We start from the raw sequence: 56,818 nt of genomic DNA, 5'->3' as shown, positions 1-56,818 counted from the left end.
TTTGCGCTGGCGCTGCTTGTGTTCGTCTTCCCTTTTGCAGCCCACGCGACGGACGCCGGCTGGGCGCTGCTGCGTGACGGCGGCCATGTCGTGTTGCTGCGCCATGCCATGGTCACCGGCACCACCGATCCGGCCAATTTCGACATCGACAGCTGTGCCACCCAGATCAACCTGTCGGCGCGCGGCAAGCAGCAGGCGAGCAAGATCGGCGCCTTGTTCGCCGCCCGCGCCGCGCCCATCGATCGCGTGCTGTCCAGCCGCTATTGCCGCTGCCTCGACACTGCCCGCATCGCCTTCGAGGCCGAACCGAAGCCCTTCGCGCCGCTCGATCTCCTGAAAACCGACGAGAAGGAGAAAGCCGCCCAGATCGCCGCCATCATGACCGAGATCCGCGGTTATTCCGGCTCCGACAACCTGGTCATGGTCACTCATCTCGAAAATATTGTCGCGCTGACCGGCGTCGCGCCGCGCGAGGGCGAAGCGGTGGTCGTCGAGCCACAAGGCGACGGCCTGCGCGTGCTCGGCCGCGTGACGTTCTGAAGGCCCGGCATCGCCAGCAGTGTTGCCGAAATGCCACAGCCGAAAGAAGCCGCAAATTCGCCGCGACAATGCCGCTTGCGACAACCCGTCGCAGGCTCTATAGCCGCGCTCCCGGTCACGAGAACCGAAGTGAGCACAACGGTTGGAGCTTTCGTCTCCGCCCGTGCAGGCGGCTTTGCCGCCCTGTATACGGCGCCGCTTTGGGGATTGGGATCGCGGATGTAGCTCAGGGGTAGAGCGCCGGATTTGGGTCCGGAGGTCGCAGGTTCGATTCCTGCTGTCTGCACCACGGATAGCTCAGTTTGGTAGAGCATCAGATTTAGGTTCTGATTGTCGAAGGTTCGAATCCTTCTCCATTGGCCTGATAAGCCAGCACCCTGCCACGGTGTTATCTGAAAAACGGTCCGGGGACTGGAATGCGGAAGACCGGACGGAACGACCGAAGCCTTCGGGCCAAGGCCGTATCGAAAGGTCTGACGCCATCGGCTCGCGGCCCGGCCCGCGGTGACGGTCAAGGCGCAGCGTCGCCGGCAAGGGAGGCCAAGACCTCCGGCGCCCGCTTCGCTGCCCCGCGACCCGCTCCCGAAGGCCCGCCACGGATTGATGCCACCAGTCCCCGGATCATTCGTGTCCGGACCATGACGACGTGAAACGAGAAACGAAGGGAAGATCGACGCATGACGTGACGCCTCGCATGGGGCCATGCCCGACAGGAGTAAGACAATGACTGTTCTCGAGAAGGTTCTTGGACGCGAGCGCGTCCTCGTAAGGGAAAACGAACGTGCCCTCACCCTCTACAAGGGTGAGATCAAGGCTGTCCTGACGCCGGGCGAGCACTGGCTCGCCAACCGGCGCGGGAGCCTTGAAGTGTCGCGGCACGATCTGAAGAACCCGGAATTCGTTTCGGCATACGAGAAGGCGTTGTTCGACAAGCTCCCGGATGTGGCCGCGCGTCATTTCACCGTCGTTCGCACCGGACGCACGGACGTCGCCGTCATCGAGCGTGACGGCAACCTCCATGCCGTGCTGGCGCCCGACCGCAAGCTCGTGCTGTGGACGGATGCCGGCCCGTGGAAGGTAACGGTGATCGACACGTCGGCCGATCTCGCTATCGATCCGGCGGTCATGCGCCGGCTCGGCCAGGCCCGGAAGGCGGAATTGATGTCCGTCCATCCGGTCGTCGACGGTCAGGCCGGGCTGTTGTTCGTCGACGGTGTCCTGGTGCGGACGCTCGCCGCGGGCGTGCATGGCTTCTGGAACGTCGGACGCATGGTGCAGGTCAAGGTCGTCGACCTCAAGCGCCAGTCGCTCGATGTCGCCGGGCAGGAAGTGCTGACCAAGGATCGCGTCACGATCCGCGTCAACATCGCCGCCGAATACCGGGTCGTCGACCCGGTCAAGGCGGTGAGCGCCGTGAAGGACTTCTCCGAAGCCCTCTACCGCGCCCTGCAGTACGCCTTCCGCAAGACGCTGGGCGCGCTGACGCTCGACCAGATCCTTGAAAAGAAGGTGACGGTCGACGAGGAGGCGGCGGCCAAGGTCCGTGCCGACATGGCCGAGATCGGGGTCGAAGTCAGCGATATCGCGCTCAAGGATGTCATCCTGCCGGGCGAGATGCGCGAGATCCTCAACCAGGTGGTGTCGGCCGAAAAGCAGGCCGAGGCCAACATCATCCGCCGCCGCGAGGAGACGAACGCCACGCGTTCGCTGCTCAACACGGCCAGGGTGATGGCGGAGAACCCGGTGATGCTGCGCCTGAAGGAGCTCGAGGCTCTGGAGACCATCGCCGGCAAGGTCGAGCGGCTGACCGTCCACAACGGAACGGGCGGACTGCTGAACGACCTCGTCAAGCTCCGCGACAACTGATGCATGTCGCCCAAAAGTGGTTCCGGTTTTGGGAAAACGACAGGCATCGAAACAGAGACTAACGTGACGTAATGGGAAGGGCCGCCGGCTTGACCGGCGGCCCTTCTTGCGTTTCTTGGGCAGCCTACCCATCTGTGCCCGGCTTATCAGGCCTTTTCCTGCCGGGAAAAACCGATTAGACAGCGCCCAAACACATGCGGACAGATTCCGCCCGCAACCAAAGGAAAAGCCGTTGTCCACCACGTTCGACAAAGTCGCCAAGATCATTGCCGATACCAGCGAGATCGATATCGACACCATAACCCCCGAGAGCCACACGATCGACGATCTCGGCATCGACAGCCTCGATTTCCTCGACATCGTCTTCGCGATCGACAAGGAATTCGGCATCAAGGTGCCGCTGGAAAAGTGGACCCAGGAGGTCAATGACGGCAAGGCTTCGACAGACGACTACTTCGTCATGAAGAACCTGTGCGCCAAGATCGACGCGCTGGTCGCCGCCAAGAACGTCTGACGTCAGTCGAGCGCGATCTTGACGCGCTCCACCGCCTGACCCACAAAGCCGCCCATGAGCAGCCCCCGCGACGTCGTCATCACTGGTATCGGCCTTGTTTCCTCGCTGGGAGAAGGTCCTGACGCCCACTGGCAAAAGCTCGTGCAGCCGGGCCTGCAGCCGGTGCTCGAAGCCGCGCGGTTCGCGCCCTACACCGTCCATCCGCTGCCGGAGATCGACTGGAACCTGCAGATCGCCAAGCGCGGCGACCAGCGGCAGATGGAAACCTGGCAGCGGCTCGGCACCTATGCCGCCGGCCTTGCGCTGGACGACGCCGGCATAAAAGGCAATGACGAGCTCTGCACGACCATGGACATGGTGGTGGCCGCCGGTGGCGGCGAGCGTGACGAGGCGGTCGATGCCGCCATTCTCGCAGCCTCGGAAAGCCGCAACGACCGCGACGTGCTGCTCAACGAGAAACTGACCACCGAACTGCGGCCGACGCTTTTCCTGGCCCAGCTCTCCAACCTGCTCGCCGGCAACATCTCCATCGTCCACAAGGTGACGGGGTCGTCGCGGACCTTCATGGGCGAGGAAGGTGCAGGTGTCGCCGCCGTCGAGACGGCCGCTGCGCGCATCCGCTCCGGCCAGTCGACGCACATCCTGGTCGGCGGCGCCTTCCAGACCGAACATTCCGACATGCTGCTCGGCTACGAACTTGCCGGCTACCTGCATCGTGGCCCGTGGAAGCCGGTCTGGCAAAGACAGGACTCCCAAGGTGGCGGCGTGGTGTCAGGCTCCGGCGCCGCCTTCCTGGTGCTCGAACAGCGCGAACACGCGACAAGCCGGGGGCGCAAGATCTATGCCGAACTCGGGCCGGTCGTCTCCGGCCGCGCCAGGCGGCGGCAGGGAGAACTCGACGCCGAGATCGCCACGTTGCTCAAGCAGGTGGCATTGCCGAACGGCAAACTGCTTGCCGTCTCAGGCGCGTCGGGCGCTCATGTGGCAACCACCGCGGAGAAAGCAGCGCTCGATGCCAATCCGGCGATCGCCACGCGCGGCTTCTCGACGCTGACCGGACACATGAAGGAAGCGCAGTTTCCCTTCGCCGTGGCGCTGGCTGCACTGGCTGTCGACCGCAAGGCCGCTTACCCTGTTTTTGATGCCGCTGCCGAGAAGCCGTTCGAAGGCGTTCCCGCAACCGTACTTGCAACGGCGATCGGCTATCACCAATTCGAGGGCATGGCGCTGGTCAACGCCGCCTGAGGCGGCGCTTCACGCTCCATCCTGCAACGATAACGCTCGAGGGCTACCGGATGGCCAATCTGAACGATCACATGGGCAGGCCGATCGTCGCCGTCACCGGCATCGGCGTGGTGACCTCCCTTGGTGTCGGCAAAACCGACAATTGGGCGGCGCTGACTTCGGGCAAGTCGGGAATTCACCCGATCACCCGCTTCCCGGTCGATCATCTCAACACCCGTATCTCCGGCATGGTCGACTTCCTGGCGTCGAGTTCGAAAGGTGCCAGCCCACTTACCTACGAGTTGGCCGAGCTTGCGGGCCTCGAAGCGGTGGCCGAAGCCGGTCTTGATTCCAGCGATTTCGGCGGACCGCTCTTCCTCGCATCGCCGCCGGTCGAACTCGACTGGGCCGAGCGCTTCTCGCTCTACAATTCCGACAAGGACAAGGATCACACCGCCGCCGAAAGGCTGCTGCGGGTGGCGCGCAGCTTGAAAGAGCTGGATATTTTCGAGACCACCCAGTTCGGTTCGATCGCCGACCGGCTTGCCGACCGCCTTGGCACACGCGGTCTGCCGATCACGCTGTCGACGGCTTGCGCTTCGGGTGCCACCGCGATCCAGCTCGGTGTCGAGGCGATCCGACGCGGCGAATGCGACCGTGCGCTGTCGATCGGCGCCGACGGTTCTGCGACCGCCGAGGCATTGATCCGTTTCTCATTGCTTTCGGCGCTCTCCACGCACAACGAAATCCCCGAAAAGGCATCGAAGCCTTTCTCCAGGGATCGCGACGGCTTCGTGTTGGCCGAGGGATCCGGGGCGCTGGTGTTGGAATCGCTTGAAGCGGCATTGGCTCGCGGAGCGACTGTCCTCGGCATCCTGGGCGGTTGCGGCGAGAAGGCCGACGACTTCCACCGCACTCGCTCGAAGCCGGACGCTTCGCCGGCCATCGCCGCGGTTCGCGCCGCGCTTGCCGATGCCGGCCTGGGTGAAGACAAGATCGACTATGTCAATGCCCACGGCACGTCGACGCCGGAGAACGACAAGATGGAACATCTGGCGCTATCGACCGTGTTCGGCGAACGCATAAGCTCCATGCCGGTTTCGTCGAACAAGTCGATGATCGGCCACACGCTGTCGGCGGCCGGAGCTGTCGAGGCCGCGTTCTCGCTGATGACCATGCGCGAAAGCGTCATTCCGCCGACCATCAACTACGACAATCCTGACCCGGCGATCGTGCTCGACGTTGTGCCGAACAAGAAGCGCAACGCCGAGGTTCGCACTGTCCTGTCGAACTCCTTCGGCTTTGGTGGCCAGAACACTTGCCTTGTCATGGCGCGGGAACCGGTCTAAGCGAGCGCTTTCCGCTCAACAGAACCGACGGGCTCCATGCGCGCACTGCAACTCATCGAGGACCGCCGCCTTGAAACGGTGGACCTGCCGCCCCCGCCGCCGCCCGCACTCGGCGAAGTCACGCTGCGCATCAAGGCGGTGGCGCTGAACCACATCGACGTCTGGGGCTGGCGCGGCATGGCCTTCGCCAAGCGCAAGCTGCCGCTGGTCGTCGGCGCCGAGGCCTCCGGTGAGGTCGAGGCGGTCGGTTCCGGCGTTTCCGGCCTCCTGCCCGGACAATTGGTTTCGATCTATGGCGCCCGCACCTGCGGCCTTTGCCGGGCCTGTCGCGAAGGCCGCGACAATCTTTGCGAACATGTTTCGGGCGTTCACGGCTTCCATCTCGACGGCTTCGCGCAGGAAAAGATCAACCTGCCGGCGCGCCTGCTCGTCCCCGCGCCGCCCGGCGTGACCGATATCGGCGCCGCGGTGGCGCCCGTCACCTTCGGCACGGTCGAGCACATGCTGTTCGACAATGCCAGGCTTCAGCCCGGCGAGACGATCCTTGTCCATGCCGGCGGATCCGGCATCGGCTCGGCGGCCATCCAGCTGGCGAAGCGGATGGGCTGCACGATCATCACCACTGTCGGCTCGAACGACAAGATCGACAAGGCCAAGGCGCTCGGCGCCGACCATGTGATCAACTATCGGGAAGACCGTTTCGAAGGTGTCGTGCGCAAGCTGACGAAGAAGAAGGGCGTCGACGTCGTGTTCGAACATGTCGGCGCCGACACCTTTGCCGGCTCGATGCTGTGCCTGAAGCGCGGCGGCCGGCTGGTGACCTGCGGTTCGACCTCGGGCGTATCGACGCAGATCAACCTGATGCAGTTGTTCCAGCAGCAGTTGAAACTGCTCGGTTCCTTCGGCTGCCGCATGGAGAACATGGCCAACGCCATGCAGAAGATGGCGGCGGGACAGGTTGCACCGGTCATCGACACCGAAGTCGGCTTCAACGACATCGATGCCGCGCTGAAGCGCATGGAAGGCCGGGACGTGTTCGGCAAGATCATCCTGCGCGTCGGCTAAAGCCTTGACCTCTGTGTTCAAGAAGCTTCGCCGGGACTTGAGGTATCGCTACGGCAGGCAATTGCGCCAGTTGAACTATTGGCTGGTTGCGCGCGCGGCGATGATGATCATCTCGATGCTGCGACTGCTGCCGGTCGATAGCGCACTGAATTTCGCCGACCGGGTCGCCCGCCGTGTCGGCCCCATGGTGGGGCGCCATCAGGTCGCCGTCGACAATCTGCGCAAAGCCTATCCGGAAAAGAGCGAGGATGAGGTGCAGGCCATCGCCTCAGACATGTGGGGCAACATGGCCCGGCTCGCCGCCGAATACATCTTCCTCGATGCCCTTTTCGACTATGACCCCGCCGCCATCAAGCCCGGCCGCGTCGAGGTCAAGGGAGTAGAGCACTTCACCGAGATCGCGGCCGAAAAGCAGCCGCATATCGTCTTCACCGGCCATCTTGGCAATTTCGAGCTGCTGCCGGTGGCGGCGGCGACCTTCGGCATGAACATCACGGCGCTGTTTCGGCCGCCCAACAACCCCTACCTTGCCGACTATATCCTGTCGACGCGCCGCTCGACCATGGGAGCGCTGCTGCCATCGATGGCCGGCGCTTCGTTTGCGTTGGCGGGGGTGCTGGAAAACGGCGGCAACATCGGCGTCCTTGTCGACCAGAAATTCTCCAATGGCCTGGACACGACATTCTTCGGCCGTCCCTGCCAGAGCAACCGGGTGCTGGGCACCCTTGCCCGTCACTACGACTGCGACGTCTATCCGGCACGCTGCGTCAGGCTGCCGGGCAACCGCTTCCGGCTCGAGATCGAGGACAAATTGACATTGCCGCGCATCGCCGACGGCAGCGTCGACGTCCACGCTACCACCCAGCTTCTCAACGACGTGGTCGAACGCTGGGTGCGCGAAGACCCTGGTCAGTGGATGTGGTTCCACAAGAGGTGGGAGATCAGCGGCGGGCGCCGAAAGCGTTCCCCGCAGGCAAAGGCGCCGGTCGCGGATGCCTGAGATCGATCATCAGGGTGTGCCAACCCATGCACCGCCCCGCGATCCATGAACCCGATGATCCGGTACTGACATTCGTAGCTTCACTGGTCAGGGAATCTTAAAGGACCACGGTGCAAGTATCCCGAACGATGTTCATCGGCTGGGATGGAGCCCGTTGCATGGCAAATCTCGAGACGCGTCGCCTGGATCGGGATGGCCTCGAAGACCGCTCGTATGGCCGTTTTGGCAGGGCATGGTCCCATATCCGTCAGCGGGGTCTGCTGGAGCCGATCAGGCTCGTCCGCCGGCATGGGCTCGGCGCAAGCGTTGGCTTTGTCCTGCGAAATCTCCGTTATATCCTCGCCGACCTTCTCGCGCGAAAATGGGATCGCCAGCACGGCGTCGACACCGCCGGCTCGATCCAGCTCGGCGCGCTGGATGTCGTCGGGCCGCATCGCGGCAAGGGCAACGAAGCCGTCTGCACGTCGCCCAGAACCTTTGATTTCATCATGCGGTCGCTGCCCCGCGATCTCCAGGACCACACGTTCATCGACATCGGCTCTGGAAAGTCGCGAACACTGCTGCTGGCGTCGCGATATCCATTCGCGAGCATCATCGGCGTCGAGTTCGCGCGCGAGCTGGTGGAAATCGCCAGAAACAACATCGAGCGCTTCAGGGATCCGTCGCAGAAATGCAGGGCGCTTGGTGTCGTCGAGGCGGATGCGGCAGCTTACGAATTTCCCGAAGCGCCTCTGGTGGTCTATTTCTACAATCCCTTTTCAAAGGATGTTTTCGACATCGTGCTGAAAAATCTCGTGTCGTCGCTCGAACGGCAGCCGCGGGACTGTTTCATCGTCTACGGAAGCTCAAGCCACCGCGCCATCGATTGGGCGAGGCCCGCGATCCGCGAGGCCGGCATTTTCACGGAACTTCCCGTGCCGCCGATGCCTCACTTCCTCGATGCGATCCGAACCGTCGACTATGCGGTCTTTCAATTCCGGCCCGCGGCATAGTTCCTGCCTCCGGCCTTCCGGACGAAACGCGTGACGGTTCGGGCCGCGTATGGCGTGCCGGCGGTGAAACGCATCAGCGGGCCGAAACTGCCGACCGCGCTCGCGCCGACGAAATGCAGGCCTGGAATGCTCGCCTCGAACCCCCCCGAGAGCACGGGAGCCCCTTCCCGGCGCGCAATCGCGGCAAGCATATCGGGCGCGAACAATCCGAGCCTGGCAATATCGATCTGGTAGCCGGTGCCGAGCAGCACGTGATCGAAGGTGGCGGCATCCTTCTCGAACCGCAGTTCAATGGCGTGCCCCTTGGCGGCGGCGCCAACAATCCTGCTACCGGCATTGACCTTTATTCCGTCGAAGTCCGGCTTCAGCCAGCCTGACGCGCCGGCCCCAAGACTGCGCTTGTTGAGCCCGGCCCGGGCCGCCTCCGGAAAACGGTGCACGAAGCCCGGAACTTCGACCAGCCAGGACAGTGGGAACGGGCCGACCCTGGAGGGAGACGCAAGACGCTCCGAAGCGAAGTCGCGTAAACTCCAGCCTTGCTTTCCCGACAGCGCTCGATAGCCCAGCCAATGGATGTCGCCATGGCAGACGAGTTCGACATCCGCCCCGCTTCGCTTGAGCAACACAGCGGATTCGCAGGCACTCTGCCCGCGCCCGACGACAGCGACGCGCTTGCCGCGAAACGCCTCGTAGCCGGCATGCTCGCTGGCATGGCTGACCAGTTCGCCGGGCAATCCGTTGAAGACGGCGGGTATCATCTGCTGGTTCATCAGGCCGGTGGCGATGACGACGCGACGCGCATGAACGGCATCTCCATCGGCCAGGGCGAGACGAAATCCTCCGTTCGCCGCCTCGACGCGACTTACCATCCGCGTATCCAGATCCGGAACCGTCTGTGCCTGGATCCACAGTCCATAGTCGACGAAGTTCTCGAGCAACAGCGGTTCGCGCGGCGATATCCCGAGGATTCCTGCATAGGAATCGAGCGAGAGCGGACCGTTCGTGTGGCCGATATAGGTCGCGTGCCAGGGTGAGCGCAGCCTCATGCCCCTTGGCATATGATCGCGCCAGAAGGACATTGCGCCGCCAAGAGCAAGCGTTTCGACGCGCGCTGCCTTGAGGGCGGCTGCAACGGCCAGCCCAAAGGGTCCAGCGCCGATCACGGCCACCTCGCAATCAGTCCTGGGCATGGAAGCGGTCATGTCAGTTGGTCTCGCGGATCTGGTTTCTGGCGGCCTGATCTCGACCGGGAGTTCACTCAGGCACGTCACCGTCCTAAACAATCCCAGGTTAAGAATGCGGAAATAGAACGGGTCCTGCTGCAGGGCCGGCAGATTAACTGGCACTATCAGTTAATTGTTTTCACAGGTTACGAAGTATCCGCCTCGTCAGCACTCTCCAGACAGTCAATGGTATGTCGATAAGGCCCGGCATGGGATCGCTTGCCGCGAATGTCGCCCATGCTCGCACCGAGGCGAACGAGCGCAAATAAGCTCTCTTTGTCAGCCGGCCGCGTGAGATCAACTTGCCGGCCGCCACCATATCCCGAACCAGATACATCCAGGACGTATTGGGCCGCGCCGAGGCTGTCTCTACCGTGTGGCCGGACTTGATTGCCCAAAGCATGGCGCCGAGATCGACGCCCGCGGCGGCGGCGAGCCCGAACCATGTCCAGGGCCGCGGATTGACGTCGAGTACCTTCATCGAACCATCGCGGGGATCGCGTTTGAATTCGACCTCCACCAATCCGTGATGTGCGATCGATCCAAGCAGCCGGCGTGCGGCATCGATCAGTTGCGGTTCGTCGACAACCTCCACGAACGTGCTGGTATAGCCGAAGTCGACCGGATATTGCCGTGTCCGGCGGGCGGTAAATTCCGCCACCGGTGCTCCCCGGTTCCAGAGCGCCGCATAGGAAAACTGGCTTTCTCCTCCCCCCGGTATCATTTCCTGAACGACGACATTCTCCATGCCGATCTCTTCGGCAGCCCATCCGAAGGCTGTCAAAAACGACGCCTGGTCGTTGGCCAGAATGGCTTTCGCGCGAGCAAAACGGCTGCTCCCGCCCATGTTCGGCTTCAGGACGACAGGAAAGCGAAGCTCGGCGGCCGTTGCCTGCTGAAGCGAAGCGAACTCGTGCGTCAACGGAATGGCGACCGCCAGTTCCCGGGCCCGGCGATACAGAAGCGGTTTTTCGCAAACCCATTTCAGCTGCTCCCATGGTGGCAGCATCACGTCGAAGACACCAGACAATTGGTCGATGGATTGCGACACCAGCCGAACTTCAGGATCACCGCCAGGGATCAGAAGAAAGCCGTCCAGTCCCTGGGTGGCGGCCAGATCGAGCAGGAAGGCAACCGCGCCACGATCATCGGGGCCGGGCCACGTCATCTGTCGATGAGCATAACGCGAAAAACGCGGCAAAGGGGTATCGGCGCTCACCAGCCAGACAGGCACTTTCTGGGCACCAAGGCTCCTGGCCAGCGCCAGCGTCCCATGCGCCCCACCGAGAATGACCACTCCGGCGGGTCGACTTGAAACACGATCGTCGATTTCAGGCTTGGAAAGCATCTGTCAATTCCGGCAAACGGCAAGTTTCCCGGCGCACCGATTGACTGGCCTGAAAATGCAAGCGCACAAAAAACCGACAGCCAAAGCGGTTCAGCGCGCCCTATCGACACTGAACCGATCGAGCACAAGTCACGACCGAGCCGCGGCCTGGACGATGCGCGACAGACCTAGTTCGTCACCACAATCCGCGTGTTGCCGAAACCCACTTCCCGCACCATCGAATAGAAGGTCGCGGCGTTGGCGGTGTGCAGCCGCACGCAGCCATGCGACGCCGGCCGGCCGAGCTGCCTGACGGCGCCTGTCCCATGGATGGCATAGCCGCCATGGAAGAAAACCGAATAAGGCATTGGCGACATGTGATATTTGCGCGAATACCACATCCGGGCCGTGCGCTGCGGCCGATAGGTGCCGCGCGGCGTGAAATAGCCTGGACGCGCGGTGGACACGCTCCACCGGTAAACCGACAGGCCATATGTTACCGTCATCGTCTGCGACGACACGTCTATGTTTGCAACGAGACTGGCTGCCCAGCCCTGCCCCGAAGCACCGAACAGCATCGCGACAAATACTGCTGCCATGAGAACTGTCTTTTTCATGCGATCAAACCCCTTTGATTGCCCCTTGCCTGCCATCACGTTGTTTTTCATCTTTTTAATGGCAGGTGAATGAGATACCACACAGTCCTTGACCAATTCGCCAATCCAATGCAGCGAATTTGAACGATTTCCCGCGATAGTTGCCGCAACGACACGTCGCACCATGATGTGGATTGATGTTGCCGGCCGCTGAAGCTGTCAGGACGGCAGCGGCTCCAGGCCCGCCACGCTGGCGGTCGCGCCAACAGACTTGCAATGCCAGGCCGTTCGCTGCTCAACTCTCCCGATGAACGAACGACTCCTCCAGGCAATCGACGACCGGCGCGACGATGTTGTCGCGCTGACCGCCGACCTGATCCGTTTTCCGACCATCAACCCGCCCGGCGAGGCCTACCGGCCCTGTGCCGAGTACATCGGCACGCGGCTGAGGAAACGCGGCTTCGAAACCGAATTCATCCGCGCCGAGGGCACCCCCGGTGACACCGATCGCTACCCACGCGTCAACGTCGTCGCCCGTTTCGACGGAAGGTCGCCCGGCGCCTGCGTCCACTTCAACTCGCATATCGACGTTGTCGAAGCTGGCGACGGCTGGACCGTCGATCCGTTCGCTGGTGTCGTCAGGGACGGCAAGGTCTACGGCCGCGGCGCCTGCGACATGAAGGGCGGCCTGGCCGCTTCGATCATCGCCGCCGAAGCCTTCATGCAAGTGTTTCCCGACTTCCCCGGCGCCATCGAGATATCTGGCACCGTCGACGAGGAGTCCGGCGGCTTCGGCGGCGTCGCCCACCTGGCCAGGCTCGGCTATTTCTCGAAACCCCGGGTCGACCACGTCATCATCCCCGAGCCCTTGAACAAGGACCGTATCTGCCTTGGCCATCGCGGCGTCTGGTGGGCGGAGATCGAGACCAAGGGCGAGATCGCGCACGGCTCGATGCCGTTTCTCGGCGACAATGCTGTACGCCACATGGGCGCCGTGCTGCAGGCTTTCGAGGACGAACTGTTTCCGGCCCTCGATCGCAAGATGACGCGCATGCCGGTGGTGCCCGAAGGCGCCAGGCGCTCGACCATGAACATCAACTCCATCCATGGCGGCCAGACCGAGGATTTCCGACCCGGCCTGCCCTCGCCCAACGTGCCCGATTCCTGCCGGCTGACCATCGATCGCCGCTTCCTGCTCGAGGAGGATCTCGACACGGTCAAAGGCGAAGTCACCGGCATTCTCGACCGGCTCAAGCGCGAGCGCAAAAAGTTCGACTATGAGATCCGTGACCTGATGGAAGTGCTGCCGCTGATGACCGAACGCGACGCGCCGGTGGTCAAGGCGGTGGCGCAAGGCATCATGGCGATCTTCGACCGCGAACCCGACTATGTCATTTCGCCAGGCACCTACGACCAGAAGCACATAGCCCGCATCGGTCACATCTATGATTGCATCGCCTATGGTCCGGGCATTCTCGACCTCGCCCACCGACCGGACGAATGGGTCGGGATATCGGACATGGTGGAATCGGCCAAGGTGATGGCGATCGGCCTCAACGTGCTGCTGCGGGGCACGGTCGCGGGATAATCCCTGCATGGCGAAAGACTTCGACCTGGCAATCGGGCTGTCAGGACAAAAACATTTCCAGCCACGTCGCCGGGCAGTACGAAACGCAATTTACTCCACCGCAAAATCACGCTTCTATCGCCCGGGTTTGAGCACGTGTTTAAACACATGGGGAGTTGCACGATGAGATTGTGGAAAACCATTCTGGCCGCGACCGTCCTGGCACTGGCCACAGGCACCTCGGCATTTGCCGCGCGAACCGACCTGGTCATCGGCATTCCGCTTGAACCGCCGCACCTCGATCCGACCGCCGGCGCCGCCGCGGCGATCGATGAGGTGCTCTACGCAAATGTGTTCGAGGGCCTGACCCGCATCGGGCCGAAGGGCGAGGTGCTGCCGGATCTGGCCGAAAGCTGGACCATTTCAGACGACGGCAAGACCTATACGTTCAAGCTGCGCACCGGGGTGAAATTCCACGACGGCACCGAGTTCGACGCCAACGACGTGAAATTCTCGCTCGACCGGGCCCGCGCCGACAATTCGGTCAATGCGCAAAAGGGCCTGTTCGCCGCCATCGACAAAGTCGATGTGATCGATCCGGCGACGGTCAAGGTGACGCTGAAGAACCCGCAAGGGTCCTTCCTCTACAATATGGGCTGGGGCGACGCGGTGATCGTGGCGCCGGAGACAGCCGACACCAACAAGGAGAAACCGATCGGCACCGGTCCGTTCAAATTCCAGAACTGGGCCAAGGGGTCGTCGATCACGCTGGTGAAGTCCGACAATTACTGGGGCTCGCCGGCGTCCCTCGACAAGGCCGAGTTCCGCATCGTGCCGGATGCCGCCGCCTACGTGCCGGCGCTGCTCTCCGGCGACATCCAGGCTTTTCCGTTCTTCGATGCCGACAGCGTCGCACAGGTCAAGGACGACCCGCGTTTCAAGGTGGTGATCGGTTCGACCGAGGGTGAAACCATCCTGTCGATCAACAACAAGAAGCCGCCCTTCGACAAACTGCAGGTCAGGCAAGCGATCTCCTACGCACTCGACCGCAAGGCGATCATCGACGGGGCCTCGGCGGGCCTCGGACAGCCGATCGGCTCGCACATGTCGCCGGCCAACAAGGACTATGTCGACCTCACCGGCCGTTACCCGCATGACGTCGCCAAGGCCAAGGAACTGTTGAAGGAAGCAGGGCTGGAAAATGGCTTCAAGGCAACGTTGAAACTGCCGCCCCCCGCCTATGCGCGGCTTGGCGGCGAGATCATCGCCTCGGAACTTCGCGACGTGGGCATCGACCTCGAAATCATTCCGGTCGAATGGGCGCAGTGGCTGGACCAGGTGTTCACCAAGAAAGACTACGACCTGACCATCGTCTCGCACACAGAGCCCAACGACATCGATATCTATTCGCGCAAGGACTACTATTTCAACTATGACAATCCGGCCTTCGACAAGGTCATCGCCGACCTGAACCTCACCTCCGACGAAGCCAAGCGCAAGGAATTGCTGGGACAGGCGCAAAAGATCCTGGCCGACGATGCCGTGGTCGGTTTCCTCTTCGAACTGCCCAAGGTCGGTGTCTGGGACGCCAAGCTGCAAGGCCTGTGGGAAAACGCGCCGATCCAGGCCAATGACCTGACCAAGGTGAAATGGTCGGATTGATTTTGCCATTCCGAAAAATGCGCGGCTCCGGGAGTGAAACAACTTCCGGGGCCTGTCTTTTTCCGGCACGTTGGAACGGATGACCGCCTATCTTCTCAAGCGCCTGGCCATCGCCATCGCCACGCTGGTGCTGGCTTCCATGGTGGTGTTCGCCGTGCTGGAGGTTCTCCCCGGCGATCCGGCGCGGCTGATGCTGGGCTTGAATGCCAGCGCCGACCAGGTTGAGCTCTTGCGCAACCAGATGGGTCTCAACGCGCCGCTTGGCCTGCGCTACTTGCGCTGGGCCGGCGGCCTGCTCAGCCTCGATTTCGGCCGCTCCTACACCTACTCGGTGCCGGTCATCGATCTCGTGCGCGAACGGCTTGCCGTCTCGCTGCCGCTGGCGCTGATCGCGCTCGCGCTCTCCACCATCATCGCGATTCCCGTCGGCCTGTTTTCCGCCAGCCGGCGCGGCCGGGCCGGTGACACCGTGGCGATGGGCGCCGCGCAGCTTGGCGTCGCCGTGCCCAATTTCTGGTTCGCGCTGATGCTGATCTATGTCTTCGCCGTCTGGCTGCGGCTGGTTCCCGCCGGCGGCTTTCCCGGCTGGGGCGCCGGCGTCTGGCCGGCGCTGAAATCGCTGCTGCTGCCGGCCGTGGCGCTTGCCTTGCCGCAGGCGGCGATCCTGGCGCGCGTCACCCGCTCGGCGTTGATCGAGGTGCTGAACGAGGACTATATCCGCACCGCCCGCGCCAAGGGTCTGCCCTATCGCGCCGTCTTGTGGCGGCACGCGCTGCGCAACGCCATGATCCCGGTGCTGACGATCCTTGGCCTGCAGTTCGCCTTCCTGCTTGCCGGCACCATCATCATCGAGAATGTCTTTTACCTGCCCGGCCTTGGCCGGCTGGTGTTCCAGGCGATCACCCAGCGCGACCTGATCGTCGTCGAGAGCGTCGTCATGCTTTTGGTCGCCGCCGTCATTGCCGTCAACCTCGTCGTCGACCTCTCCTACGCGGTTGTCGATCCGCGCCTGAGAAGCCGCCAATGACGCTGCATATCGACATCCCCGAGGAGACGTTCAGCGGCATCCTGGCCAAGGCGTTCAGGAACAGCGCCTTCGTTGCCGGTTTCGTCGTCACCTTGCTGATCCTGGCGATGGCTATCGCCTCCTACGCCTGGACGCCTTACGACGTCACCAGGCTGGTCATATCGGACAAGACGCAGGCACCCTCGCTGGCGCATTGGTTCGGCACCGACCATTTCGGCCGCGACATCCTGTCGATGGTCATGGTCGGCGCCCGCAACTCGATTGCCGTGGCGCTTGTCGCGGTCGGCATCGGCATGGGTGTCGGCGTGCCGCTCGGCGCCTTTGCCGCGGCGCGTGGTGGGCTGGTCGACGAGGCGCTGATGCGCCTCAACGATCTCGTCTTCGCCTTCCCTGCGCTGCTGTCGGCGATCATGATCACCGCCATCTTCGGGCCGGGCGCCGTCAACGCCATCATCGCCATCGGCATCTTCAACATTCCGGTGTTCGCGCGGGTCGCCCGCGCAGGCGCGCTGGCGATCTGGCCGCGCGAGTTCATTCTTGCCGCGCGTGCCGCCGGCAAGAGCAGCACGCAGATCACCGTCGAACATGTGTTGCCCAACATTGCCACGCTGCTTTTGGTGCAAGGCACCATCCAGTTCGCGCTGGGCATCCTGGCCGAAGCCGGGCTTTCCTATCTGGGCCTGGGTGCTCAACCGCCAATGCCGAGCTGGGGCCGCATGCTGTTCGACGCGCAGACCCGCATGGTGGTGGCGCCGTGGATGGCGATCTTTCCCGGCATGGCCATCGTCGTCACCGTGCTCGGGCTGAACCTCCTGGGCGATGGCATCGCCGACATCCTCGACCCGAAATCGCGGCGGCAGCGATGAGCCTGCTGGAAATCGACAACCTGTCGCTGACCATCGGCGACACGCCGATCCTCAAAGACATGGAGCTTTCCGTCGCGCCCGGCGAGGTCATGGGGCTGGTCGGCGAATCAGGCTCAGGCAAATCGATGACCGCGCTGACGGTGATGCGGCTTCTGCCGCATGCCGCGCGCGCCACCGGGCGCGTCTCGTTCGACGGCATCGACGTCCTCGCGGCAAGCGAGGACCAGATGTGCGCGCTGCGCGGCGACGACATCGGCATGGTGTTCCAGGAGCCGATGACGGCGCTCAATCCGGTCAAGACCATCGGCGAACAGGTGGCCGAAGGCATACGTTGGCACACCAGGGCAAGCCGCGCCGACGCCGAGGAGCGGGCGCGAAAAATGCTCGACCGCGTCGGTCTGCCCTCGGCAAAATTCCCGCTGTCGCGCTATCCGCATGAGCTCTCCGGCGGCCAGCGCCAACGCGTCGTCATCGCCATCGCCTGCGCATTGAAACCAAAACTGCTGATCGCCGATGAGCCGACGACGGCGCTCGACGTCGTGCTGCAAGCACAGATCCTCGATCTCTTGCGCGATCTCGTCGCGGAGAGCCGCATGGGACTGCTCTTGATCTCGCACGACCTCGCCGTGGTGACCGAGATCGCGGACCGCATCACCATCCTGCGCCGCGGCGAGGTGATGGAGGCCGGCGATACGGCGCGCACACTGTCCGAACAGTCCCACCCTTACACGCGTCAATTGGCACAGGCCTCGATGCATGTTCCGGCGCGCGCCAGGCCGCACGGTGCCGCGTCGGGCCAAGCCTTGCTTCAGGTCGAGAGCGTGACCCGCGATTATCCCGGCCGGCGCACATCGCTGTTGCGGCGCGCACCTGTTATCCGCGCCGTCGACGATGTCTCCCTCTCGATGACGCCGGGCCAGTCGATAGCGCTGGTCGGCCGCTCCGGCTGCGGCAAGTCAACGCTCGCCCGCATGATCCTGGCGCTGGACCGGCCGAGCTCGGGCACAATCCGGTTTCGCGGCGAGACCATCACCGGCAAGCGCGAAGCCGAACTGAAGCCGGCCAGGCGCGACATGCAGGTTGTCTTTCAAGACCCTTACGGCTCCTTCGATCCGCGCCAGAAGGTCGAAAAACTGGTCGCCGAGCCCCTGCATGTGCTGGAGAAGAAACCGACGCGCGCCGAGCGTCGCGAGATGGTGGCGCACGCGCTGCACGAGGTCGGCCTCGACCAGCGCGACATGGAAAAATACCCGCACGAATTCTCGGGCGGCCAGCGCCAGCGGCTGTCGATCGCGCGCGCCATCATCACCCGCCCCAAGCTGGTCGTCGCCGACGAGCCGGTCTCGGCGCTCGACGTCTCGATCCGTGCGCAGATTCTCGACCTGTTCGCTGAGCTCAACCAGAAGCTCGGCATCGCCTATCTCTTCATCACCCATGACCTGACCGTCGCCCGCGCCATCACGGACGATGTGTTGGTCATGCATGATGGCAAGATCGTCGAGCGCGGCAAGACGAATGAGGTGTTCGATCATCCCCGGTCCGAGGCGGCGCAGGCCCTGGTTACTGCTGCCCCGGACCTGCACCGGGCAATTGCACGCCGGATGCAGGAACAGGGGTGAGCGGCCGCGCTGCCGTCGAACTCCAGATGGAGTCTATTCTTCCGGCTTCACCACATCGACCGGGCTGATGTCGAGCAGGTCGAGCGTGCGGCGCAACAGGCGCACTTCGGTCTCGGCCAGTTGCGAATCCGCCTTGGCGATCTCGGCCATATGGCGAGCCAGCTGCTTGCGCCGCTCGAGATCGAGATCGCGAAACAGCGCAACAGCCTGCGAGCCGTTGGTCTCGTAGCCGAACTCGTTGAGATACTCGATGACGCTGTCGATGCTGGATTCCGGAATGCCAAAGGCTTCCTTGCAGATACGCCGGAAGGCAACCATCTCGCTCTCGCTGACCGATCCGTCGGCCAGGATCATGCGGAACAGCATCAGAAGCTCCGCCGACAGGACAGGATCGTCCGCCACCTTGCGCACGCCCGGGTCGCCGTCGAAGATCGAGCGTATCTGGTCCAGCAATGCGAACGCCATCATGGTCCCTTTCCGATTCGTCTGGTGCATGTAGCCCAAAAATGCGCAGCGGTTTTGGGATAACGACATGCAAAACACAAAAACCAAGCGCGTCGTAGGATTCCGCCCAAGCGCGACGCGCCTGGATAGAGGTAGCGCGAAATCGGCCTTGCGCAAACAGGTCGGCCGTGGTCGAACGCCCACTATCCTACCCGGCCGGATTTCTCCACGCATTCGATGATCGACCTCAGCATCCAGACAGTCACCATGCTGGCATTCGCCGGCTTTGCCGCGGGCTTTGTCGACTCCATCGCCGGCGGCGGCGGGCTGATCACGATTCCGGCGCTGCTGCTTGCCGGTTTCTCGCCGGTCGAGGCGCTTGGAACCAACAAGCTGCAGGGCATGTTCGGCTCCGGGTCGGCGACCATTCACTATGCCTCGAAGGGTCATGTCGACCTGCGCCGGCAATTGCCCTCGGCGCTGCTGGCGCTTGCCGGAAGTGCTGTCGGCGCGCTGCTGGCCACGATCGTGCCCGGCGATCTCTTGCGCGCCCTCCTGCCCCTGGTTTTGATCGCCATCGCCCTCTACTTCGCGCTCAAGCCCAACATGAACGACGTCGACCGGGTCGAACGCCTGTCACCGTTCCTGTTCGGTCTGACCCTGGTGCCGGCAATCGGCTTCTACGACGGCCTGTTCGGGCCGGGCGCCGGTTCCTTCTATATGCTGGCCTTCGTGGCACTTGCCGGCTACGGCGTGCTCAAGGCGACGGCGCATACCAAGCTGCTCAACTTCGCTTCCAATATCGGCGGCTTCATCGTCTTTGCCGCTGTCGGTGTCATCTACTGGAAGATCGGAATGATGATGGGCGTTGCCCAGTTCCTCGGCGCCCGTATCGGCGCCAGCCTGGCCATGCGCATCGGCGCCAGACTGATCAAGCCGCTGCTGGTGATCGTCTGCCTGGCACTGGCGGTGAAGCTGCTGGCCGACCCGGCGAACCCCTTGCGTGTCATGATTGGTGTGTGATCACACGTCCTGATAGAATGCCACTGTTCGAATCATGTTGGAGGAGCCACACATGAATCTCAGCGCACCTACCCAGATCGTTTTTATCATATCCCTTGTTATCGCCATCATCGGCATTCTTGCCGCGCTTGGCGTTCTTGCGTTCATTCCGCTCGCATCGGTGTGGATTGTTCTTATCGCCTACATCGTGCTTGCCGCCGGTTGTTTGATGCGCGGCGCCTGATACGTTTCCCTTGAAGTGGGGACTCGGAGCGCCCGGGCAAAAGCCGGGCGCTTTTGATTCCGAGCTAGGGTCTGCTAGATTTTCCTGCGGAAGGATGGCCGATGCCAGTCGAGATGCAGCGCCAGCAGGACCAGGATCGCTCGATCGCCGGACGGTTCGAGATGCGCCGGCGCCTTCCCGATCCTGGACTTGAAGGCATCGTCACCGACATCTGCGGCTACCGCGAAACCGCGTCCGGCCATCTCCGCACCATCGAATACGCATCGCTGACCGTGCCGCTGGTCATCAGCTTTGCCGAGCCCTTTGCCATCGGGCTCGGCAAGGCGCCGGGCGACAATGACCGCTTGGGCAGCTTCGCCGCCGGCCTCTTTGCCGGGCCGGTGATAATCGAATCCTTCGGCTGCGCCTGCTGCGTCCAGATCAATTTCACGCCGCTTGGCGCACGCCGCTTCTTCCGCCGACCGATGAGCGAACTGACCGACAGCATGGTCGTTCTCGACGACGTGCTCGGCGCAGAAGGCATGGCACTGCGCGAAAGGCTTGGCAACGCGCCGGACTGGACGGCGCGTTTCGACATGGCCGAGACCTTCGTTGCCGCGCGCCTCGGCAATGCCTCTGAGACGCCGCTCGAAATTGCCTGGGCCTATGACCGCATCATCTCGTCCGGCGGCCGGATCCGCATCTCATCGATTGCCGAACGGCTGGGATGGAGCCGCAAACATCTCGCCAGCAGCTTCTCCAACGCCATCGGCATCGGCCCCAAGACGCTGTCGCGCATCGTCCGCTTCAACCGCGCACTCGGCCTGTCGAGGCAGCAGACCGTCGACTGGGCGGATATCGCCGCCGATTGCGGCTATGCCGACCAGGCGCATCTGGTGCGCGAATTCCGCGACCTTGCCGGTGAGACGCCGGGGGCGCTTTCGGTCAGGTAACATTTCTTCAAGACGCTGGGACGGCCTTCGCCCAGGGTGGGGCATCGACCAAACCCACTGAAGGAGATCGACATGGCCACCAGCAACGAAGCACCCCGCCTGTACCCAGCCCTGCGCTACAGGAATGCTGCAAGGATGATCGACTGGCTGGGCGAAGCCTTCGGCTTCAGCGTCCGCGCCCGCTATGGCGAAGGCGATGTCGTGCACCATGCCGAACTGGTCTTCGGTTCCTCGATGATCATGCTGGGCACGGTGCGCGACGACGACTACGGCAAGATGGTTGGCGAACCCGGTTCGGGCGGCGGCAAGTCGATCTATATCGCCGTCGACGATGCCGATGCCGCCTACGCCAGGGCGAAAAAAGCCGGCGCGACGATTATCCAGGAACTGACGGACCGCGACTATGGCAGCCGTGAGTTCATCTGCCTGGACCCGGAAGGCAACGTCTGGTCGTTCGGCACCTACTGGCCGAAGGCAAGCGATAAGGCTTGAACTGGCCCTTCAGCGCGCCAAGGCGAAAATCGCGTCGCAGTCGAGATGAGTTTCCAGTTCGGCTGCGACCTCGTCCAGCGCCCGCTCGACCTCGGCGCGGTAGTCGATGCCACCGTCTCTGATGCCGAGACTTTCCAGGAATTTCCCACGAAAGGCGTCGGCGCCGAACAGGCCATGCATATAGGTGCCCAGCACCTTGCCATCGGCCGACACCGCTCCGTCATCGGCGCCATTGATGATGGCGGACGGCCGCAGCGTATCCGGTCCGGTGGTGCGGCCGAGATGGATCTCGTAACCTTCGAGCGGCAGGTCGAATTGCACCGACCGGGCACTGACATCGCGCACCGTCTTCTCCGGCTCCATCACCGTTTCAATATCGAGCAGGCCGAGCCCTTCGGCCTCGGTGACGCTGCCTTCGATGCCGTCGGGATCGCGTACGGTGCGGCCAAGCATCTGAAAGCCGCCGCAAATGCCAACCACATGGCCGCCGCGCTTGCGGTGGGCGGCAAGATCCCGGTCCCAGCCATTCTCGCGAAATTTCAGGAGATCGCCGATCGTCGACTTGGAGCCGGGAATGACCACCAGGCCGGCATCCGCCGGCAACGGCTTGCCAGGGGGTACGAACACCACTTCCACCTGCGGTTCGGCCTTGAGCGGATCAAGATCGTCGAAATTGGCTATACGGCCAAGCATCGGCACCGCCACCTTCAGCGCGCGGGACTCGCCGAACGCCAGCCGCTCCAACACCACCGAATCCTCCGAGGGCAGCCGTGCCGCCGCCTTCAACCACGGCACGACGCCAAAGCAGCGCCAGCCAGTGAATTTCCCGATCGCCTTCAGGCCGTCATCGAACAGCGAAACATCGCCCCGGAACTTGTTGATGAGGTAGCCGACGATCATGCGCCGGTCCTCCTCCGGCAGGATCAGATGCGTACCGGCGACCGAGGCGATGACGCCGCCGCGATCGATGTCGCCGACAAGCACCACCGGCACGTCGGCCCGCGTGGCAAAGCCCATATTGGCGATGTCGCGGCTGCGCAGGTTGATTTCGGCCGGCGAGCCGGCACCCTCGACAATGACGAGGTCGGCGCCCTCGCCCACCTTCGCCCAGGAATCGAGCACCGCATCCATCAGCCGGCCCTTCAGCGCCTGGTAGTCGCGCGCCCGCGCTTCGCCAAACACCTTGCCCTGCACGATGACCTGGGCGCCGACATCGGTCTGCGGCTTGAGCAGCACCGGGTTCATGTGGACGCTTGGTGGTACGCCACAAGCGATCGCCTGCAGCCATTGCGCGCGGCCGATCTCGCCGCCACCGGCATTGTTGTCGCCCGGTATGTTGGCGACGGCGGCATTGTTCGACATGTTCTGCGGCTTGAACGGCCGCACCTTCAGCCCGCGGTTCCTGGCCGCACGGCAAAGGCCGGCGACCAGCACGGTCTTGCCGACATCCGAGCCGGTGCCTTGCAGCATGATCGCCCTGGCCATCAGTCCCTGCCCCGCGCCACAGTTCCGGTGATGTTCGATTTCTGCGCCAGCGGCCCGCCACGCCAGATATAGAGCGCCAGCAGAGGCTGCTCGGCCGTTCGCATGGCGTGGCTGACATTCGAGGCGTGATGGATCACCTCGCCGGCCGCACGCATGCGAAAGCCGCCCTCGCCCATCCGCCACTCGGTGCCCCCGGTCAGCGGAATGTAGATCTCCTCGGCGACGTGATGGTGGTCGGGATAGACGATATCGGACCCAAGGATCAGCAGGCCGGCCGCGACCTCGTCATTGGCGAAATGGCCGCGTGTGCCGAACACTTCCAGCCAGCCGTAATTGTCGATGAACTCTTTGCCGAAATCCGCCTCGCTGTAGGTCTGCCCCCAGCACAGATCGTTGCGCTGCTCCGCGACCAGCCGCACCAGCGGCCTGGCTTGCGCCGGCGCCAGTTCGGCGGCACGATCGAGATGACGCAGGCAGCCGAGCGGATGCGGCTCGAGGGCACGGGCAGGCATTGCCCAGCCTATGCGCGCCACGGCATCGCGCACCAGGGCGTCATCCACGGAAGCGAGATAGCCGTGGAACCGTCCCAGCAGATCATCGAATTTTGTCGTCACATCTCGCTCCGGACATGCATTGATGCACAGCCGCTCCGCGGAGGGTCGGGTTGCACGGCGGCATCATTGGTCTAGATTGGTGCGCGCGCAAAGCCAAAAACGACAGGCCAGCGGGCTAGCTGGCCAGCACATAGGGAGCACGCCATGGACGCCGCGGTCGATGCGAGCACCAGCCAGTTCGAACTCAACGAGGAACAGCGCGCCATCCAGGAGATGGCGCAGGCGTTCGCCGCCGATCGCGTCGCGCCGAATGCGCTCGACTGGGACCGCAGGAAACACTTCCCCGCCGACGTGATTCGCGAGACCGGGCCGCTTGGCCTCGGCGGCATCTATGTCCGCGACGATGTCGGCGGTTCGGCGCTCGGCCGGCTCGACGCGGTGCTGATTTTCGAGGCGCTGTCGCATGCCGATCCGGCCTTTTCGTCGTTCATCTCGATCCACAACATGGTGGCCTCGATGATCGACCGATTCGGCGATGACGAGCAGCGCCAGCGCTTCCTGCCGAAGCTCACCTCGATGGAATGGCTGGCGAGCTACTGCCTGACCGAACCGGGTTCGGGATCTGACGCCGCGGCGCTGAAGACCCGCGCGGTCAAGAGCGGCGGCGACTATGTCCTCAACGGCGCCAAGCAGTTCATCTCGGGCGCCGGCGACAGCGACGTCTACGCCGTCATGGTGCGCACCGGCGCCGAGGGGCCGAAAGGCATTTCCACCATCGTCGTGCCGAAGGATGCGCCCGGCCTTTCCTTCGGCGCCAACGAGCACAAGATGGGCTGGCACATGCAGTCGACCCGCCAAGTCATCTTCGAGGACTGCAAGGTGCCGGCGGAAAACCTTTTGTCGGGTGAAGGCGCCGGCTTCGGCATTGCCATGGCCGGCCTCGATGGCGGCCGGCTGAACATCGCCGCCTGTTCGCTGGGCGGCGCGCAATCGGCGCTCGACAAGGCGCTGTCCTACACCGCCGACCGCAAGGCCTTCGGCTCGAAGATCAACCAGTTCCAGGCGCTGCAGTTCAGACTGGCCGATATGGAGACCGAGCTGCAGGCGGCACGCATCTTCCTCTACGCCGCCGCCGCCAAGCTCGACCGCAAGGCACCGGATGCCGGCAAATGGTCGGCGATGGCCAAGCGCTTCGTCACCGACACCGGCTTCACCGTCGCCAACGATGCGCTGCAGCTGCTCGGCGGTTACGGCTACCTGCACGACTACGGCATCGAGAAGCTGGTGCGGGACCTGCGCGTGCACCAGATCCTCGAAGGCACCAACGAGATCATGCGCGTCATCATCGCGCGTGCATTGATTGGCCGATAGGCAGTAGGCAGTAGGCAAAGAGATGACCGGCAAGATCAATTCATACAGGGATCTTATCGTGTGGCAGCAGGCGATGGATCTAGCCGTCACCACCTACTCCTTCACCAAGGCATGGCCGAAAGAGGAATTGTACGGGCTGACCAGCCAAATCCGCCGCTCTGCAACCTCGATCCCTGCAAACATCGCGGAGGGTTATGGCCGAGACAATAGAGGCTCCTATCAGCAATTTCTCAGGATAGCCCAAGGCTCGCTGAAGGAGTTCGAGACACACCTCCAGATCGCTGAACGCATTGGCCTTGCCACGCATGATCAAGCTCATCAGATACTGTTAGCGACTGAGGGTCTCGGAAAAATGCTTCGCCAACTCATTATCAAACTCGCCCCCGAATAGAGTGCCTACTGCCTACTGCCTACTGCCTACTGCCTACTGCCTACTGCCTACTGCCTACTGCCTACTGCCTACTGCCTACTGCCTACTGCCTACTGCCTACTGCCTACTGCCTACTGCCTACTGCCTACTGCCTTACCCCAATCACGGAGCGCCATTATGACCACCATCGCCTTCATCGGCCTCGGCAACATGGGCAATCCGATGGCCGCCAACCTGGTCAAGGCGGGGCATGCCGTGCATGGCTTCGACCTGATGCCGGAGAATCTCACGGTCGCGCGCGACCATGGCGTCGTCATCATGGCCAACGCGCCGGCTGCGGTGAAGGACGCCGATGTGGTGATCACCATGCTGCCGGGCGGCAAGCACGTGCTGTCGGTCTATGAGGATATCGCCCCCAGGGCCAGGAAAGGCGCGCTGTTCATCGATTCCTCGACCATCGACGTCGAATCGGCGCGCAAGGCGCATGCCGTGGCCGCAAAACACGGGCTGCCGTCGATCGATGCACCGGTCTCCGGCGGTACCGGCGGCGCTGCGGCCGGCACGCTGACCTTCATGGCCGGCGGCTCGGACGATGCTTTCGCCGCCGCCGAACCGATCCTGAAGCCGATGGCCGGCCGCATCGTCCATTGCGGCGGCGACGGTGCCGGACAGGCGGCAAAAATCTGCAACAACATGATCCTCGGCATTTCGATGATCGGCGTCGCCGAAGCCTTCGTGCTGGCTGAAAAACTGGGCCTGTCGCATCAGGCGCTGTTCGACGTCGCCTCGACCTCGTCCGGCCAGTGCTGGTCGCTGACCACCTACTGCCCGGTGCCCGGCCCTGTGCCCACCTCCCCCGCCAACCGCGACTACAAGCCCGGTTTTGCCGCTGCCCTGATGTTGAAGGACCTGAAGCTGGCGCAGGAAGCAGCACTTGGGTCTGGCGCGGTGACACCGCTGGGCGCCGAGGCGGCCCAGCTCTATGCGCTGTTCAACGCCCAGGGGCACGCCGGCGCCGATTTTTCCGGCATCATTAATTTTCTGCGCGGGAGCAATCCATAAGCTGCTAATATAATTGGTTTTTTCGTGGATCTCGCGAGAAATGCATCAAATTTAGGTTTGCTTAAGCTCTCGATAACTCTGCGGTAACGATGTCTCTATAAAACGGATTGCGAGGCGGACATATCGCATCCGCCCGGCGCTCCGGATCAGGTCTCGCGTACCGGAGCCCGTAAGTTTCGCCAAGTGTTTGAGTAGCGAAGCGCCATGCGTATCTGGCAAAGCCGCGTTCCCGATGGAGCGCGGTTTTTGCGTTTTGCCGACCTGGCTACATGATCCCGCTTTATATTCCGATCGCCGCGTTCGGAATTGGCACATGATCCTCATTGAGCAGCACGATCGGTGCATCGACCCCTTCCACCTTGACGACCAGCAGACGCAGGCTCCATGTGCCGGCTGTTCGGGTAGCGGTCGAGAACGCAGTGCCCTTGCCCTTCGCGCCATCGAGCGCAATGCTGAACTGAGCCTCGCCCGCCCCATTCGCGTCAACATTGAGATGGCCGCCGACCCAGAAATTGTCGGTCACGTCGTCGCCGAGAGCGGCCTTGACGCGATCGTCGGCGCGAAGCTTTTCCATGGTCATGTGATAGGCATCGCTGCCTTTCAGCACGTAGGGAATGCTGCCGACCATCGTCGCACAGCCGCCGATCCCAATCACCCAGACGGCAAGGCCGGCGATCGCCCAGTTGCGCTGGGTCTTGCGGAACTGCTCGGCATCTCGCCACGCCCGGTTCCGCCAAGCCCAGCGGCTGCCGCGCGCGCCAAGCACGATGATCATGATGATGTTGACGAATGGGATCAGCGCCAGCAGTGCGATGAAGGTGCTGTTGCCGATACCCCAGATCCAGTTGAGGAAGAAGGCGCCCCAGTTCCAGCGATCAAGTTCGGCCGGAATTTCAGCGGGCTCGTTCAGCGCTTGTCCTGCCATCATACCCCCTCTGATGCATGGCGCCCAAAAATCGGCTTCGGATACCGACATGCATAACGCGCTTCAGGCAAATGTGCCTCAGCGGGTTCTAGACCATCATCCGGAAAACCGTAATCGGTTTTCGTTTGGCCGACAGTTAACGGGTCGCCTCGGTCAGGCTTTGTTGGACAACCGGTGAAAGTTCGCTTTCACGGCGCGGCTGGCCGGTTTCAGCGCGGCGCCGATCGACCGTTCCGCCGCGACGCCGTTGAACAGCGACGGCGTGCGACCGGAAAAGACTTCCGGCCAGAACCGCGATACCGACTGCAGGAAAGACATGTGCGCCGCAAAAGCACCTTCGGCCATTGCAACGGTCTTCTCGTTCACCGCGCGGGCCGTCTCCGTGCTCCATGGCTGGCCGCTCCTGGCATCCATGGCCATCAAGGGCAGACGCATCATGGCCACCATCGGCGCCAGCATCAGGTCGCCACCGATGCTGGTTGCTTCTTGCACGCGTCGGCTCTTGCCAGTTTTTCTCATGAAAACGAATCCCTTGTCGCAGCCGAATCGGTTGCTGCCCGACACACTACGCGCCGAAGATGGAATCGTTCCCTATTCTCGCCGGGCGTTCCTGTCGAAGAACGCCCGGTCGAGGTTCGAACCTACCGCTTGCGCAGATCCGCTTGCGCCAGATCCAGCGCCCTGACGATGCGCTCGCAAGCCATGTCGATGGTGTCGCGGGTCCAGATCAGCGGCGGCGACAGGATCATCGTGTCGCCCGTGGCGCGCAGCATCATGCCTTGCCCGATCGCATGGTCGCGGACGGTCACCGCGGCACTTCCCGACGGCAGGAACCGCTCCTTGGTCGCCTTGTCCTTGACGATCTCGATCGCGCCCATCAGCCCGATCGAACGCACCTCGCCGACCAGATCGTGCCCGGCAATGCGTTCCTGCAGCGCCTTGGCGAAATAAGGGCCGGTTTCGTTCCTGACGCGATCGACCAACCCTTCATTCTCGATGATCTCGAGGTTCTTCAGCGCCACGGCACAGGCCACCGGATGACCGGAATAGGTGTAGCCGTGATAGAACTCGCCGCCTTTCTCGACCAGCGTCGCCGCGATGCGGTCGCCGACCAGCAGCGCCGACAGCGGCTGGTAGCCTGAGGTCAGCGCCTTGGCCGTGGTGATGGTGTCCGGTTCGATGCCGAAGGTCTGCGCGGCGAACCATTCGCCGGTGCGGCCATAGCCGGTGATGACCTCGTCCAGCATCAGCAGCACGTCGTATTTGCGGCAGATGCGCTGCACTTCCGGCCAATAGCTGGCCGGCGGTATTTTCACACCGCCCGCCCCCATCACTGGTTCGCCAATGAAGGCGGCGACCTTGTCGGCACCTGCTTCGAGGATCGCATCCTCGACCGCCTTTGCCGCACGCAGGCCGAAATCGTGATCGCTCTCGCCAGGCAGCGCCAGCTCATAGGCATAAGGCATCATCACATGGACGATGTTGGGCACCGCGCCGCCGAGCTGCTTGTGCATGGCATCCATGCCGCCAAGCGAAGTCCCGGCAACGGTCGAGCCGTGATAGGCCATCTTACGCGAGATGATGCGGTTCTTCTCCGGCTTGCCTTCAAGCCCCCAGTAATGGCGCACGAGACGCAGCGCCGTGTCGTTGGCTTCCGAACCGGACGAGCCGTAGAACACCTGGTTGACGTGCTTCGGCGCGATCTCCGCCAGCTTCCTGGACAACAGCACGGGTGTCGGCGTCGAGCATTTGAAGAAGGAGTTGTAGTAAGGCAATTCCTTCATCTGGGTGTAGGCGGCTTCGGCCAGTTCGTTGCGGCCATAGCCGATGTTGACGCACCACAGGCCGGCCATGCCGTCGAGGATCTCAGCCCCTTCGGAATCGTAGATGAACGGTCCGTTGGCGTGGGTGATGATGCGTGAGCCGGTCTCGCGCAGTTCCTTGTGGTCGGTGAACGGGTGGAGATGATGTGCGGCGTCGATCTGCTGAAGCTGCTTCAGCGAATAGTTCTGATAGGTCATGGATCTGATCTTTCCTCTGGATTCTATCCGGCCGTGCCGGGGGCGAATTCATCAGAGGAAGGCAGGTGGCGAATACCCGATGCGGGCGCACAGCCGCAAAAGCTCGGCACGCAGCGTGCGCGGTGACGGTGTCACCGCGACCCGGAATGCGCGAGCCGATATCCTGACGTAAGCCATGGCCGGCACCTTAGAGCAAAAGACCGTCGAGGTGAACCGCCCTTTGCGTGGCTGCCCAGGGAATGAGTTCAAGCCTTGGCGGTCAGCGCCCTTTGCAGGAAGACGTACTTCATCGCCGTCTGCGCCGCCTGCGGCCGGCGGTCGCCGCGGCCACCATGTCCGCCTTCGGTCTCCTCGAAGAACAGCGTCCTTGCATGGCCGGCCTCCTGCAGGCGGGCGGCCATCTTGCGCGCATGGCCGGGATGAACCCGGTCGTCCGCCGTCGAGGTGGTCAGCAGCACCGGCGGATAGGCGGCGCCGGCATCGACGTGCTGGTAGGGCGAATAGGCCGAGAGCCACGCCGCGTCTTCCGGTTTTGACGGATCGCCATATTCGGCCATCCAGGAGGCGCCGGGCGGCAATTCGGTGTAGCGCAGCATGTCGAGCAGCGGCACCTCGATGATGGCCGCGCCAAAAAGCTCGGGATGCTGGGTCAAGGAAACGCCGGTCAGCAGGCCGCCATTCGACCCGCCCTGGATGCCGAGCGAGGAAGCCGTGGCGATGCCGCGCCTGACGACGTCCTGCGCGACCGCGGCGAAGTCGTCGAACCCATTCTGGCGGTTGCCCTTCAGCGCCGCCTGGTGCCAGGCCGGGCCGAACTCGCCGCCGCCGCGGATGCAGGCTTGCACATAGGCGTTGCCCTTCTCCAGCCACAGCCTGCCACGCACGCCGGCATAGCCCGGCAGCAGCGGCACTTCGAAACCGCCATAGCCATAGAGCAGCGTCGGCACCGGACCCTTCTGGTCGCGCCGCCGGACGACGAAATAGGGGATCATCGTGCCGTCCTTCGAACGCGCCTCGAACTGTTCCGAGATCAGCGGCGAGGCATCGAAACGCGCCGGCTGCGACTTCACGGTGGCCAGCGTCTCGCCATCGTCGTCAGACCAGATGATCGAGCTTGGCGTAAGGAAATCGGTGAAGGAGAACGAGACGCTGGAGCCGAACTGCTCGGCATGGCTGATGCCGACATTGCCGTTTTCGGGCAGCGCGACCGGTTTCAGTGACCAGCCGCCCTCCTTGCGTTCGCAGACGACGACCTTGCCGCGCACATTGTCCATCAGGTTGATGAACAGCCGGTCCTGCGTGCGGGCAATGCCGGCGATGGACACGCGATATGCCGGCTCCAACAAGGTCTCCACGGGTCCGAGCGCGCCAGTCTCGACCCAGCGCGCGAAATCCACCGAATAGAGGCCGTCGGGCTTGCACGGCGTGCCGTCGGGCGCCGTCCACGGGCTGCGCACGCCGAAGACGAGCTGGTCCTTGAAAATTGCAGTGTCGGTCATGTCATCAGGCAGCGGCAGGCGTTTGTTCTCCCCGGAAGGCAGCCGCAGGAAGATGTGCGAGGCGAAGAAATCGAGCGTCCTGGCCAGGACCAGATAGCGTCTGTCGCCGTCGAACTCGAGAGCGGCACCCACGGCGAGATCTTCCTTCTGCGCCTCGAAGATCGGTGTCGCGTCTTCCAGCCTGGCGCCGCGCTTCCACAGCTTGACCACGCGCGGATAGCCCGATTCAGTCTTGTCCGCCTCCTCGAAGGCCGCCGAGACGATGACGGTGTCCTTGTCCAGCCAGCCGAAACCCGATTTCGAGGCGGGAGCACGAAATCCGCCATCGACAAAGGATTTGGTCTCTATGTCGAATTCGCGCATCTCGCTGGCATCACCGCCATCCGGCGACATCGAGACAAGGCATAGGTTGAAGTCCGGATAGAGCCGGCTGGCGCCACTGAACACCCACTTGATCCCTTCCTTTGCTGCAAGCTGGTCGAAGTCGATGATCGTTTCCCATTCGGGTTTCTCGGTCTTGTAGGAAGCGACCGTGGTGCGGCGCCAAAGGCCGAGCACATTGGTCTTGTCCTGCCAGAAATTGTAGACATGGCCTTTGAGCGCGGAGCCAACCGCGATGTTGTCCTCGGCCGTCATCAGGTCGAGCGCGGTCTGGAACGACGCCTGGTAGGACGGGTCGCCCTGCAATTCGCCAACCGTGACCTCGTTCTGGCGATGCACCCAGTCGAGCGACTGGGTGGCTGTCCTGTCCTCCAGCCAGAGGAAGGGATCTTCAATGCTGGATTCTGGCTTCGTGATGGGCTTGGTCATGGAATCTCCGATAGGCAAGGCTTCGGCATGCAACATCGACATGCCGTGTCCGATATTCAATAGCCGCGACGCCTTGGCCAAGGATTCAGGCTTTCCCGCGACCAACGACGCTGGCGAGCGCCAGCGCCAGGCACAGCAGACCGAGCGTGATCGGCAGGCCGCCGGCGCCCAGGACATCCATGGCGCTTCCGGCCAGCGGCGGCATGGAGATACCGCCAACGCCCCACATCAAGGAGAAGGCGGCGTTGCCGGCGATCAAGGTCGATCCGGAGAATCGCTCGCCGAGCTCGATGATGGACATCGTGTAGATGCCGTAGGAGACGGCACCCCAGACGAAGATCATCGGCCAGATCAGCGGCGTTTCGATGAGAAGCGGCAACAGCATGCATCCAAGTATCGTGATGGCTATGCAGACGAGCCGTACAGACCGCGCCGTCAGCCTTTCCGCCAGCAAGCCCAGCGGCACTTGCATGGCGATGTTGCCGGCAATCATCACCGACAGCAGCGCCGACATCCGGATTTCCGCGATGCCGTAATGCGTTCCATAAACCGGCAAAAGCGCCAGTGACGCCTGTTCGAAGCCGGCGGCGACGATGACCGAAAACAGCAGCAGCCAGGCCAGCGGCACAAAGCCCAGGACGGAAACCCGATGGCCAGCCTCGTCCACCTTCGGCAGGCGCGGCAGCACGGAGGCCAGGCAGACGCCGCACAGCACGAAGGCGGAAATGCCGACAAGGAATGGCGGCCAGCCTTCCGTGCCGACGGCAAGCAGGCAGAGCGGCCCGGCCGCGAAGCCGGCCGAGATGATCGTCGAATAGACGCCCATGACGCGGCCGCGCCGGGCCGGCGGCGCCAGCGCGATCACCCAGATCTCGCTCAGCACATAGAGCGGATTGGTGACGACGCCGATCAGGAAGCGCAGCGGAAACCACAGATAGACATCTTGCGTCCAGCCGATCAGCGCCAGAACAACAGCCGAAAGAGCAGCACAGGTGAGCGCCGAACGCCCTGCCCCGAACCGCCGCGCCAGCGCCGGGATCAGCGGCGACGACAGGATGAACCCGACTGGCGTCATCGCCGCCGACAGGCCGATCATCGCCGGCGAAACGCCCTGGCGCTGCAGGATAAAGCTCAGCAGCGGATAGGACAGCCCCTGCGCGATGGCGAACACCGACACGGTCGCGATCACGCCGGTGATCGCTGCCCATTGTATTCCTTCGTCAGTTTCCGAATCCGCCCCGGCCATGGTTCAGGAGGCTCGACGTTGCGAGGAGCGGTACAAGGCGAAGGCGATCAGAACCGCGTCGAGACCGGCGATCACCACGGGCAGCCCCAGCGGGCCGATGCCCTGCATGAGCAGGCCGGCACCCGGCGGGCCGACGATACCACCAACGCCCCACAACAAGGCGAAGGCTGCGTTGCCGGTGACGAGCAGCGTGCCCTTGAACCGGCTGCCGAGTTCGACCAGCGCCATCGTATAGACGCCGTAGCCGACCGCGCCCATCACCAGCAACACGCCCCAGATCAGTGGTGTCAGGATCAGCAACGGCAGCAGAAGCGCGCAGGCGGTCGTCGCCATCGCGCAGGCCAGGATCATCGCGCGGCCGCCGAACCGCTCGGCGAGCAGCCCGAGCGGAATCTGCAGCAAGATGTTGCCCAGGGACAGCGCCATCACCAGCGCGGCGAGCACGGCTTCCGGCAGGCCATAAGCGGCACCGAAGACCGGGACCAGCGCGTAGGTGCTTTGCTGGACCGCGGCCGAGACCAGCACGGCCAGCAGCAGCGCCGGTGCCAGCCGGGCGAAACCGACGAAGCTCCCGGAGGGCTGGCCATCATCCTCGAACCCGGTGAGCTTTGAGGAGACAAGGCGCAGAATGACGGCGCAAAGCATGAAGCCGCCGACACCGACGCTGAAGGGCGCCCAGCCCGATATGCCAACCAGAGTCAGGGTGAAGGGCCCCGCCGCATAGCCGGCGCCCATCAGCGTGTTGAACACGCCCATCACCCGGCCGCGCCGCGAAGGCGGCGCCAACGACAGCGCCCAGACCTCGCCAAGGATATACAGCGGGGTGATGACCACGCCGATGATGAAGCGGATGATGTACCAGGCCACCCAGTTCTGCAGATAGCCGATCCCCAGAAAGCAAAGCGCGCCGATCAGCGAGCAGCCGACCGCCAGGTTTCGCGCACCGACCAGCCGCACCGCCGCCGGCACGAATGAGGCCGACAGGATCAGCCCGAGCGGCATCATCGCCGCCGACAGGCCGATCAACCCGGGCGACATGCCTTGCTTCTGCATCAAAAGCGTGAACAGCGGCGAGCTCAGCCCTTGCGCCGCGCCGAACATGGCAAGTGCGGCGGTAACGCCGGCGAGCGCTGCCCACTGCGTTCCCGCTTCGCCTTCGCTCGAACCGGTCGCGACCATGCCGTCATCCATGTGAGTGCCGGCCATCCGGCCGGCAAGCCTCACTAGCTACTGGTTCGACCAGAGGAAAGGAAGGGCCGGACCCGCGATCCGTTTGCACCAACCAGATCGACCTGCCGGCCGGCGCGGATCGGTCCCGGATTGAACGAATCTCAGAGGCAGAGCGCGGCGGCGCTATGGAAAATAGCGGGCGATCGCGCCCTTCTTGCCGTCGGCATAGGGCTTCAGCCACTTGTCGTCGATGGAAATCCCGTCATCGTCGGAAGGCCCCTTGCCGATCGTCCTGCGCCAGGCGCGGAACTTGTAGTGGTCGAAGACGTCGAGCATGTGCACGGCATAGGCCGCGGCAAATGTCTTGTCGCCTTCCACGATGACCAAATTCTCGTCGTTTTCGTAGGAAGCCTTGTAGCCGAGGTTATGGCTGCCGGTGATGACGGTGGCGTTGTCCTCCATCGGATCGATGATGACGATCTTGTCGTGCACGATCGCATGGCCGACCGTCAGCACCTCCGCCTGGAAGTCGCGGGCGATCGTGGCGCCGGTCAGGTTTGCCGCCCGCACGATCGAGACATTGGGCGCCTCCGAGACCTTCTCCGGATAGACAAAGGGCGACTTGCCGTCCTTGTTCGACGTGTGGGTGACCGGATCCTTGGTCGGCGCGACATAGTTGGGCATCGCTGTCTCGTCGCTGATCGCGCCTTGCACGATGAGCTTCGGATCGGCCTTCGCCGCCGCGACGGCCTGGTCGACGATCGAGTTTTCGCCGAGCAGCGAAGGGTTGAACACCAGGAACAGCACCGCCCGCTTCGCCGCCCTGATGCGGGCGAAGACATCCTCGAGGTCGACCGGACGCACCGAGGTGTCCTTCTTGTTGCGGTTCGGGTCGTTCGGCGAAAACCACACCGTCATGCCGTCCAACGCCACCGAGGCGCCGTCGAGCGGGTTTGGCGTGTGGTTTTCCTTGCGGAACGGCACGCCCTGCGTCTGCGCGACGTGACCGGCAGCGCTCTCCGAAGCTGGCGGTGGGAACACATCGGCCTTCATGCGCTGCCAATAGGCGTCGAACACCTCTGCCATATCGGGATCGTCGCGGATGAAGGCGTTGTTGGACTGACCGCAAATGCCCGTCGACGTCCAGTTGGTGCTGCCGGTCATCACCGCTTGCGGTTTGCCCTGGGCATCGCGGTAGACGGCAAACTTGTTGTGGCCGATATGGTTGTTGTTGAACAGGCGGTCCGTCACCACCACGCCCGCATCGTGCAGGCGCTTCCGGTCCGGGGCATTGCCGGCGTCCCAGGCCTTGGTCTGGTCGTCCCTGCCCGAATTGGAAAGGATGACCTCGACGACATCCTTGGCGGCGATGATGGCGTCGCACAATTCGTCGTCGCCAAGTTCATAGAGGGCAAGCCTGACGGTGCCGCCTTCGGTCTTGGCGCGTTTCAGGAGGCTGGTCAGCACATCAGGCACATCGCCATGCAGATAGGCGCGTATCTTGCTGGTCGGATCCTGCAACACCGCCCTGATCTTGTCGCGTTGGCCGACCTTGATGCCGGCCTCCTGAAGCGCGTGCGACATCCATTGCGTCGACAGCACGCCATTGGTGAACGCAACGCGCGCCTTGCCGAACATCTGCCCCAGGAAGATCGGTGGGCTGACGGCGCCCTGGCCGAGATAGCCGAGCGGGCGCGCCGGCCCGGTATAGGCGGGTGTGCCGTCAACGACCTGATCGGGGCGTACCGGCACCGGATCGAGGCCGGGCTTCATGTCGCCGACCGGACGCACGCGGTAGGCGATCATCTCGCCCTCCGGCCTGACATCGAGGCTGTCGCGCCGGCGCCGCACGGTCAGATCGCGCCAGAATGTCTTCTGCACCGGCCAGACGCCGGTGTCCTGCGGAATCCATCTCGGATTGCGCTGCCCCTTGAACGGCACCCAGGAGGCCAGGCAGCGTTCCTCGCCGCTGCCGGGGTAGAGGCGTACGATCTCGAAACCGAGGCAGCCCGGGATCATCCCGTCAATATCCCAGGAAAGGAACGCGACTTCGTTGTTGGTCGCGGCACGCACCTTGATGACGTCAGGCATGGCTGTCCCTCCAAAAAAGTTCAACGCACAAATATGTCAGAAGTAAAAGACAGTACTGTAACGCACTTTACATTGGCGTCCATCCGATCGGCCGCGCTCAGGCGCCCGCCGGCGGGCCGATGTGGCCAGGGCGATGTCACAGCCGCGCGGCTGCCGTTCCGGCATGTCGCTTCCCTCGCCCTAGTGGTCGCCGCCTCCGCAATGGCTGGACAGCCGCCGGTCCATTATGCCGCCCGCTATTGCATCGTACGAGGACCATCATGACCGCCGCGCTACAACCCTTGGAACCGGCATTGGCCAACGACCGTGCCCGTCGCGGCGGCCGCGCCGGAAAGCGCGCCGGCGGCTCGGCCGCGTTCGAGCAGCCGCCCTTCCGTCAGCTGAAAATCCCGCTGACGCCGACCAAGCTGGTCTCGGACGACGAGCTGGAATCGATCCACCTCGCCTCCCTGCGCGTGCTGAAGGAGATCGGCGTCGACGTTCTGCACGACGAAGCCCGCCGCATCATGAAGGCGCATGGCGCCGACGTGCGCGATGGCAGCGAGCGGGTGCGCTTCGACAGCGACATGATCCTCGAACTGGTCTCGCACTGCCCTTCGGAATTCACCATCCATGCCCGCAACCCTGCACACAATGTGCGCTTCGGTGGCAACAACCTGATCCTTTCGATGATGGCGTCGGCACCCAACTGTTCCGACCTCGATCGCGGCCGCCGACCCGGCAACCAGCAGGACTACCGCAACTTCCTCAAGCTCGCGCAGATGCACAACATCCTGAACTGCACCGGCGGCTATCCGGTCGAGCCGACCGACATCCACCCGTCCGTCCGGCATCTGGAGTGCATCCGCGACCTCGCCACGCTGACCGACAAGGTGTTCCACATCTATTCGCTCGGCAAGGAGCGCAACGTCGACGGCATCGAGATCACCCGCATCGCGCGCGGCATCAGCCATGAGCAGTTGCTCGAAGAACCGTCCGTCTTCACCATCATCAACACCAATTCGCCGCTGAAGCTCGACGTGCCGATGATGGAAGGCATCATCCAGATGTCGAGCAAGGGCCAGGTCGTCATTGTCACGCCCTTCACCCTGTCGGGCGCGATGGCGCCGGTGACGATTGCCGGCGCACTGGTGCAGCAGAATGCCGAGGCCCTGTCCGGCATTGCCTTTGCCCAGATGGTGCGCAAGGGCGCGCCGGTCGGTTATGGCGGCTTCACCTCCAATGTCGACATGAAGTCCGGTTCACCGGCCTTCGGTACGCCTGAATACATGAAGGCGCAGCTCGTCGGCGGCCAGCTTGCCCGCCGCTACAACATCCCCTACCGCACCTCCAACACCTGCGCCGCCAACACGGTCGACGCGCAGGCGGCCTACGAGAGCGTCTTCTCGCTGTGGGGCGCCATCCAGGGCGGCGGCAATCTGATGATGCACGCGGCCGGCTGGCTCGAGGGCGGCCTGCGCTGCTCCTACGAGAAGACCATTCTCGACATCGACCTGTTGCAGATGGTGGCGGAATTCCTCACCCCGCTCGACCTCTCCGAGGAGGCGCTCGGTTTCGACGCCATCCAATCCGTCGGTCCAGGCGGTCATTTCTTCGGCACCCAGCACACGCAGGACCGCTACAAAACGGCCTTCTATTCGCCGGTCCTCTCCGACTGGCGCAATTTCGAGACCTGGGCGGAAGCCGGTTCGCCGACGGCGCTCGAAAAGGCCAACAAGGTGTGGAAGGAGCGGCTGGCCTCCTATGACGAACCTTACATGGACCCGGCCATCCGCGAGGAACTCAACGCCTTCGTCGCCAAGCGGCGGTCCGAAGGCGGCGCGCCGACAGATTTTTGATCATCACGCGGCGACGAGTTTGATTTCGGCGTCGAGGCGTCGCTCGCCAAAAACCTGATTCAGTTTACGCAAAAACGGACCTATCTTGATGAAATCTCACGTAAAAGCGGTTGTCATCGGCGGCGGCGTCGTCGGCTGCTCGGTGCTCTATCACCTGGCCAAGGCTGGCTGGACCGACATCATGCTGATCGAGCGTTCGGAGCTCACCTCCGGCTCGTCCTGGCATGCGGCCGGCGGCTTCCACACGCTGAACGGCGACCCCAACGTCGCCAAGCTGCAGGCCTATACTGTGCAGCTCTACAAGGAGATCGAGGAAATTTCCGGCCAGTCCTGCTCGCTGCACCTGACCGGCGGCGTGATGATGGCCGATACGCCCGAGCGCATGGACTTCCTGCGCCTCGCCCACGCCAAGGGCCGCTATCTCGGCATGGACACCGAACTGATCACGCCGTCCGAAGCCAAGGCGATGTTCCCGCTGATGGACGAGACCAATTTCGTCGGCGCCATGTGGGACCCGGTCGAAGGCCATCTCGATCCGTCCGGCACGACGATCGCCTATTCCAAGGCGGCGAAGAAACTCGGCGCCGAGATCGTGCTGCGCAACCGTGTCGTCGAACTGACGCAGGAGGCCGACGGCACCTGGAACGTCGTCACCGAACAGGGCACGGTGAAAGCCGAGCATGTCGTCAACTGCGGCGGCCTGTGGGCGCGCGAGATCGGCCGCATGGTTGGCGTCGAACTGCCGGTGCTGGCCATGGAGCACATGTACCTCTTGACCGAGCCGATGCCGGAGGTCGAGGAATTCAACAAGTCGACCGGCCGCGAGATGATCGGCGTGCTCGACTTCAAGGGCGAGATCTACACCCGCCAGGAGCGCAACGGCATTCTGCTCGGCACCTATGAAAAGGCCTGCAAGCCGTGGTCGCCGGTCAACACGCCGTGGGATTTCGGTCATGAATTGCTCCCCCCCGACCTCGACCGCATCGCGCCATCGCTGGAGATCGGCTTCAAGCATTTCCCCGGCATCGAGAAGGCCGGCATCAAGCAGATCATCAACGGACCCTTCACCTTCGCGCTCGACGGCAACCCGCTGGTCGGCCCGGTGCAGGGCCTGACCAATTTCTGGTGCGCCTGCGCCGTCATGGCCGGCTTCAGCCAGGGCGGCGGTGTCGGCCTGGCGCTGTCGAACTGGATGGTCCATGGCGACCCAGGCTTCGACGTCTGGGGCATGGATGTCGCCCGTTTCGGCGAATGGGCGGGCCTGCGCTACACCAACGCCAAGGTGCGCGAAAATTATTCGCGCCGCTTCTCCATCCGCTTCCCCAACGAGGAACTGCCGGCGGCACGGCCGGCGCAGACGACGCCGCTCTACGACACCATGCTGGCCAACAACGCCGTCATGGGCGACAGCTGGGGACTTGAGACGCCGCTCTGGTTCGCTCCAAAGGGCAAGGAGCCGAAGGACATTGTCTCCTTCCACCGCTCCAACGACTTTGGCCCGATTGGCGAGGAAGTGCGCGCCACGCGCGAGCGCGTCGGCGTCACCGAGATCGCCAACTTCGCCAAATACGAAGTGTCGGGACCGGGAGCGGAAGAGTTCCTCAACCGGCTGATGACCAACCGCATGCCGAAGACCGGCCGCATCGTGCTGACGCCGATGATCAACGAATTTGGCAAGCTGATCGGCGACTTCACCATCGCCAAGGCGGGCGAAGACCGCTTCATGATCTGGGGCTCGTCGGCCGCGCAAAAGTACCACATGCGCTGGTTCGAGAAGCATTTGCCCAAGGACGGTTCGGTGCGCATCCACCGTTTCGACCAGACGCTGGTCGGGCTGTCGATCGCCGGGCCGAAATCCCGCGACGTGCTTCAGAAGCTGGTCGACGTCGACATTTCGACCAAGGCCTTCCGCTTCATGGATTTCCGCGAGATGGCGGTCGGCGGCGCGCCCTGCATGGTCAACCGCATCACCTACACCGGCGACCTCGGCTACGAGATCTGGATGGCGCCGGCCTACCAGCGTCTGGTGTACAAGGCCATCAAGGATGCCGGCGAGGAGTTCGGCCTCGTCGATTTCGGCATGCGCGCTTTGCTCTCCATGCGCCTCGAAAAGAACTTCCCGACCTGGTTCCGCGAATTGCGTCCGATCTACGGACCTTTCGAAGGCTCGATGGACCGCTTCATCAAGCTCGAGAAGAACGACTTCATCGGCCGCGAGGCCGCCGCAAAGGAACACGCCGAAGGACCAAAACTGCGCCGCGTCTCCTTCATCGTCGACGCTGCCGACGCCGACGTGATGGGCGACGAGCCGATCTGGGCCAAGGTCAGCAAGGACTACGGCACGGTGGAAAAGCCGCATGGCTACGGCGCGCCGCGCTTCGACGACAAGGGCAAGGAAGTGCGTGGCTCCAAAGCCGCCGAAGGCGCATCCGCCGTGCGCGGCATCGTCGACGGCGAATGGCGCGTGGTCGGCTGGGTCACGTCGGGCGGCTATGCCCACTATGTGCGGAAGTCGATGGCGCAGGGCTATGTACCGGCGGCCCTTGCCGAGGACGAAAGCGCGGGGCTGTTCGAGATCGAGATTCTTGGACATCGCCGGCCGGCCCGCATCAACGTCGAAGCGCCGTTCGACCCGAACGGCGAGAAAATGCGGACCTGAGGCGCGACCATGGACAGCGCGGTGCCAAAGGGCAGCTTTGGCCGCCATCGCAAGATCATGCCGTTCGAGCCAGGCTCGATCGAGGCTCTGCGCGACGCCTCCCGCCAGAAGGCGGCGTCTCTCAACCAGCATGTGCTCGGCTATGGCGCGCAGGCGGAAGCAGAATGGGGGGCGGCGGGCATTGCCGCTCCCGACCTGCCGGCGATGCGCAAACACCGGCTGGAGCGCATCCGCGCCGAGCTGAAGCGTCGCGGCTATGCCGGCGCCCTTCTCTACGACCCCGTCAACATCCGCTATGCGACCGATTCCACCAACATGCAGTTATGGGTGGCGCACAATCCGACGCGGCATTGTTTCGTCGCCACCGACGGGCCAGTGGTGCTGTTCGATTATTTTTCCTGCGAGCACCTGTCCGACCATTCCGGCGTCGTCGACGAGGTGCGGCCGGCCGTCTCGTGGATGTATCTCTATGGCGGCGAGCTGACGGAGCAGAAAGTCCGCCGCTGGGCAGCCGGCATCGCCGACCTGGTGAAAGAACATGGCGGCGGCAACGGCCGCATTGCGGTTGACCACATCAACCCGGAAGGCGTTGAGGAACTGGCCCGCCTCGGTATTTCGATCGGCAACGGCGAAGCGGTGATGGAAAATGCGCGGCTGATCAAATCGCCGGACGAAATCCTCGCCATGCGCCGCGCCATCGTCGCCTGCGAGGCCGCGATGGGCGAAATGGAACATGCGCTGAAGCCGGGGATTTCCGAGAACGAATTGTGGGCCGAACTCCATCGCGGCAACATCGCGCGCGGCGGCGAATGGATCGAGACACGGCTGCTGGCGTCAGGCCCGCGCACCAATCCGTGGTTCCAGGAATGCTCGTCACGCATCATCGATGCCGGCGACCTCGTCGCCTTCGACACCGACCTGATCGGCCCTTACGGCTTCTGCGCCGACCTGTCGCGCACCTGGCTGTGTGGCGACGCGCAACCCTCGAACGAACAGCGCGACCTGTTCCGCATCGCCGCCGACCAGATCGAGCACAACACGCAATTGATGCGGCCCGGCATCTCGTTCCGCGATCTGGTCGAACGCTCGGTGGTACCGCCCAGCGATTGCTTCCCGACCCGCTACGGCGTGCTCTATCACGGCGTCGGTCTGGCCGACGAATATCCGACCCTGCCGCATGCCAGCGACTGGACCGCCGATACGCCCGATGGCGTGCTCGAACCTGGCATGGTGCTGTGCGTGGAAAGCTATATCGGCAGGCTTGGCGGCCGCGAGGGCGTCAAGATCGAAGAGCAGATCCTCATCACCGACACCGGCAACGAGAAGCTTTCAACCTACCCGATGGATGCGAGGCTGCTCGGCTAGTCTGGTAATGACCTCACGGAGCGCCGTGACTGTCTTTTCCGGTGTTGTCCTCGCGGTGATGAACGGCAGGCCTTTGCGCCGTCCGGTCCAGCCAACGATTATGACTTTCCGCGCCGCCGGCTCGAAGCGCTGCGCCAGCGCCCAGCTTTCGCAATCGATCGCCGCTACATCCGCCTTGCCTTCGGCCACGGCGACAATCGAGCTTCGGTGACCGCCGCTTTCGCTGCGCGACGAAAAGATATCAGGACTTTCGCCCATCGCTTCCAGATCGCGCGTCAGCCCGATGAGGCCCGACATGGAATCGAGGTTGTTGAAGGTGAAGCGCTTGCCGCGGATCAGATCGAGCGGGATGAGAGCACTGCCGTCCGCAGGCGATCGAGTCTTCGGCCCCTCGCCTGTCCGCATGATCACCGCACTCGAATAAAGCTCGCCCTGCCCGCCTTCATAGGCGTCGTAGCTTGGCTGGGCGACCACCTGCACATGGCTGGACAGGCCGAGTTCCATCGGTCCCCAGCAGGTCTGCGCGAACAGCAGCGCCGGGTGCAGCCACAATTTGTGGAAATCGAGTTCGTCCGGCGGCAATGTCGCCGGATCGGGCGCGATCAAAGCTCCCTGGGCATCACGAATGCCGCCCGGAACCGGCGGCAGGTCGCCATTGCGGCGTGTGATGGTTTGCGGCGCGTCGATACCCTTCTGCCTGAAGGCATCGCGCAGCAGCGCCCATTGGGCGTCGACCTCGTCGCGCACTTCAGGCCAGTCATACATCGGCAACGCCGCAACCAATTCGCTCATGCCGGAATCTGACCGTTATGTCCTGGATTGAAGGGAACCGACCGAAGCCAGTCTAGCAGGCAGCACCAGCTTGCCGCAAAAACTCACTCCTTAGGTGGCTCGGCCGGGACCGGCGCGCTGCCAAGCCCGTTGATGCTGCGGGCCCTGACGCGCGGCTTGAAGGCTCTGCCTGGCTCCGGTGCGCGCCGCAGGACCGGATGCACGATCGGCTCCTTCGCCTTGAAAGCATAGGCTTTGACCAGCGCGAAATAGTTCGGATAGGCGTAGCCATTGTTCATCCGCAGCCATTCGTCACGGCGGTCGCGAAACAGCTTTGGCAGCCGGTACCAGGCCACTGTCGGGCTCTTGTGGTGGATGAAGTGCAGATTGTTGTTGAGGAACAGGAACGACAGCGGCGAGCGCTCGACGATCACCGTGCGGCCCTCCGGGTGCTCGGACCATTGATGCTCCGCGAAGGTGCGAATCGAAATCAGCGACTGGCCGAGCCAAACCGGGACCAGGATATAGAGCCACAGCGGGATGCCGAAGCCGAACTGAACGATCGGCACCACGATGGCGAGGCCGATCGCGTGCAGCAGCCACGCCTTGCGGATCGCCTTGTCCCCGGCCATCACCTGCCTGGCGTCGTCGATGAAGAAGCCGATGCAGGACAGCCAGGGGCCGAGCACCAGACGACCAGCCATGGTGTTGTTGATCTTGAGCAGGAATTTCATCAGCGGCGGCAGTTCCTCATGCAGCCAGAGCGCCTGGTAGTAGCTTTCCGGATCGTCCAGAGGATCGGTCAGCCGCTCGTCGGCGTGGTGGCGCAGATGAATGGTCTTGAAGCGGCGGAACGGCCAGGCGAGACCGATCGGCAGGAAGACAAAGGCTTCGTTGGCCAGCGCGTTGCGCGTCGGATGGCCATGCAGCACTTCGTGCATGAGCGAGGATTGCAGCGCGGCGGTAAAACCAAGGATGGCGAGCGCCAGGGTGGGATAAGAGGGCCAGAGCAGGAAGCCGGTGGCGAGCCATGTTCCGTAACAGAAGAAAGCGAGAACCACGGTTGGCCACTCGATGGCCGGTATGCTGCGTTGCCTGATGCTCTTGCTCGTCATGCTATCGACCACTGCCCCTCAGTCGCCGGAATCCCTGTTGATTCCTGACAGCATTGTGTCAGGAGTGTTGAGTTGCAGCAACGCGACAACGCGCACAAACTGTTGCGATTGCGCATTTTTAGTCGCACATGTTGCACATTGTAAACAGACTAGGGATTCATTTACGCCTGAGGCAGCTTTGGAGAGGCTTCGGCGCAAATTTTTCCTCAATCGGATTGGAGCAACGGCATGGACAAGCGCGACCTGTCGACCGTCTTCCGCGAACGCCTCAAAATGCTCTTGACACGGTCCGACCTCAACCAGTCGGCCTTCGCAACGGCGGTCGGCATCGACCGCTCGGCGCTCTCGCAGCTGCTGTCGGGCGCCTCGACCCGCCTGCCCCGCGCCGAGACGCTGCTCAACATCGCCGCCGAGTTCAAGGTGTCGCTCGACTGGCTTCTCGGCCTCAGCCAGGACGAGGGCCTCACCGGCGAAATCCGCGAAAGCCTGGAGATCGAGGAGGCGCCCGACGGCTTCGACCGCACGCTGCTGGCCAAATGGCACGCCGAGGCGGCCGGCACCAAGATCCGTTACGTGCCGGCCGGAATTCCGGATCTTCTGCGCACCGAGGCACTGGTCGACTACGAGGCGGGCATCGCCAACAAGAGCCGCCTGGCGCAGGCCGGCGAAACGCAATACCGCATCGACTACAACCGGCGGCCGGAAACCGACATGGAGGTCTGCATGCCGCGCCACACGCTGGAGATCTTCGCGCGCGGGCTGGGTGTGTGGGACCGTTTTCCGGAAGCCGACCGCCGCGCCCAGCTGCTGCACATGGCGACATTGCTCGACGACCTTTACCCGACCTTCCGCCTGTTCCTCTATGACGGACGCATGCGCTATTCGATCCCCTACACCATCTTCGGGCCCTATCGCGCCGCCATCTACGTCGGCGACATGTATCTGGTGCTCAACGCCACCCAGCCGATCCAGACGCTGATCCGCCACTTCGACAATCTGATCCGCGCCGCCGACATCAACGCGCATGAATCCGCCGGCTTCGCGCAAAGGCTGGCGGGCATGTCGTTCCCATCAGGCACTGTCTGAGTTCCGTGCGAGGGCGTCCGCATAGGCAACGCCGCCACCACCGCTATTTCATTGACTACACATAAAGACTTCTTTATATCCTTACCCGACTTTGAAACATGAAAGCCAATCCGATGACGACGACCAACCCGATCGATGCGCTGCTGGCTGAAAAGGGCGTGCTGCTGGCCGATGGCGCCACCGGCACCAATCTGTTCGCCATGGGGCTGGAGGCCGGCGAGGCGCCCGAGTTGCTGAACGAGACGGCGCCCGACACCATCACCAGCCTGCATCAGAATTTCGTCGATGCCGGCGCCGACATCATCCTCACCAATTCCTTCGGCGGCACCCGTCACCGGTTGAAGCTGCATCATGCGCAGGATCGCGTGCACGCGCTCAACAAGCGCGCCGCCGAAATTGCCCGCGCCGTTGCCGACAAGGCCGGCCGCAGGGTGATCGTCGCCGGCTCTGTCGGCCCGACCGGCGAGTTGCTGGTTCCGCTTGGTGCCATGACCTATGACGAGGCGGTCGACGCCTTCGCCGAGCAGATCGAGGGTCTCAAGGCCGGCGGCGCCGAAGTCGCCTGGATCGAGACCATGTCGGCCCCCGACGAGATCCGGGCCGCCGCCGAAGCCGCCATACGCGTCGGCCTGCCCTACACCTACACCGGGTCCTTCGACACCGCCGGCCGCACCATGATGGGGCTGCTGCCGAAGGATATCCACGGGGTCGTTGATGGCCTTTCCGAAGCGCCGCTTGGCGTCGGCGCCAATTGCGGTGTCGGCGCGTCCGACATCCTCGCTTCGCTGCTCGACATGACCGAGGCGAAGCCGGAGGCGACGGTGATCGTCAAGGGCAATTGCGGCATCCCCGAATTCCGTGGCACCGAGATCCATTATTCCGGCACGCCGGAACTGATGGCCGACTATGTGCGCCTTGCCGTCGATGCCGGCGCGAAAATTGTCGGCGGCTGCTGCGGCACGTCGTTCCAGCACCTTGCCGCCATGCGCAAGGCGCTCGACGCGCACACCAAGGCGGATCGCCCGACTGTTGCCGCGATCGTCGAGCGCATCGGTCCGATGCGCAACAAGGTGGCGACGGAAAACACCGCCGAGACCAGCGAAGCCCGTCGCGAGCGTCGCCGCGGCCGGGGCTGACGCGATTCGTCTTTTCGATTATTCGCTGTTGTCGGCGTAGCTTGACTGCGCCGACTTGAAGTCGGTACCCGCACCGACCGCATCGCTGCGCATCGTCATCAGCGCGCCGGAAGCGCTCGGGTCGGTGATCTGCTCCAGCATGACGCGAAAGCGGTCGTTGTTCAGTGCCGACATGGCGGTGTTACGGGCAGCGGCGACATCGTCCCTGATACGTCTGGTTTCCTCGGACGGCGCGGACGAGGCAGCCGATATGCCCCTTACCGTCGGCGTCGGGCTCGCAACATTCCTGATCAGCAATTCCGGCCCCCTCAAGCCCAAACCATGAGGTATTTCATAGCAAGCAGGAATTGCGATCCAGTTCCGGAAAAACCGTGCAATTTAACGATCTGCGCATAGCCCCGACTCCACGGGGCCGCGTCAGCGAACATCGGTATCGTTTTTTAATGACCTCGATTGGGGAACGGATGCAAAAGGCGTTCGATGCGCATACTCGGCGTATGGACCACCCTTGGCTGCGATCGTCGGACGAAACCAGCTGATCCCGCCGCGAGCACCGGCCTGGATGCGGCTAAATCAACGGTGGAAAAAGCTTCCGCAAGAACCCGTGGAACCAGGCCGCTTGCGCGGCGTCGTGCAGGCTCATGAGCCGATCCTGTTCCTCGCGCGTCTGTGCACCCGGCTTGCCATAGTTCGCGCCCGGACGATTTTGCACGCGCCCAAAACCGGTCGGCGTGACCTCCGCATGGAATTGCAGTCCGTAGATCTTGTCGCCGATGCGGAAAGCCTGATTGGGAAACAGGGCGCTCGAGGCGAGGTGCTCGGCGCCGTCCGGCAGTTCAAAGCCATGCCAATGGGATTGTGTCACATAGATCGGCGCAGGCAGGAAATCTTCGGCGCCCGCGGCCGGATAGAGTGGATAATAGCCGAATTCATGCATGCCGGTCGCTGGCGGGCCAACATGCGCACCGCGATGCCACGCAATCTGCTGCGCACCTTGGCAGATACCGAACAACGGAATATCGGAATTCATGCAGAAGTCGATAAACCGGTACTCGTCCAGCAAGAATGGATGCAGCGCCGTATCGTAGACGTTGTACATGCCGCCATAGACCACGCCGCCCGCGACAGCGTCGTCCGCATCCAGCGCCTCTCCGGCATAGGCCCGACGCAAGACCGGCTCGTAGCCGTTTTGCCGGAGATAGGCGAAAACACGGTCGTCCGCCGGCTCGTCGCCGTGCCGCACCAGAATAACACGTTTCGTCATGGCTCAGCCTTTCATCTCGCCGATGAATGGGTGACGGCAGGCCGCGTTGCAACAAAAAAAGGCCGGCAAGGGAATGAATCCCTCGCCGGCCTGCCTCACCCGCCCGTGGGTCGGTTTCCCCTATCAGAACGATCCCATCTGAAAGAAACCGGCCGTCATCACCACTACCGGTTACCGCCCAGCGCCGAGGCAAGGCGCACAAGCGAGAGGAACTCGGACCTGTACCCAAACGGGTCGGCTCCTCGAGCGGCAGTGGCGATCTCCATGATCTTGTCGTAACCGAACTTCGCGGTCGCATCCTCGTCGCGCAGCTTCTGGCCGAAGGCCGCGACTGCAACCGAGAACCGCTGATCGGTGCTGGCCTGGTCGAAGGACGCGACCTCGTTGGCTGACGTCACCGGCGTGGTGATCAACTTCGAAACGTCCTCGTTTGGCAGCTTGTAGCGGATCTTGACGAAGGCATATTCGTCCGCATTGGCGACGCCGCCATTGTTGACCGTCGCCTGGCCATAGCGCAGCGGATCGATCTGCTCGCCACCGCTGCCCTTCGGCGTGACCTCGTAGATCGCGGTGACCGAATGGCCCGAGCCGATATCGCCGGCATCGACGCGGTCATCGTTGAAGTCTTCGCGGTTGAGCGCCCGGGTCTCGTAGCCGATCAGGCGATATTCGGAGACCTTGTTCGGGTTGAACTCGACCTGGATCTTCACGTCCTTGGCAATGGGGAACAGCGTCGAAGACGCGTCTTCGACCAGCACCTTCTCCGCCTCGGCCAGCGTGTCGATATAGGCTGCCGTGCCGTTGCCGTTCTGGGCAATGGTCTGCATCATCTGGTCGTTCAGATTGCCGCGGCCGAAGCCGAACACCGACAGGAAGACCCCGGTCTTGCGCTCGCTTTCGATCAACCGCTTCAGGTCGTCGTCGTCGGTCTGTCCGACATTGAAGTCGCCGTCGGTGGCGAGCATCACCCGGTTGACGCCGTCCTTGATGAAGGACTGCTGGGCAAGCTTGTAGGCCTCCTTGATGCCGGCCTCACCGGCGGTCGAGCCACCGGGCTGCAGATTGTCGATGGCGTTGAGGATCTTGTCCTTCTCGGCAACCTTGGTCGGCATCAGCACGGTGCCGGCATCGCCCGCATAGGTGACGATCGAGATGGTGTCGTCGGCTTTCAGCTTGCTGACCAGCAACCGGAACGCCGACTTGAGCAGCGGCAATTTGTCGGGCTCGTCCATCGAGCCTGAAACGTCGATCAGGAACACCAGATTGGCCTTGGGCTGTTCCGTCGGCTTGAGGTCGAAGCCCTTGATGGCGACGTGCATCAGCTTGGTGTGCGCGTTCCAGGGCGTCGGCATGACGCTGACCGTCGAGTTGAACGGCGTCGACGCCGAGTCCGGCCCCTTCCAGTCATAGGGGAAGTAGTTGATCATCTCCTCGACGCGCACCGTGTCGGCCTGCGGCACGAAGCCTTGCTTCAGCGAACTGCGCACGAAGGAATAGGACGCCGTGTCGACATCGATCGAGAAGGTCGAGACCGGGTCTTCCAATGCGGCATGCACTGGATTGGTCTTGAAATCCTGGACGCGGTCGCGGTTCTCCTCCTGAGGCGCGATCTGGTCGGCCGGCGCCATTGCCGGCTGCTGCGGCGCCATCAGCTTGGACTCGGCCGCGGGCATGCGGGCGACCCGCGATGTGCTGGGCGTGCTTACAGTTCCGTCCAGTGCGAATTCACCCGTCGGCGCCGGCGGTGCCGGCTCGGCCACCACCCCGCGCTCCGCGGCAGTCTGCTGAGCTGAGCCACCGGCAACGGTCGATTCGGACTTCGGCGTGGCCGGCGCCACAAGCGCATCCGTAGCGTCGCGGCTTTCCGCGTCCGCGTCGGCCTTCTTGTCCTTAGCCAGCTCGGTGGGAACCGGCTTCGGCTCGGCGGTCGTCGGCTTGATGGTCGCCGGCTTGTCGGCCAGCGTCTCGGTGATCTTCTCGTCGCCGCCGAATTTGGGCGGCTGTTCCCTCAGCAGATGGAAGGTGGCGTATCCGGCGATCGGCAGGGCGACGAGCCCGGCAATGGCCGGCGTGGCGAAAAGTTTCTTTTGCATGATCTCGCTCCAGAGCTTTTGTGCTCGCTCTGTGAGACGAAGACCGCCAATCGATCCTTGGGTGACAGCGGAAATATTTTCTTGCTCGTAGGCACGCATGGCGGCCTCGAAAGCACGCGCCTTGGCATCCTGGGCAGGGGCCGGCGCGGCGATGTCGCGCAGTCTGTTGAGTTCGTTGTCGTCGACCATGGTCACACTTCCCCGGCCGAGCGCATGAGCGTCTTCAGCCGTTTCTTCGCTTCATGGATGTGCCAGGAAACCGTCGTCTCCGAGATCGCCATCGCCTCCGCGGCGGCCGCGTGGCTCAAGCCCTCGCCATAGACAAGCAGCACGGCATCGCGCTGCTTGTCCGGCAGTTGCCGCACCGCCGCCCACAGCGCCTCGGCCGGGTCTTCCGGTTCGGCCGAAGCCTCGCCCGAAATCAGCGCATGAACGCCGTAGGCCTCGGTTTTGGCCATGTCGCGGGCCGACTTGCGCATCATGTCGCGCGCGGCGTTCAAGGTGACGGAGTAAAGCCATGTCGTGAAGGCGCCGCCACCGCGATAGTCGCGGATCGCCCGGCCGAGCCGGACGCAGACTTCCTGGGCGATGTCCTCGGCATCCGCCTTCTTGCCGCACCAGCGATAGGCGGCGCGATAGACGAAGTCGTAGTGCCTTTCCAGCAATTTGCCGAAGGCCCCCCTGTCTCCGCCCTTCGCCCGCCCGATCAGTTCGGCGTCGGAGGCTTCGCTCTCATCCAGCATCATCGCCATCATTTGCCTGTTGGACGAAGGCTAATGGCGATTCCTTGGGGCGATGGAAAGATTTTTTTGGAAACAGCCGGATCGTGACCGTCGACGCCCAGAAACGTTCCTGCTTGACTTATACATATCTCCACGGTTATACGTCGATCAATAGCCAAAGAGTTATCGATCCCAAATGACGAACGCGCACGATATGCTGTTCAGAACGCTCGCCGATCCCACGCGTCGGGCGATCTTCGAGCGCCTGTGCCGGGAGGGCGAGCAGACAGTCGGAGCCCTGACAGCGCAGTCTGGGGTCTCCCAGCCGGCGGTGTCAAAACATCTCGGCCTTCTCAGGCAAGCCGGCCTGGTGCGGGACCGCCATGAGGGACGACAGACCCACTACAGCGCCCAGCTCGCCGCGCTGGCGCCGCTGACCGACTGGACGAACCAGATGAACGCGTTCTGGCAGAGCCGGTTCGACGACCTCGAAAATTTGCTCAAAAGAATGGATCAATGACCAACACTGCCACCGAAACGCGCTCCGTCGTTGTCGAACGTGAGATACCGTATCCGCCGGAAAAGATCTGGCGCGCGCTCACCCAACCGCACCTGATCGAGGAGTGGCTCATGAAGAACAACTTCAAGCCAGTCGTGGACCACCGTTTCAATCTTAGCGCGGACTGGGGCGGCGTCGACTGTCAGGTCCAGACGGTCGAGCCCAACAAGACGCTGTCCTATACCTGGGACACCAAGGATCTCGAGAGCGTGGTCACCTGGACGCTCACGGCTACGAGCACGGGAACGCACTTGCGCATGGAGCAGACCGGCTTCCGGTCGGATCAGCAGCCCTACTACCGCGGCGCCACGGTCGGATGGCCGAGGTTCCTCGCAGCCCTGGAAGAGGTCCTGGCGCGGATGGATTGAAACCCGCCGGCAAGCGGATCGCTGATCCGCTTCGGCTCGTTTTGACGGGAGGTCTCATTGGACTGGAACTATTGGGTTCGGCAAATTCATCGCTGGCTGTCGATCATCTTTACGCTGACCGTCATCGCCAACTTCGTCGCCATGGCATTGGGGCAGCCTCCCGCCTGGGTGGTCTACTCGCCGCTCTTGCCGCTCTTCTTGCTGCTGTTCAGCGGCTTGTACATGTTCGTGCTGCCGTATGTCGCCAAGGGACGCGGCGCGCAGCGTGCGAGCGGATAGGAATGGGCGGAATGGCCAGGACGCAAGGGCAATCGACCAAGGTCGCGGCCAAGGCCGGCTCGACCCTCGCCCAGCCGAACGACACCTGCGGCAACCGCGTTCAAATCACCCGGTTGGCGCACTGGTGACGGGCGGCAATTGAGACGCGGCGAGACACGGGAATTCGAGGTGCCCAGTGACTCCATCGGAACAGATCGACCAGTTGATTGCGGGACTGACGGACTGGCGGGGCAAAACGCTCGCCAGCGTCCGCAAGACCTTCCTTGAAGCCGACACGGAGATCATCGAGGAGTGGAAGTGGATGGGCAGCCCGGTATGGTCCCGCGACGGGATCGTCGCGATCGGCAACGCCCACAAGGACAAGGTGAAGCTCACCTTTTCCCACGGCGCCAGCCTGCCCGATCCCGACAAGCTGTTCAACAACGGTTTTGGCGGCAAGGTGTGGCGAGCGATCGATCTCTTCGAGGGTGACAAGATCGACGAGAGTGCTCTGAAAGAGCTCGTCCGCGCCGCCGTCGATTACAACACGGCCAGAACGAAGAAGAAAGCGCCCGCGTCTGCACGGGCGAAGGTACAGAAGTAACAAGATCAAGCGCGCGACGACGAAGCCACGGCGACGGCCAAGCCGGCCAAGGTGAGCGCTTTGATCTTACGCCGCCTGCCCCGCCACCCAGCCCGACGACCATGCCCACTGGAAATTATAGCCACCCAGCCAACCCGTGACATCGACGGCTTCGCCGATGAAGAACAGGCCCGGCACGGATTTCGCCTGCATTGTCTTCTGGTCAAGCCCGCTGGTGTCCACCCCGCCAAGCGTCACTTCGGCGGTGCGGTAGCCCTCCGAGCCGGCCGGCTTGATACGCCAGTCGTTGACCGCGGCATCGACGGTTTTTATCTGGGCATCCGAAAGATCGGCGAGATTGCCGTCGATTCCGGTGCGCTCGGCGATTGATTGTGCAAGTCGTTTCGGCAGATGATTTGCCAGCACCGTCTGCACCGCTTGCCGCCCATTGCCGCGCTTGGCGGCGCGAATGAGGTCAGCCACATCCACCCCCGGCAGCATGGTGATGCGGATTTCGTCGCCCTCGCGCCAATAGGACGAGATTTGCAGGATGGATGGACCGCTGACGCCGCGATGCGTGAACAGCATCGCTTCTGAAAACCGCGCCTTGCCGCAAGCGACTTCCGCGTCGACGGCATTGCCGGCCAATGGCGCCAGCCGTTCGAGCGTTTTTGCGTCGAAGGTCAGCGGCACCAGCGCCGGCCGCGTTTCGACAATGGCAAGGCCAAACCGTTCGGCAAGCTCATAGCCAAAGCCCGTCGCCCCCATCTTGGGGATCGACTTGCCGCCGCACGCCACGACCAGGGACTGACACGCGACCGTGCCGGTGGAGAGAGTGAGCACGAACCCTTCAGAAGTCTTGCGGACATCCTTCACCTCGGTTGACAGTACCAGCTCCGCGCCCCTGCCCTGCATTTCCGAGACCAGCATGTCGATGATCTGGCGCGCGGAGCCGTCGCAGAACAGTTGCCCCAGCGTCTTCTCGTGATAGGCGATACGGTGGCGTTCCACGAGCGCGATGAAGTCGCGCTGCGTATAGCGGCTGAGCGCCGAAATGCAGAAATGCGGATTCGCCGACAGAAAATTCTTGGGGCTGGCGTGGATGTTGGTGAAATTGCACCGGCCACCGCCGGAGATCCGGATCTTTTCGCCAGGCATCGCGGCGTGATCGAGGATCAGCACCGAACGGCCGCGCTTGGACGCCTCCAAGGCGCACATCATTCCGGCGGCACCGGCGCCGATGATCACGACATCATAGGATTGCATCAGGCTAATCGTTCCCGCTCGACCGGCCCCGTTTTGGCAGGCCGCGCCAATCGTGCAGTCTCTAGCCGTTCAGGGCGACTGCAGGCAACGCGTTTTAGATCAGCGTCTCGGCGAAGAACGTCGTCAATCGCTTCCAGTGGCGCTCGGCGCCGGTCGCATCGAAGACGCTGTGGTCCGGCACGCACCAGCCATGCGCCATGCCGGCATAGTTCTCGATCGTGTGGTCGACTTCCGCAACCCGCAGCGCCTCGGCCAGTCGCGCTGACTGTTCCGGCGGGAAACTCCTGTCGACACCCGCCATGCCGACATAGAGACGCGCCTTGATCGATGCTGCCTTGCGATGCGGGCTGTCGGCGGCATCGCTTGCGAGGTTGCCGCCATGGAAACTGGCGGCGGCCTTGATCCTGTCCGGATAGGCCACGGCGGCATTGAGCGCCCGCGCACCGCCCATGCAATAGCCGACGGTGCCGATCGGCCCGGTAACACCTTCGCCGGCGAGCGCGTCGAGAAACGCGGCGCCGTCGCTGATGGTCATCGCTTGCGTCGTACCGCTGACCAGCGCCATCAGCGCTGCCTTGGTCGTTTCCTGGACAAAGGCGGTCTTGGCGTCAAACGGACCGTAAGGCGCATTGCGATAGAAAAGATCCGGTACCAGCACCGCGTAGCCCTCGTTCGCCAGCCGCTCGGCCATGCCATGGAGCGCCGGCCGCGGACCGAAGGCGTCCATGTAGAGGATGACGCCGGCCTTGGCCGGGGACGCGACCGACGGGCGGAACAGCCCGGCCTTTGCCGTGCCGTCATTGGTCTTGATCTGAAGGTCCTGCTGCGTCATTGCCCGCTCCGTTCACCGGTTGCGCGATACATATCCGCGCGAGCCGCCAGGGCAAGGCGTTCCCTGAACCTTGCAGTCAACATTTCGTGCAACGTCGCGTGACGAGTTACAGCCCGGCGAATGCCGCCATGTGGAAGGCCTGGACCTCGGGGGGATAACGATAGTCCGCGCCGTAAGGGCAGGCATTGCGGTCGAGACAGCCGCCGGTTCGGCAAGCCGCCCCGTCCGCGCCACGCACATGTGCCAGACAGGCCCGATGCGCAAAGCCGTCGGCCGAATAGGCCTCGACCGGACAGGATTTCAGGCAAGGCTTGTCGGCACATGCATCGCAAAGGTGAATCGCTTCGCTAGCTTCCTGAAGCGCGATCGCTTCCTCGAACAGCAGCGCACCGCGATAGGCGTGCCAGAGCCCATATTGCGGATGCATGAGGATACCGAGCGGCGACGGCTTCAGCCCTTCCGCCCGCATCGCCCATTGCTGGAACGGCAGATAGGGCTTGTCTGAGGGCGAGACCGCCCGCCCTCCGAATGTCTCCGCAACGTCGCCGATGACCTGCCGCGACCAGCTGTCCAGCGGATTGGCGATCACCTGTGGTTGCTGCTCGCGCCAGCGCAGGAAGTGCGCCCAGGGTGCCGCGCCCGCCTGCCCCACCAGCAGCACGGATTTGGCTGGCGCGCCAGATGGGCCGTGTGGTGCTTCCTCGCAGTCCGCGAAAGTGAAGCCGCCGCGAAGGATGAGGCCGTTGGCGGAAAGCGCAGCCGCCAGATCTTCCACCCGGCCGCGCACAGCAATCATTCCTTCTTGACCGGATCGGAGAAAGCGCTCCGCCAGACTTCCTTGTGGATGATGTTGGCGACTTTAGCCCCGCCTGACTCGGGCTCCTTTCAAGTGAAGGCGTCGGGCATCGACCCCTTCTTCTTGGCGATGAAGTCCTTCAACGCTTCGTCGATGGCCGGGTCGAGATACGGCGCCTCGTAGCTTTCCAGCCAGCGGCGGGCGAGCTCATTGGCGCGCTGCGGCGCGGTTTTCTCGCCCTCGGCCAGCCACTGCTCGTAGGAATTGTTGTCGGCGATGTTGGAACGGTAGAAGGCGGTCTGGAAATTCGCCTGGGTGTGGTCGCAGCCGAGATAGTGGCTGCCCGGACCGACCTGGCGGATGGCATCCATCGCCTGGCCGTTTTCCGACAGGTCGATGCCTTCGGAGAACTTCTGCGTCATGCCGAGCTGGTCGATGTCCATCATGAACTTTTCGTAGCAGGACGCCAGCCCACCCTCGAGCCAGCCGGCCGAGTGTAGAACGAAATTGGTGCCGGCCAGGATGGTCGAGTTCAGCGTGTTGGCACTCTCGTAAGCCGCCTGCGCATCCGGGATCTTCGAAGCGCACAGCGAACCGCCGGTGCGGAACGGCAGGCCGAGACGGCGCGCAAGCTGCGCCGCGCCATAGGAGACCAGCGACGGCTCCGGTGTGCCGAAGGTCGGCGCCCCGGACTGCATCGAGATGGAGGAAGCAAAGGTGCCGAACAGCACCGGTGCACCCGGGCGGATCAGCTGCGTGAACGACGCGCCGGCCAGCACCTCGGCCAGCACCTGCGTCAGCGTGCCGGCAACCGTGACCGGGCTCATCGCGCCGGCGAGGATGAACGGCGTGACGATGCAGGCCTGGTTATGGCGCGCATAGACCTTCAGCGCGCCGAGCATGGTCTCGTCGAACACCATCGGCGAGTTGGCGTTGATCAGGCTGGTCAGCACGGTGTTGTTTTCGACGAAATCGTCGCCGAACACGATCTTGGCCATCGCCACCGTATCCTCGGCGCGCTCCGGCGCCGTCACCGATCCCATGAACGGCTTGTCCGAATATTTTATGTGCGAATAGATCATGTCGAGATGGCGCTTGTTGACCGGCACGTCGACCGGCTCGCACACCGTGCCGCCCGAATGGTGGATGGACGGCGCCATGTAGGCGAGCTTCACGAAATTCTGGAAATCCTCGATCGTCGCGTAGCGCCTGACGCCATCGAGGTCGCGCACGAAGGGCGGACCATAGACCGGTGCGAAGACAGTGGCGTTGCCGCCGATCTGCACCGAGCGTTCCGAATTGCGGGCATGCTGGGTGTAGACGGACGGGGCGGTCTTGAGCAGCGAGCGGCAGAGGCCTTTGGGGAAATGCACGCGCTCGCCCTTGACGTCGGCGCCGGCTTCTTTCCACAGCTGCAGCGCTTCCGCATCGTCGCGGAAGATGATGCCGATCTCTTCCAGCACCGTGTCGGTGTTCTTCTCGATCAGCGTCAGGCCTTCCTCGTCGAGCACCTCGTAGACGTTGATCTTGCGCTTGATGTAGGTGAGTTGGGTGCCGGGACCGCCGCCCGAACGCGCCGCACGCCGGGCGGCAGCCCCACCGCTGGCACCGCGTCCGCGCCGCGCGTTTGACGCCTCTTGGTCGACTGCCGCGTGCTCGCTCATGATCGCTCTTCCCTGAATATCGCCTGGCCCGACTACGGACAGGTCCGGAACCGTTGCGGCCGCATATCGCCGCTGCTTGCCGGATCGTAGTCATGCACCCTATTCGAAACGGCCCGTCAGCGCCAACGCCTGTCGCAAAATCGACAAGAAATCCAATAGATTTGCGGTCGCTTTCCTTTTGCGGGAAGTCGCAAATCAGCTATGGATGCATGCCCTTAGCGGGTTAGGTATGAACGCGAATATTTTGTGCTTTGCGACACGGTCGCGATGCCGGCAGGAGCCCGATAC

At 63.3% G+C, this 56,818-nt stretch carries 53 protein-coding genes and 2 tRNA genes (1 of these 55 cut by a window edge); 31 read left to right on the top strand and 24 right to left on the bottom strand.

What is annotated here, in order from left to right:
* From OOJ09_RS25860 to OOJ09_RS25815, 10 genes are all read left to right on the top strand, one after another.
* Positions 1–540, top strand: partial view of a histidine phosphatase family protein gene (locus tag OOJ09_RS25860; RefSeq protein ID WP_269907902.1) — the 3' portion only. Its footprint begins 9 nt before the window's first position; 540 of the gene's 549 nt are visible here — the last part of the coding sequence; its start codon lies beyond the left edge, outside the window; the stop codon is at positions 538–540.
* A 215-nt stretch (positions 541–755) separates the two neighbouring features.
* Positions 756–829: transfer RNA gene (locus tag OOJ09_RS25855), tRNA-OTHER, on the top strand.
* A gap of 2 nt (positions 830–831) precedes the next feature.
* Positions 832–900, top strand: a tRNA-Leu gene (locus tag OOJ09_RS25850).
* A 363-nt stretch (positions 901–1,263) separates the two neighbouring features.
* Complete coding sequence (locus OOJ09_RS25845; RefSeq protein WP_269907901.1) at positions 1,264–2,406, top strand: slipin family protein; 1,143 nt, start codon at positions 1,264–1,266, stop codon at positions 2,404–2,406.
* A 232-nt stretch (positions 2,407–2,638) separates the two neighbouring features.
* Positions 2,639–2,920 carry an acyl carrier protein gene (locus OOJ09_RS25840; protein ID WP_224664507.1) on the top strand — a complete coding sequence of 94 codons (282 nt, stop codon included), beginning with the start codon at positions 2,639–2,641 and terminating at the stop codon, positions 2,918–2,920.
* A gap of 54 nt (positions 2,921–2,974) precedes the next feature.
* A complete protein-coding gene (locus OOJ09_RS25835; protein WP_269907900.1) occupies positions 2,975–4,165 on the top strand; it encodes a beta-ketoacyl-ACP synthase in 1,191 nt (396 codons plus the stop codon).
* Between the two features lie 50 nt (positions 4,166–4,215).
* Positions 4,216–5,493, top strand: a complete 1,278-nt coding sequence (locus OOJ09_RS25830) for a beta-ketoacyl-ACP synthase (protein WP_269907899.1) — start codon at positions 4,216–4,218, stop codon at positions 5,491–5,493.
* Between the two features lie 36 nt (positions 5,494–5,529).
* Positions 5,530–6,558: a zinc-binding dehydrogenase gene (locus OOJ09_RS25825; protein ID WP_269907898.1), complete on the top strand. Its 1,029-nt coding sequence runs from the start codon at positions 5,530–5,532 to the stop codon at positions 6,556–6,558.
* Positions 6,559–6,562: 4 nt separating this feature from the next.
* Positions 6,563–7,558, top strand: a complete 996-nt coding sequence (locus OOJ09_RS25820; RefSeq protein ID WP_420107545.1) for a lipid A biosynthesis lauroyl acyltransferase — start codon at positions 6,563–6,565, stop codon at positions 7,556–7,558.
* 158 nt (positions 7,559–7,716) lie between these two features.
* Complete coding sequence (locus OOJ09_RS25815; RefSeq protein ID WP_269907897.1) at positions 7,717–8,550, top strand: class I SAM-dependent methyltransferase; 834 nt, start codon at positions 7,717–7,719, stop codon at positions 8,548–8,550.
* On the opposite strand, the gene OOJ09_RS25810 is transcribed toward OOJ09_RS25815, so the two are convergent.
* From OOJ09_RS25810 to OOJ09_RS25800, 3 genes are all read right to left on the bottom strand, one after another.
* On the bottom strand, positions 8,529–9,752 hold the full coding sequence (locus OOJ09_RS25810; protein ID WP_269907896.1) for a flavin-containing monooxygenase: 1,224 nt from the start codon (positions 9,750–9,752) through the stop codon (positions 8,529–8,531). The genes OOJ09_RS25815 and OOJ09_RS25810 overlap by 22 nt on opposite strands.
* A gap of 160 nt (positions 9,753–9,912) precedes the next feature.
* Positions 9,913–11,007: an ATP-grasp domain-containing protein gene (locus OOJ09_RS25805; protein ID WP_269907895.1), complete on the bottom strand. Its 1,095-nt coding sequence runs from the start codon at positions 11,005–11,007 to the stop codon at positions 9,913–9,915.
* A 281-nt stretch (positions 11,008–11,288) separates the two neighbouring features.
* Positions 11,289–11,717, bottom strand: coding sequence for a L,D-transpeptidase (locus OOJ09_RS25800; RefSeq protein ID WP_269907971.1), 429 nt, complete (start codon positions 11,715–11,717; stop codon positions 11,289–11,291).
* Between the two features lie 286 nt (positions 11,718–12,003).
* On the opposite strand from OOJ09_RS25800, the gene OOJ09_RS25795 reads away from it, so the two are divergent.
* From OOJ09_RS25795 to OOJ09_RS25775, 5 genes are all read left to right on the top strand, one after another.
* The gene (locus tag OOJ09_RS25795) at positions 12,004–13,284 is read left to right on the top strand and encodes an acetylornithine deacetylase/succinyl-diaminopimelate desuccinylase family protein (protein ID WP_269907894.1); all 1,281 of its coding nucleotides are present in this window, start codon (positions 12,004–12,006) and stop codon (positions 13,282–13,284) included.
* A 162-nt stretch (positions 13,285–13,446) separates the two neighbouring features.
* Positions 13,447–14,925: an ABC transporter substrate-binding protein gene (locus OOJ09_RS25790; RefSeq protein ID WP_269907893.1), complete on the top strand. Its 1,479-nt coding sequence runs from the start codon at positions 13,447–13,449 to the stop codon at positions 14,923–14,925.
* Positions 14,926–15,004: 79 nt separating this feature from the next.
* On the top strand, positions 15,005–15,952 hold the full coding sequence (locus tag OOJ09_RS25785) for an ABC transporter permease (protein WP_269907892.1): 948 nt from the start codon (positions 15,005–15,007) through the stop codon (positions 15,950–15,952).
* The gene (locus OOJ09_RS25780; protein WP_269907891.1) at positions 15,949–16,818 is read left to right on the top strand and encodes an ABC transporter permease; all 870 of its coding nucleotides are present in this window, start codon (positions 15,949–15,951) and stop codon (positions 16,816–16,818) included. Before OOJ09_RS25785 ends, OOJ09_RS25780 begins: the two co-directional genes overlap by 4 nt.
* Complete coding sequence (locus OOJ09_RS25775) at positions 16,815–18,437, top strand: ABC transporter ATP-binding protein (RefSeq protein ID WP_269907890.1); 1,623 nt, start codon at positions 16,815–16,817, stop codon at positions 18,435–18,437. Before OOJ09_RS25780 ends, OOJ09_RS25775 begins: the two co-directional genes overlap by 4 nt.
* A gap of 33 nt (positions 18,438–18,470) precedes the next feature.
* Here OOJ09_RS25775 and OOJ09_RS25770 read toward each other — a convergent pair whose 3' ends face one another.
* Positions 18,471–18,902: a TerB family tellurite resistance protein gene (locus OOJ09_RS25770; RefSeq protein WP_269907970.1), complete on the bottom strand. Its 432-nt coding sequence runs from the start codon at positions 18,900–18,902 to the stop codon at positions 18,471–18,473.
* A gap of 216 nt (positions 18,903–19,118) precedes the next feature.
* Here OOJ09_RS25770 and OOJ09_RS25765 point away from each other — a divergent pair, with 216 nt between their 5' ends.
* The 4 genes from OOJ09_RS25765 to OOJ09_RS25750 all read left to right on the top strand — a co-directional run bounded on the left by OOJ09_RS25765 (position 19,119) and on the right by OOJ09_RS25750 (position 21,551).
* Positions 19,119–19,904 (top strand): TSUP family transporter, encoded by a 786-nt coding sequence (locus OOJ09_RS25765; RefSeq protein ID WP_269907889.1) that lies wholly within the window; start codon positions 19,119–19,121, stop codon positions 19,902–19,904.
* 52 nt (positions 19,905–19,956) lie between these two features.
* Positions 19,957–20,127 carry a hypothetical protein gene (locus OOJ09_RS25760; RefSeq protein WP_080511798.1) on the top strand — a complete coding sequence of 57 codons (171 nt, stop codon included), beginning with the start codon at positions 19,957–19,959 and terminating at the stop codon, positions 20,125–20,127.
* Positions 20,128–20,228: 101 nt separating this feature from the next.
* Positions 20,229–21,059, top strand: coding sequence for a helix-turn-helix transcriptional regulator (locus tag OOJ09_RS25755; RefSeq protein ID WP_269907888.1), 831 nt, complete (start codon positions 20,229–20,231; stop codon positions 21,057–21,059).
* 72 nt (positions 21,060–21,131) lie between these two features.
* Positions 21,132–21,551, top strand: a complete 420-nt coding sequence (locus OOJ09_RS25750) for a VOC family protein (protein WP_269907887.1) — start codon at positions 21,132–21,134, stop codon at positions 21,549–21,551.
* Between the two features lie 9 nt (positions 21,552–21,560).
* Here OOJ09_RS25750 and OOJ09_RS25745 read toward each other — a convergent pair whose 3' ends face one another.
* Both OOJ09_RS25745 and OOJ09_RS25740 read right to left on the bottom strand, forming a co-directional pair.
* Positions 21,561–23,036, bottom strand: coding sequence for a cobyric acid synthase (locus OOJ09_RS25745; protein WP_269907886.1), 1,476 nt, complete (start codon positions 23,034–23,036; stop codon positions 21,561–21,563).
* Entirely contained in the window at positions 23,036–23,650 is a 615-nt protein-coding gene (locus tag OOJ09_RS25740; RefSeq protein WP_269907885.1) for a dimethylsulfonioproprionate lyase family protein, read from the bottom strand. The genes OOJ09_RS25745 and OOJ09_RS25740 overlap by 1 nt, the downstream gene beginning before the upstream one ends.
* Before the next feature lie 144 nt (positions 23,651–23,794).
* Between OOJ09_RS25740 and OOJ09_RS25735 the strand changes: the two genes are divergently transcribed.
* The 3 genes from OOJ09_RS25735 to mmsB all read left to right on the top strand — a co-directional run bounded on the left by OOJ09_RS25735 (position 23,795) and on the right by mmsB (position 26,393).
* Positions 23,795–24,961 carry an isobutyryl-CoA dehydrogenase gene (locus OOJ09_RS25735; RefSeq protein ID WP_269907884.1) on the top strand — a complete coding sequence of 389 codons (1,167 nt, stop codon included), beginning with the start codon at positions 23,795–23,797 and terminating at the stop codon, positions 24,959–24,961.
* 22 nt (positions 24,962–24,983) lie between these two features.
* Positions 24,984–25,352, top strand: a complete 369-nt coding sequence (locus OOJ09_RS25730) for a four helix bundle protein (RefSeq protein WP_269907883.1) — start codon at positions 24,984–24,986, stop codon at positions 25,350–25,352.
* A gap of 156 nt (positions 25,353–25,508) precedes the next feature.
* Entirely contained in the window at positions 25,509–26,393 is an 885-nt protein-coding gene (gene mmsB, locus OOJ09_RS25725) for a 3-hydroxyisobutyrate dehydrogenase (protein WP_269907882.1), read from the top strand.
* Between the two features lie 280 nt (positions 26,394–26,673).
* Here the strand turns inward: mmsB and OOJ09_RS25720 are convergent, their stop codons facing one another.
* The 8 genes from OOJ09_RS25720 to OOJ09_RS25685 all read right to left on the bottom strand — a co-directional run bounded on the left by OOJ09_RS25720 (position 26,674) and on the right by OOJ09_RS25685 (position 36,155).
* The gene (locus OOJ09_RS25720) at positions 26,674–27,318 is read right to left on the bottom strand and encodes a cytochrome c oxidase assembly factor Coa1 family protein (RefSeq protein WP_269907881.1); all 645 of its coding nucleotides are present in this window, start codon (positions 27,316–27,318) and stop codon (positions 26,674–26,676) included.
* 153 nt (positions 27,319–27,471) lie between these two features.
* Entirely contained in the window at positions 27,472–27,837 is a 366-nt protein-coding gene (locus OOJ09_RS25715) for a hypothetical protein (RefSeq protein ID WP_269907969.1), read from the bottom strand.
* A 122-nt stretch (positions 27,838–27,959) separates the two neighbouring features.
* The gene (locus tag OOJ09_RS25710) at positions 27,960–29,339 is read right to left on the bottom strand and encodes an aspartate aminotransferase family protein (protein WP_269907880.1); all 1,380 of its coding nucleotides are present in this window, start codon (positions 29,337–29,339) and stop codon (positions 27,960–27,962) included.
* A 51-nt stretch (positions 29,340–29,390) separates the two neighbouring features.
* Positions 29,391–29,516, bottom strand: coding sequence for a capsid protein (locus OOJ09_RS25705; protein ID WP_269907879.1), 126 nt, complete (start codon positions 29,514–29,516; stop codon positions 29,391–29,393).
* 68 nt (positions 29,517–29,584) lie between these two features.
* Positions 29,585–31,648 (bottom strand): prolyl oligopeptidase family serine peptidase, encoded by a 2,064-nt coding sequence (locus OOJ09_RS25700; protein WP_269907878.1) that lies wholly within the window; start codon positions 31,646–31,648, stop codon positions 29,585–29,587.
* An 85-nt stretch (positions 31,649–31,733) separates the two neighbouring features.
* Complete coding sequence (locus tag OOJ09_RS25695) at positions 31,734–32,894, bottom strand: MFS transporter (RefSeq protein WP_269907877.1); 1,161 nt, start codon at positions 32,892–32,894, stop codon at positions 31,734–31,736.
* A 3-nt stretch (positions 32,895–32,897) separates the two neighbouring features.
* Positions 32,898–34,073: an MFS transporter gene (locus OOJ09_RS25690; RefSeq protein ID WP_269907876.1), complete on the bottom strand. Its 1,176-nt coding sequence runs from the start codon at positions 34,071–34,073 to the stop codon at positions 32,898–32,900.
* 174 nt (positions 34,074–34,247) lie between these two features.
* Positions 34,248–36,155 (bottom strand): phospholipase D-like domain-containing protein, encoded by a 1,908-nt coding sequence (locus OOJ09_RS25685; RefSeq protein WP_269907875.1) that lies wholly within the window; start codon positions 36,153–36,155, stop codon positions 34,248–34,250.
* A 260-nt stretch (positions 36,156–36,415) separates the two neighbouring features.
* Between OOJ09_RS25685 and OOJ09_RS25680 the strand changes: the two genes are divergently transcribed.
* The 3 genes from OOJ09_RS25680 to OOJ09_RS25670 all read left to right on the top strand — a co-directional run bounded on the left by OOJ09_RS25680 (position 36,416) and on the right by OOJ09_RS25670 (position 42,017).
* Positions 36,416–37,993, top strand: a complete 1,578-nt coding sequence (locus OOJ09_RS25680) for a trimethylamine methyltransferase family protein (protein ID WP_269907874.1) — start codon at positions 36,416–36,418, stop codon at positions 37,991–37,993.
* Between the two features lie 88 nt (positions 37,994–38,081).
* Positions 38,082–40,652: a GcvT family protein gene (locus OOJ09_RS25675; protein WP_269907873.1), complete on the top strand. Its 2,571-nt coding sequence runs from the start codon at positions 38,082–38,084 to the stop codon at positions 40,650–40,652.
* Between the two features lie 9 nt (positions 40,653–40,661).
* A complete protein-coding gene (locus OOJ09_RS25670; RefSeq protein WP_269907872.1) occupies positions 40,662–42,017 on the top strand; it encodes a M24 family metallopeptidase in 1,356 nt (451 codons plus the stop codon).
* Here OOJ09_RS25670 and OOJ09_RS25665 read toward each other — a convergent pair.
* Positions 41,982–42,809, bottom strand: coding sequence for a phosphate/phosphite/phosphonate ABC transporter substrate-binding protein (locus OOJ09_RS25665; protein ID WP_269907871.1), 828 nt, complete (start codon positions 42,807–42,809; stop codon positions 41,982–41,984). The two genes, OOJ09_RS25670 and OOJ09_RS25665, sit on opposite strands and share 36 nt — an antisense overlap.
* A gap of 83 nt (positions 42,810–42,892) precedes the next feature.
* Positions 42,893–43,903, bottom strand: coding sequence for a fatty acid desaturase (locus OOJ09_RS25660; RefSeq protein ID WP_269907870.1), 1,011 nt, complete (start codon positions 43,901–43,903; stop codon positions 42,893–42,895).
* A 228-nt stretch (positions 43,904–44,131) separates the two neighbouring features.
* Between OOJ09_RS25660 and OOJ09_RS25655 the strand changes: the two genes are divergently transcribed.
* Positions 44,132–44,989, top strand: coding sequence for a helix-turn-helix domain-containing protein (locus OOJ09_RS25655; RefSeq protein WP_269907869.1), 858 nt, complete (start codon positions 44,132–44,134; stop codon positions 44,987–44,989).
* 113 nt (positions 44,990–45,102) lie between these two features.
* Complete coding sequence (bmt, locus tag OOJ09_RS25650) at positions 45,103–46,125, top strand: betaine--homocysteine S-methyltransferase (protein ID WP_269907868.1); 1,023 nt, start codon at positions 45,103–45,105, stop codon at positions 46,123–46,125.
* Between the two features lie 18 nt (positions 46,126–46,143).
* On the opposite strand, the gene OOJ09_RS25645 is transcribed toward bmt, so the two are convergent.
* The 4 genes from OOJ09_RS25645 to OOJ09_RS25630 form a co-directional block, all read right to left on the bottom strand.
* Positions 46,144–46,422 (bottom strand): hypothetical protein, encoded by a 279-nt coding sequence (locus tag OOJ09_RS25645; RefSeq protein ID WP_269907867.1) that lies wholly within the window; start codon positions 46,420–46,422, stop codon positions 46,144–46,146.
* 271 nt (positions 46,423–46,693) lie between these two features.
* Positions 46,694–47,389: a glutamine amidotransferase-related protein gene (locus tag OOJ09_RS25640; protein WP_269907866.1), complete on the bottom strand. Its 696-nt coding sequence runs from the start codon at positions 47,387–47,389 to the stop codon at positions 46,694–46,696.
* A 164-nt stretch (positions 47,390–47,553) separates the two neighbouring features.
* Entirely contained in the window at positions 47,554–49,671 is a 2,118-nt protein-coding gene (locus OOJ09_RS25635) for a vWA domain-containing protein (protein ID WP_269907865.1), read from the bottom strand.
* A gap of 2 nt (positions 49,672–49,673) precedes the next feature.
* The gene (locus OOJ09_RS25630; protein WP_256750674.1) at positions 49,674–50,234 is read right to left on the bottom strand and encodes an RNA polymerase sigma factor; all 561 of its coding nucleotides are present in this window, start codon (positions 50,232–50,234) and stop codon (positions 49,674–49,676) included.
* A 166-nt stretch (positions 50,235–50,400) separates the two neighbouring features.
* On the opposite strand from OOJ09_RS25630, the gene OOJ09_RS25625 reads away from it, so the two are divergent.
* From OOJ09_RS25625 to OOJ09_RS25610, 4 genes are all read left to right on the top strand, one after another.
* Positions 50,401–50,724: an ArsR/SmtB family transcription factor gene (locus tag OOJ09_RS25625; RefSeq protein ID WP_091575456.1), complete on the top strand. Its 324-nt coding sequence runs from the start codon at positions 50,401–50,403 to the stop codon at positions 50,722–50,724.
* Positions 50,721–51,131: an SRPBCC family protein gene (locus OOJ09_RS25620; RefSeq protein WP_269907864.1), complete on the top strand. Its 411-nt coding sequence runs from the start codon at positions 50,721–50,723 to the stop codon at positions 51,129–51,131. The genes OOJ09_RS25625 and OOJ09_RS25620 overlap by 4 nt, the downstream gene beginning before the upstream one ends.
* Before the next feature lie 57 nt (positions 51,132–51,188).
* Positions 51,189–51,410 (top strand): hypothetical protein, encoded by a 222-nt coding sequence (locus OOJ09_RS25615; protein ID WP_269907863.1) that lies wholly within the window; start codon positions 51,189–51,191, stop codon positions 51,408–51,410.
* Positions 51,411–51,585: 175 nt separating this feature from the next.
* Positions 51,586–51,993 (top strand): DUF1801 domain-containing protein, encoded by a 408-nt coding sequence (locus tag OOJ09_RS25610; RefSeq protein WP_269907862.1) that lies wholly within the window; start codon positions 51,586–51,588, stop codon positions 51,991–51,993.
* Between the two features lie 66 nt (positions 51,994–52,059).
* Here OOJ09_RS25610 and OOJ09_RS25605 read toward each other — a convergent pair whose 3' ends face one another.
* The 4 genes from OOJ09_RS25605 to OOJ09_RS25590 all read right to left on the bottom strand — a co-directional run bounded on the left by OOJ09_RS25605 (position 52,060) and on the right by OOJ09_RS25590 (position 56,530).
* Positions 52,060–53,238: an NAD(P)/FAD-dependent oxidoreductase gene (locus OOJ09_RS25605; protein ID WP_269907861.1), complete on the bottom strand. Its 1,179-nt coding sequence runs from the start codon at positions 53,236–53,238 to the stop codon at positions 52,060–52,062.
* 94 nt (positions 53,239–53,332) lie between these two features.
* The gene (locus OOJ09_RS25600; RefSeq protein ID WP_269907860.1) at positions 53,333–54,070 is read right to left on the bottom strand and encodes a dienelactone hydrolase family protein; all 738 of its coding nucleotides are present in this window, start codon (positions 54,068–54,070) and stop codon (positions 53,333–53,335) included.
* A 106-nt stretch (positions 54,071–54,176) separates the two neighbouring features.
* Positions 54,177–54,866, bottom strand: coding sequence for a hypothetical protein (locus OOJ09_RS25595; protein WP_420107544.1), 690 nt, complete (start codon positions 54,864–54,866; stop codon positions 54,177–54,179).
* Between the two features lie 89 nt (positions 54,867–54,955).
* Complete coding sequence (locus tag OOJ09_RS25590) at positions 54,956–56,530, bottom strand: trimethylamine methyltransferase family protein (protein WP_269907859.1); 1,575 nt, start codon at positions 56,528–56,530, stop codon at positions 54,956–54,958.
* Positions 56,531–56,818: the final 288 nt, after the last annotated feature.

Origin of the sequence: Mesorhizobium qingshengii (assembly GCF_027563465.1) — a bacterium.
GTDB classification, from domain to species: domain Bacteria; phylum Pseudomonadota; class Alphaproteobacteria; order Rhizobiales; family Rhizobiaceae; genus Mesorhizobium; species Mesorhizobium qingshengii_A.
This window is presented reverse-complemented; position numbering and strand designations above follow the sequence as displayed.

Excerpts from the sequence above, each read along its gene's own strand:
- mmsB (WP_269907882.1), top strand. The coding sequence starts at position 25,509 with ATGACCACCATCGCCTTCATCGGCCTCGGCAACATGGGCAATCCGATG.
- OOJ09_RS25760 (WP_080511798.1), top strand. The coding sequence starts at position 19,957 with ATGAATCTCAGCGCACCTACCCAGATCGTTTTTATCATATCCCTTGTT.
- OOJ09_RS25825 (WP_269907898.1), top strand. The coding sequence starts at position 5,530 with ATGCGCGCACTGCAACTCATCGAGGACCGCCGCCTTGAAACGGTGGAC.
- OOJ09_RS25670 (WP_269907872.1), top strand. The coding sequence starts at position 40,662 with ATGGACAGCGCGGTGCCAAAGGGCAGCTTTGGCCGCCATCGCAAGATC.
- OOJ09_RS25705 (WP_269907879.1), bottom strand. The coding sequence starts at position 29,516 with ATGGCTTACGTCAGGATATCGGCTCGCGCATTCCGGGTCGCGGTGACA.
- OOJ09_RS25765 (WP_269907889.1), top strand. The coding sequence starts at position 19,119 with ATGATCGACCTCAGCATCCAGACAGTCACCATGCTGGCATTCGCCGGC.
- bmt (WP_269907868.1), top strand. The coding sequence starts at position 45,103 with ATGACGACGACCAACCCGATCGATGCGCTGCTGGCTGAAAAGGGCGTG.
- OOJ09_RS25830 (WP_269907899.1), top strand. The coding sequence starts at position 4,216 with ATGGCCAATCTGAACGATCACATGGGCAGGCCGATCGTCGCCGTCACC.
- OOJ09_RS25815 (WP_269907897.1), top strand. The coding sequence starts at position 7,717 with ATGGCAAATCTCGAGACGCGTCGCCTGGATCGGGATGGCCTCGAAGAC.
- OOJ09_RS25635 (WP_269907865.1), bottom strand. The coding sequence starts at position 49,671 with ATGGTCGACGACAACGAACTCAACAGACTGCGCGACATCGCCGCGCCG.
- OOJ09_RS25745 (WP_269907886.1), bottom strand. The coding sequence starts at position 23,036 with ATGGCCAGGGCGATCATGCTGCAAGGCACCGGCTCGGATGTCGGCAAG.
- OOJ09_RS25675 (WP_269907873.1), top strand. The coding sequence starts at position 38,082 with ATGAAATCTCACGTAAAAGCGGTTGTCATCGGCGGCGGCGTCGTCGGC.
- OOJ09_RS25690 (WP_269907876.1), bottom strand. The coding sequence starts at position 34,073 with ATGGTCGCGACCGGTTCGAGCGAAGGCGAAGCGGGAACGCAGTGGGCA.
- OOJ09_RS25695 (WP_269907877.1), bottom strand. The coding sequence starts at position 32,894 with ATGGCCGGGGCGGATTCGGAAACTGACGAAGGAATACAATGGGCAGCG.
- OOJ09_RS25680 (WP_269907874.1), top strand. The coding sequence starts at position 36,416 with ATGACCGCCGCGCTACAACCCTTGGAACCGGCATTGGCCAACGACCGT.
- OOJ09_RS25620 (WP_269907864.1), top strand. The coding sequence starts at position 50,721 with ATGACCAACACTGCCACCGAAACGCGCTCCGTCGTTGTCGAACGTGAG.
- OOJ09_RS25595 (WP_420107544.1), bottom strand. The coding sequence starts at position 54,866 with ATGATTGCTGTGCGCGGCCGGGTGGAAGATCTGGCGGCTGCGCTTTCC.
- OOJ09_RS25845 (WP_269907901.1), top strand. The coding sequence starts at position 1,264 with ATGACTGTTCTCGAGAAGGTTCTTGGACGCGAGCGCGTCCTCGTAAGG.
- OOJ09_RS25780 (WP_269907891.1), top strand. The coding sequence starts at position 15,949 with ATGACGCTGCATATCGACATCCCCGAGGAGACGTTCAGCGGCATCCTG.
- OOJ09_RS25715 (WP_269907969.1), bottom strand. The coding sequence starts at position 27,837 with ATGAGAAAAACTGGCAAGAGCCGACGCGTGCAAGAAGCAACCAGCATC.
- OOJ09_RS25630 (WP_256750674.1), bottom strand. The coding sequence starts at position 50,234 with ATGGCGATGATGCTGGATGAGAGCGAAGCCTCCGACGCCGAACTGATC.
- OOJ09_RS25735 (WP_269907884.1), top strand. The coding sequence starts at position 23,795 with ATGGACGCCGCGGTCGATGCGAGCACCAGCCAGTTCGAACTCAACGAG.
- OOJ09_RS25720 (WP_269907881.1), bottom strand. The coding sequence starts at position 27,318 with ATGGCAGGACAAGCGCTGAACGAGCCCGCTGAAATTCCGGCCGAACTT.
- OOJ09_RS25685 (WP_269907875.1), bottom strand. The coding sequence starts at position 36,155 with ATGCCTGACGTCATCAAGGTGCGTGCCGCGACCAACAACGAAGTCGCG.
- OOJ09_RS25835 (WP_269907900.1), top strand. The coding sequence starts at position 2,975 with ATGAGCAGCCCCCGCGACGTCGTCATCACTGGTATCGGCCTTGTTTCC.
- OOJ09_RS25750 (WP_269907887.1), top strand. The coding sequence starts at position 21,132 with ATGGCCACCAGCAACGAAGCACCCCGCCTGTACCCAGCCCTGCGCTAC.
- OOJ09_RS25795 (WP_269907894.1), top strand. The coding sequence starts at position 12,004 with ATGAACGAACGACTCCTCCAGGCAATCGACGACCGGCGCGACGATGTT.
- OOJ09_RS25625 (WP_091575456.1), top strand. The coding sequence starts at position 50,401 with ATGACGAACGCGCACGATATGCTGTTCAGAACGCTCGCCGATCCCACG.
- OOJ09_RS25605 (WP_269907861.1), bottom strand. The coding sequence starts at position 53,238 with ATGCAATCCTATGATGTCGTGATCATCGGCGCCGGTGCCGCCGGAATG.
- OOJ09_RS25655 (WP_269907869.1), top strand. The coding sequence starts at position 44,132 with ATGGACAAGCGCGACCTGTCGACCGTCTTCCGCGAACGCCTCAAAATG.
- OOJ09_RS25790 (WP_269907893.1), top strand. The coding sequence starts at position 13,447 with ATGAGATTGTGGAAAACCATTCTGGCCGCGACCGTCCTGGCACTGGCC.
- OOJ09_RS25770 (WP_269907970.1), bottom strand. The coding sequence starts at position 18,902 with ATGGCGTTCGCATTGCTGGACCAGATACGCTCGATCTTCGACGGCGAC.
- OOJ09_RS25775 (WP_269907890.1), top strand. The coding sequence starts at position 16,815 with ATGAGCCTGCTGGAAATCGACAACCTGTCGCTGACCATCGGCGACACG.
- OOJ09_RS25700 (WP_269907878.1), bottom strand. The coding sequence starts at position 31,648 with ATGACCAAGCCCATCACGAAGCCAGAATCCAGCATTGAAGATCCCTTC.
- OOJ09_RS25800 (WP_269907971.1), bottom strand. The coding sequence starts at position 11,717 with ATGAAAAAGACAGTTCTCATGGCAGCAGTATTTGTCGCGATGCTGTTC.
- OOJ09_RS25590 (WP_269907859.1), bottom strand. The coding sequence starts at position 56,530 with ATGAGCGAGCACGCGGCAGTCGACCAAGAGGCGTCAAACGCGCGGCGC.
- OOJ09_RS25730 (WP_269907883.1), top strand. The coding sequence starts at position 24,984 with ATGACCGGCAAGATCAATTCATACAGGGATCTTATCGTGTGGCAGCAG.
- OOJ09_RS25640 (WP_269907866.1), bottom strand. The coding sequence starts at position 47,389 with ATGACGAAACGTGTTATTCTGGTGCGGCACGGCGACGAGCCGGCGGAC.
- OOJ09_RS25785 (WP_269907892.1), top strand. The coding sequence starts at position 15,005 with ATGACCGCCTATCTTCTCAAGCGCCTGGCCATCGCCATCGCCACGCTG.
- OOJ09_RS25755 (WP_269907888.1), top strand. The coding sequence starts at position 20,229 with ATGCCAGTCGAGATGCAGCGCCAGCAGGACCAGGATCGCTCGATCGCC.
- OOJ09_RS25660 (WP_269907870.1), bottom strand. The coding sequence starts at position 43,903 with ATGACGAGCAAGAGCATCAGGCAACGCAGCATACCGGCCATCGAGTGG.
- OOJ09_RS25600 (WP_269907860.1), bottom strand. The coding sequence starts at position 54,070 with ATGACGCAGCAGGACCTTCAGATCAAGACCAATGACGGCACGGCAAAG.
- OOJ09_RS25810 (WP_269907896.1), bottom strand. The coding sequence starts at position 9,752 with ATGACCGCTTCCATGCCCAGGACTGATTGCGAGGTGGCCGTGATCGGC.
- OOJ09_RS25710 (WP_269907880.1), bottom strand. The coding sequence starts at position 29,339 with ATGACCTATCAGAACTATTCGCTGAAGCAGCTTCAGCAGATCGACGCC.
- OOJ09_RS25665 (WP_269907871.1), bottom strand. The coding sequence starts at position 42,809 with ATGAGCGAATTGGTTGCGGCGTTGCCGATGTATGACTGGCCTGAAGTG.